Origin of the sequence: Xanthomonas sp. LMG 12459 (assembly GCF_009192905.1) — a bacterium.
GTDB classification, from domain to species: domain Bacteria; phylum Pseudomonadota; class Gammaproteobacteria; order Xanthomonadales; family Xanthomonadaceae; genus Xanthomonas_A; species Xanthomonas_A sontii.
In genome coordinates this window covers 1-41,871 of sequence record NZ_NSGT01000021.1, presented here as the reverse complement: position 1 = coordinate 41,871, position 41,871 = coordinate 1, and the positions used below count along the sequence as shown (strand labels likewise).

Sequence of the window (41,871 nt, the reverse complement as noted above, 5' to 3'; positions counted from 1 at the left end):
GGGGGGGGTGGGGGGGAGGGGGGAGGCGGGCGCCGCCGCGTGGTGGAGAGACCGTTCATGGGCAGGCTCATGGCGTGCCCGCCGGTGGCGGGATCGGCGCGCGGGCGCGGGGATCGTCCTGCACGCTGCGCATCCAGCCCAGCGCCAGCTGCGGCCATGCCGCCAGCGGCAGGCCGGCGATGCCGCGGGTGCCGAAGCCATGGCCGCCGTGCGCGAACAGGTGCAGCTCGGCCGGCACCCCGGCCTGGCGCAGCGCCTGGTAGAACAGCAGGCTGTTCTCTTCCGGCACTACCGGATCGTCCTGCGCGTGCACCAGGAAGGTCGGCGGCATGCCGGCATGCACCCGGTTCTGCAGCGAGTAGGCGGCCATGGTCGCCGCGTCCGGATGGCGTCCGAGCAGCCGCAGCCGTGAGCCGGTGTGCGCCGCGGTGCCGCTGCCCATGTCGATGACCGGGTACAGCAGCAACAGGAAATCCGGCCGCGCGCTGACCCGGTCGATCGCATCGCGCGCCGGATACACCACGTCGTCGTAGCGGGTGCCGAGGCTGGCGGCGACGTGGCCGCCGGCGGAGAAGCCGATCGCGCCGATGCGCTGCGGGTCCACGCCGTAATCGGCGGCATGCGCGCGGATCAGGCGCAGCGCGCGCTGCGCATCGGCCAGCGGCTGGTCGCGCGCCGTGGCGCCGTCGACGGCCGCGTCGGGAAGCCGGTAGCGCAGCACGAACAGGGTGATGCCGGCCTGTTCGGCGAAGATCGGCACCAAGGCCGTGCCTTCCTTGTCCAGCACCACGCGCGCATAGCCGCCGCCGGGCGCGACCAGCAGGGCGCTGCCGTTCGGGTGCTTCGGCCGGTACACCACCAGGTAGGGCTGGTAACGGCCGCTGAGCGCGCGATCGGGCAGGGCCGGGTCGTCGCTGCGCTCGACCAGGCGCGCGTGCTCGGAGCCGGCCGTCGACCCCGGCGCCGGACCAGGCCACAGCGGCAGCCGCGCCGCCACCTCGGCGGCGCTCTCGCTGGCCGGCCGCTCGGCCGCTACCGCCGGGCCGAGGGCGCCCAGCAACAGGCACAGCGCCGCCAGCAGGGCGATGCCGGAGCGGGGCCGGCGCCTGCCGCAGGGTGGGGACAGTGGTTCGGCGGGACGTAGGCGGGGGGCGAGGAGTCGGGCCGACATCATCGAGATCTCGTCGTGGATGGAAGAAACCCGCGGCGCGTGGCCGAGGGCACGATGGCCCCAGTGTGCGCGCCGCCTGCGCCAACGCATGGCGCTGTATCGCTGTTGCCTTTGCCTTTGCCGATTCCCGATTCCCGGCCTTTTGCCGCACCGCACATTGCCAATGACACCGGTTTACCATATACAACGGCGCAACGCGCTGTCGATGCGCGGCGCAGCAATTCCGATCCCCCACATTCCTTGCGGAGATGCCCTTGAGCCTTCCTTCCGGCCCGTCGCAGACGCCACCGCCCGCGTTGGCCGACATCGCGGCCCGCTTCGTCCAGGCCCGTCGCCAGGGCCGCTCGTTGCCCGATTTCCCCGGTGTCATCCCCGACGATCTGGAGACCGCCTATCGCGTGCAGGACCTGGCGATCGCGCAATGGCCGGACCGTGTGGTCGGCTGGAAGGTCGGCTACATCGCCCCCGAGCGTCGCGACCACTCCGGGGACGAGCGCCTGCTCGGCCCGATCTTCGCCGCTGCGCTGTGGAATGCTACCGGTGGAACAACGGACATCCCGGTGTTCGACGGCGGCTTCGGCGCGGTCGAGGCCGAGTACGTACTGCGCCTGGACGCGGACGTGCCGGCCGACCAGTTGCACTGGACTCCACAGCAGGCCGCGCAGGTGCCGGCGACGCTGTTCGTCGGCGTCGAGGTGGCGAGCAGCCCGCTGGCCACGATCAACCAGCTGGGGCCGCGCGTGGTGATCTCCGATTTCGGCAACAACAACGGCCTGCTGCTGGGGCCGCAGGTGCCGGACTGGACCGCGCTGGACGAGACCGCGCTGCGCGCCGAGACCTGGATCGAGGGCCAGTGCGTGGGCACCGGCGGCGCCACGCTGTTGCCGGGCGGCCTGCGTGCGGCGTTCGCGTTCGCGCTGGCGCGCTCGGCCAGGCGCGGCCGGCCGCTGCGCCGCGGCGAGCTGATCGCCACCGGCAACGCCACCGGTATCCACGACATCGCCATCGGCCAGCAGGCGACGATCCGCTTCGACGGCTACGGCGAACTTCACTGCAGGGCGGTCGCGGCCTAGGCTGGCGACGGCAATGACGCGCGGGAGGGCGCAGCATGATCACTCGTAGACGATTCCTGGGCGCGGGCCTGACCGCGGCGGCCGCGGCCGGCGCGCCGCTGGGTGCGCTGGCGCAGGCCGGCGGTAGCGGTACGCGCCTGCTCACCGCCACCGACGTGCACGTGGCCGACTACCCCACCGTGGAGGCGGTGCGCTGGTTCGGGCAGATCCTGGAGCAGAAGACCGGCGGCCGCCTGCGCCTGCGCGAGTATCACTCCGGCCAGCTCGGTCGCGAGGCGGAGGCGATCGACATGGCGCGCTTCGGCGCCATCGACATCACCCGCGTGTATTCCGGCGCGCTGAACAACGCCTTCCCGCTGACCCAGGCGCTGTGCCTGCCGTACGTGTTCGACTCGGTGGCGCACCTGCGCCGCGCGATCGACGGCCACGTCGGCGACAGCATCCTGCGCAGCTTCGAACAGCGCGACCTGGTCGGGCTGGCGATCTACGACTCCGGCGCGCGCTGCTTCTACAACACCAAGCATCCGCTGCGGCAGCCCAAGGACCTGCACGGGCTCAAGCTGCGCGTGGCGAACTCGGACATCTTCCTCAAGCTGATGCGCATGCTCGGCGCCAACCCCACGCCGATGTCGCTGGGCGAGACCTTCTCGGCGATGGAAACGCACATGATCGACGGCGCCGAGAACAACATGCGCAGCTTCCAGTCCAGCCGCCACTTCGAGGCCGCGCACTACTGGTCGCAGAGCGATCACTCGTACGCGCCGGACGTGCTGGTGATGTCCCGGCGCAGCTTCGAGACGCTGACGCCGGACCAGCGCGCGCTGGTGCTGGAGACGGCGCGGCAGTCGGTGACGGTGATGCGCCGGCTGTGGGATGCCTCCGAGGCGCAGGCGCGACAGCAGGTGATCGACTACGGCGTGGCCATCAACGAGGTGGACATGCCGGCCTTCCGCAAGGCCGCCGCGCCGCTGCTGGCCGAGTACCGGCAGCAGCCGGAGATCGAAGCCCTCTACCGCCGCATTCGCGATTTCGCCTGAGTCCATGCCGATGACCGACCACGCCCCCGCCCTCCCGGTGCCGCCGCTGCAGCGGCTGCTGGACCGGATCGCCAACCTCGCCATCGGCACCGCCGCCGCCGCCCTGCTCGGGCTGGTGGTGGTGCAGGGCTGGCAGGTGTTCACCCGCTACGTGCTCAACGACTCGCCGAGCTGGACCGAGCCGGTGACGCTGCTGCTGCTGAGCACGGCGATGAGCCTGGGGGCCGCCGCCGGCGTGCACACCCGCCGCCACTTCGGCTTCTTCCTGCTGGCCGAGACGCTGCATGCCAGCCTGCGCCGCGTCATCGACCTGGTGCGCCCGCTGCTGGTGGCCGCCATCGGTGCGGTGATCGCGTGGTGGGGCGCGGTGCTGCTGCTGGACGGGCTGAACATCAAGATGGCCGGCGCGCAGATGCCGCAGAGCATCAACTACCTGCCGCTGTCGATCGGCGGCGCGCTGATGAGCGTGTTCGCGCTGTACCAGGCCTGGCGGGTGCTGCGCCCGGGCACCACCATGGGGAGGAACTGAGCATGGCCATCGCCATCCTGTTGGGATTGTTCGTGGTGCTGCTGCTGATCGGCGTGCCGGTGGCGTATGCGCTGGGCACGGCGGCGCTGGCCACGCTGCTGTATCTGGACCTGCCGGCGGTGGTGCTGGTGCAGCAGATCTCCGCCGGCAGCGGCTCGGCGTCGCTGATCGCGATCCCGCTGTTCATCTTCGCCGGCGAACTGATGCTGCGCGGCGGCATCTCCGACCGCCTGATCGCGCTGGCGTCCTCGCTGGTCGGGCGCATGCGCGGCGGCCTGGGCCAGGTCAGCGTGCTGTCCTCGCTGTTCTTCGGCGGCGTGTCCGGCTCGGCCATCGCCGACGTCTCGGCGGTCGGCGGCACCATGATTCCGCAGATGATCAACCGCGGCTACGACCGCGACTACGCGGTCAACGTCAGCATGACCGCGGCGCTGGTCGCGCTGCTGGTGCCGCCCTCGCACAACCTGATCCTGTTCTCGGCCGCGGCCGGCGGCGGCCTGTCGATCGCCGACCTGTTCGCGGCCGGCATCGTCCCGGCGCTGCTGATGACCGCGGCGATGATGCTCACCGGCTACGCGGTGGCGCGCTCGCGCGGCTACGGCACCGAGGCATTCCCGGGCTGGCGCGCGGTGGCGCTGCGCCTGGTCGGGGCGCTGCCGGGCCTGGGCCTGGTCGCGCTGATCTTCATCGGCATCCGCGCCGGCATCTTCACCGCGGTGGAGAGCGCGGCGATCGCGGTGGTCTATGCGTTGCTGGTCACCGCGCTGCTGTACCGGCAGCTGCGCTGGGCCGAGTTCTTCGGCGCGGTGACGCATGCCGCGCGCACCACCGGGGTGATCCTGTTCGTGATCGCCACCGCGGCGGTGTTCGGATGGCTGCTGGCCTACCTGCAGGTGCCGGCGGCGGCGGTGCACTTCCTGCAGTCCATCGCCCACAGCCAGCACACGGTGCTGCTGATGATCGTGGTGATGCTGCTGCTGCTGGGCATGTTCATGGACCTGGCGCCGAAGATCCTGATCTGCACGCCGATCTTCCTGCCCGTAGCCAAGGCCTACGGCATCGACCCCATCCATTTCGGCCTGGTGATGGTGCTGGCCGGCGGCATCGGCCTGATCACCCCGCCGGTGGGCTCGGTGCTGTTCATCGGCACCTCGATCGGGCAGATCACCGTGGCCCAGAGCATGCGCACCATCTGGCCGTTCTGGCTGGCGGCGCTGTGCGTGCTGCTGATCGTGGCGTTCTTCCCGGAGCTGTCGCTGTGGCTGCCGCGCGCGCTGCGCGCCTGAGCCGGCCCGGCGGCGCCGGCTCGCGCCAGGCGGGTGACCGCGGGCCGTTCGCGCCGATCGCCGCTGCCGATCTTGGCAGCGCCGCGGCCGGTCACCGGGGCGGTGCGCCTACACCGCTTCCGTGACCGTGCGCTGGAGCGAACATGACACCCAGTAGAATCCCCTTTCTTTCGCCCGGTTTTCCGTCCATGGCGCCGAACAAGCCCCGTTCCGTCGATGCTCCCGCTTCCGCCCACGGCAAGGCCGCGACGATCAACGACATCGCGCGCCTGTCCGGGGTGTCGAAGAAGACCGTGTCGCGGATCATCAACAACTCGCCGCTGGTGCGCAAAGACACCCGCGAGAAGGTCGAGGCGCTGATGCGCGAGGTCGGCTACGCGCCGGACCCGCTGGCGCGCGGGCTGGCGTTCCGTCGCTCGTTCCTGATCGGCATGGTCTACGACAACCCCACCGCGCAATACATCGTGGACATGCAGTACGGCGCGCTGGACGCACTGCGCGGCTCCAGCTTCGAACTGGTGGTGCATCCTTGCGACAGTCGCAGTCCCGGCTACATCGAGGGCGTGCGCCGCTTCGTGCAGCAGCAGAAGCTGCACGGGGTGATCCTGGTGCCGCGCGCCTCCGAGGACCAGGCGTTGGCGGACATGCTCGCCGGCATCGGCGTGCGCTACACCCGCATCGCCTCGCTGCCGCTGGACGACACCTCGCAGATGGTGGTCACCCACGACCGCGACGGCGCCGCCGAGGCCGCCGACTACCTGCTGTCGCTGGGCCACCGCGACATCGCCCTGATCACCGGCCCCAGCGCCTATCGCTCCGCGCACGAGCGCACCGCCGGCTTCATCGACGCGCTGACCCGGCGCGGCATCGAACTGCCGCCGGCGCGCATCGTCGAAGCCGGCTACACCTTCGAATCGGGCGTGGCCGCGGCGGAAAAGCTGTTGCTGGGCAAGCAGCGGCCCAGCGCGATCTTCACCGGCAACGACGAAATGGCCGCCGGCGTGTACAAGGTCGCGCTGCGCGCCAACATCAACATCCCGCGCCAGCTGTCGATCATCGGCTACGACGATAGCCCGCTGGCTTCGCGGCTGTGGCCCTCGCTGACCTCGGTGCGCCGGCATACCCGCGACACCGGCCGCACCGCCGCGGCCATGCTGATCCAGCCCGAGGGCACGCCGTCGCTGGCGGTGGCCAGCGTGCGCCCGCACCTGATCGTGCGCGACTCCTGCCAGCCGCCGGAAGACTGAGCGCGGCTGCGCGGCGAGCTGCCGCAGCGAGCGGTGGCAGACGGAGGCTTGCGCCTGCCAGGCGCTCGCGACGACACGGCGAGATGCGTGATTCGCGCCCCGGCAGTTCGCCTGGCTCCGCCTCACGCGCATCCGCCGCTGCGGGAGCGGCGTCAGCGACCTGCAATGCGGGTGTCAGGCGCTTTGTGGGGAGTTGACGGTCGTGCAGATGCGACAAGCGAAGCCGAAAGCCGACTGACACCCCCCGTCGTCGGGACTGAAGTCCCTCCCACAAGGAGGCCGAGTGCATTCAAGGAGGCCGAGTGCATTCCTGTGGGAGCGGCTTCAGCCGCGACGCGCACGAACCGAACTGCCGCGGCGAACGATTTCCAGGAGGCCGGGAGCCGTTCCCAGGCAGCAGTGAAGCGCCCGCTGACCGCGGGGCGTGCGCGTTTCAACGCCATCCATGCGTCGCACCCACATGTCGGCCAGGGCACGTGTCCCCCACCGCCTCCCGACTCGCCGCAAACGGTCTACACTGCCGCCGACCGTGCGGACACCGCTCCGCCCATCGAAGGCCCGTTCCGTTCCGGCACCGCCCGGGCGGACCGCGCGGCCTTCCTGCGAGGAGCCTTCGTCATGTCGTCCCCCATCCCCGCCCCCGTCGCGGTCCGTTTCGGCCGCCTGGCGCCGACCGTGCCCGTCGCCGAGATCGCCCGCGCCGTCGCCTTCTACACCGAGCGCCTGGGCTTCCGCAGCGTGTTCCAGAACGGCAATCCGGTCGGTTTCGTGATCCTGAAGAAGGACGACGCCGAACTGCACCTGACCCTGCGTCCCGACCACCGCGGCAGCACCAGCAACGTCGCCCACCTGATCGTCGACGACGCCGCGGCCCTGTACGACGGCCTGCAGGCGCAGGGCGTGCGCATCATCAAGGCGATCCGCGATGCCGACGTCGGCCTGCGCTGCTTCGTCTTCGCCGACCCCGACGGCAACCGCATCGACGTCGGCCAGCCGCTGCCGCCCGGCTAGCACGCCATCAGCGAGCGCCGCAGCGCTCTCATCCCGAATCCCGACTCCCCAATCCCCGCCCTTCGTGCACTGCGGAATGACACCGGTTTACCAGACCCGCTAGACTGTCTTCCGTGGCGGGCTGCCACATGCCGTCGCCTGCACTGGAGCGCCCCATGTCCCTGTACTGCAAGACCCACTACGCGACCCATCCCGACGCGATCAAGGGCGCCAGCAACGACCAGTTGCGCGACCTGTACCTGCTCGACGGCCTGTTCGTGGACGACGCGGTGACCCTGAAGTACACCCACTACGAGCGCTTCGTGCTCGGTGGCGCGGCCCCGCGCACGCGGGCGCTGACGCTGCCCGCGCAGACCGAGCCGGCCTCGGCCGCTGGCCACCCGTTCCTGGAGCGGCGCGAGCTGGGCGTGATCAACGTCGGCGCCGGCAGCGGCACCGTCACCGTCGACGGCACCGCGTATCCGCTGGGGCCGAAGGACGGCCTGTATGTGGCGATGGGCAGCGCCGAGGTGGTGTTCGCCTCCGACGACGCGGCCAACCCGGCGCAGTTCTATCTGGCCTCCACCCCGGCGCACGCGCGCTTCGCCACCAAGCGCCTGTCGATCGCCGAGGCGGTGGCGCTGGACCGCGGCGCACTGGAGACCAGCAACGAACGCACCATCTACCAGTACATCGTGCCGGCCACCTGCCAGTCCTCGCAGCTGCTGCTGGGCCTGACCGTGCTCAAGCCGGGCAGCGTCTGGAACACCATGCCGCCGCACCTGCACGACCGCCGCAGCGAGGTCTATTTCTACTTCGACCTCGGCGCCAACGACCGCGTCTACCACTTCATGGGCGAGCCGGACGCGCAGCGCCACATCGTGGTGCAGAACAACGAGGCCGTGGTGTCGCCGCCGTGGTCGATCCACATGGGCGCCGGCACCGCCAACTACGCCTTCATCTGGGCGATGGGCGGCGAGAACCTCGACTACACCGACATGCACGTGCTGGACATCTGCCAGCTCAAGTAGGCCGCCGTCCCGCGCGCCGCTCCCATTCCCGTCGTCCGCATTCCCTCAAGGAGTCCACGCAATGACCCACCCGTTCAGTCTCGAAGGCAAGGTCGCCCTGGTCACCGGCGCCAACACCGGCCTCGGCCAAGGCATCGCCGTGGCGCTGGCGCAGGCCGGCGCCGACATCGCCGCCGCCGGCATCGCCGCGCCCACCGAGACCGAGGCCAAGGTCACCGCGCTGGGCCGCCGCTTCGTCGCCATCGAGGCCAACCTGATCAGCATCGAGCCGGTGCAGCGCATCCTCGACGAGACCCTGGCCGGGCTCGGCCGTCTCGACATCCTGGTCAACAACGCCGGGCTAATCCGCCGTGCCGATGCGGTGGACTTCAGCGAGCAGGACTGGGACGACGTCATGAACGTCAACATCAAGTCCGCGTTCTTCATGTGCCAGGCCGCCGGCCGCCACTTCATCGCCCAGGGCAGCGGCAAGATCATCAACATCGCCTCGATGCTGTCGTTCCAGGGCGGCATCCGCGTGCCCTCGTACACCGCCAGCAAGTCCGGCATCGCCGGCATCACCCGCCTGCTGGCCAACGAGTGGGGCGCCAAGGGCGTCAACATCAACGCCATCGCCCCCGGCTACATGGCCACCGACAACACCGCGCAGCTGCGCGCCGACGCCGCACGCAACCAGGCAATCCTGGACCGCATCCCGGCCGGCCGCTGGGGCGTACCGGAAGACCTGGGCGGCACCGCGGTGTTCCTGGCCAGCAGCGCCTCGGACTACGTCAACGGTACCGTGATCCCGGTCGACGGCGGCTGGCTCGCCCGCTAACGCTTCTCCTTCTCCCTTTGGGACCTCGGCCCCCTTTTTGGGGGAAGGTGCCCGTAAGGGCGGATGAGGGTACGCCTGCCGCCGACCCATCCCAACCAAACCACCCTGCCCACCAACCAATCCCCCACGCAAAGGACCCCCATGAAAATCGCCCTAATGAACGAGTTCAGCCAGGCCGCCAAGAACCCGGTGATCCTGCAGCAGCTTAACGACGTTGCCGCCGCACAGGGCCACAGCGTGTTCAACGTTGGCATGGATGGCGACGCCGACCACCGCCTGACCTACATCCACCTCGGCATCTGCGCCGGCCTGCTGCTCAATGCCGGCGCGGTGGACTTCGTGGTCGCTGGCTGCGGCACCGGGCAGGGCGCGATGATGTCGCTCAACGCGCACCCGGGCGTGTTCTGCGGCTACTGCATCGAGCCGACCGACGCCTACCTGTTCGCCCAGGTCAACAACGGCAACGCGCTGGCGCTGGCCTTCGCCAAGGGCTACGGCTGGGGCGCGGAGATCAACGTGCGCTACATCTTCGAGAAGGCCTTCAGCGGCGAGCGCGGCATGGGCTACCCGGCCGAGCGCCGCGAATCGCAACAGGCCAATGCCGGCATCCTGACCCAGGTCAAGCAGGCCCTGGCCAAGTCCTACCTGGACGGCCTGCGCGCGCTGGATCCGGAACTGGTCAAGCAGGCCGTGGGCGGCCCGCGCTTCCAGCAGTGCTTCTTCGACAACGCCAAGGACGCCGACCTGCGCGCCTTCGTCGCCGGCGTGCTGGGCAAGGCCGACGTCGCCGCGGCCTGATATCGCGCCCGCCCAGGCGGGTGTGTCCGGTAGCGTGTTCGCCAAACGCCCCGCATCTGCGGGGCGTTGGCATGCGAACTTACTGCACCAGCAGCAGGCCTTCCGCCAGCGGATAGTTCCGCTCCGGGCAGGCAATATGCATGCTGTCCACCACGTAGAACGTCTGGCCCAGCTTCTGCTCGGTGTGCACGAGGTAGGTCAGCGTGCCGCGCGGCGCGTACAGCTTGGCGAGGATGCCGTGGCCGACCAGCAAGCGCTTCAGGTCCTTGGCGAAGTTGTTGGCGATGGAGTTGGTTTGGCTCTGCGCGCCGACCTGGCAGGCCATCAGCACGATCTCCTCGAACGACCCCTTACCCAGTCCCTTGGCCAGCAGTTGCTGCAGGAATGCCTCCGGTGCAAGCCCGGCGAAGACGTTGACGTTGCCGTGCGAATTGATCACCAAGCGCTTGCCGCGCGTCTTGTTGCTGGGCGATAGCGAGGCCGCGTCGAGCAGGGTCAGCGCATGCGATTGGTTTTCGCCGAAGTGGGATTGCAAGGCTTTCAGCTTGGCGCCGCGCTGATCCGCCTGATCGCCGTCCAGGCCGACATAAATGAGCATGAGGATTCTCCCGACGCACAGGACCGCCAACATGCGTTGGGCGGGAGCATCCGGAAATCCGGGGTGGCCGCGTCGTGGCGCACCGATCTCGCTCGCTGCGCAGCGTAGGGTCGCCGTCGGTGGCCCGGGATCGGCGCATTGCCGATTCTCCGCTGTGGATTGGCCGATCTCTGGCGCGATGCAGTGTGCCGCAGCGCGATGGCGCAGCATCCAGGTCCGGCGACAGAGCAACACGGCCCGTGCACGCCCGCATTGCGACGGCTCCGCAAAAATTTCTAAAGTTCCACCTAGCGCTGCCGATACACATCACCTAGCTGGGTCCCGCTGCGTCGCGGGACGACATGGATTTTTTCTTTCCCTGCCCTGCGCAGGATGGTCATGGAGCGACATCGATCTTCCGCTGTGCCTATTTCCTACTCTCGCCGATGGTCTGGATCGCGTCGTACGCGTGCGGTCGTGCATGCCTGTCGCATGCAGCGACGCTGGGCAAGGATAGGGCCGCCGGCGAATGGTTTTTCGTAGCTGTATCAACAAGGGGCAATCGATGAAGAACAGTGTGATCAAGGGGGCCATGGGGTTGACGCTTGCGTTGGGCTTGGCGGCCTGCGCGACCGAAACCCATCAGAGCGTCAAACCGCAGACAGTTTCGGCGGCCAGCGTGCCTTACGCCGGCGCACGCGCGCCGATCGCGGTGGGCAAGTTCGACAACCGCTCCTCCTTCATGCGCGGCCTGTTTTCCGATGGTGCGGATCGCCTGGGCAGCCAGGCCAAGACCATCCTGATCACCCATCTGCAGCAGACCAATCGTTTCCGTGTGCTGGATCGCGACAACATGGGCGAGATCAAGCAGGAAGCGCAGATCAAGGGCCAGGCGCAGCAACTCAAGGGCGCCGACTACGTCGTGACTGGCGACGTGACCGAGTTCGGCCGCAAGGAGACCGGCGATACGCAGCTGTTCGGCATTCTCGGCCGTGGCAAGCAGCAGCAGGCCTATGCCAAGGTCAGCCTGAACGTGGTCGATAGCGCGACGTCCGAAGTGGTGTATTCGGTGCAGGGCGGCGGCGAGTACACCTTGTCCAACCGCGAGGTCGTCGGCTTCGGCGGGACCTCCAGCTACGACTCCACGCTCAACGGCAAAGTCCTGGATCTGGCGATCCGCGAGGCTGTCAACAATCTCACCGCCGCGATCGACTCCGGCGCCTGGAAGCCGGTCAAGTGACCCGCAACGGACCCTTGCACATGAATACCCTCAATGTCCGCACGCGGTTCTGGCTTGGCGCCTGCGCCATGCTCGCGCTGGTCGGCTGCGCCCACCAGAGCGCCTCGCTCTACCAGTGGGGCAGCTACCAGGATCAGGTCTACAGCCACTTCAAGGGCGGTAGCCCGGAACAGCAGATCCAGGCGCTGGAAAAGGACCTGCAGGTGATGCAGGCCGCCAACCGCAGGCCGCCGCCGGGACTGCAGGCACATCTGGGCATGCTGTACGCCGAAACCGGCAACGATGCCAAAGCGCAGCAGGAACTCCTCGCCGAGAAGACGCAGTATCCCGAGTCCGGCACCTACATCGATCTGTTGTTGAAGAACGCCAGCAACGCGAGGAGCGCGCAATGAAGAACGTCGCAAGAATGGCCTGCGTGGCCGTGCTCGGTCTGCTGCTGAGCGCCTGCGCGACGCAGCCGATGTCGCGCGATTACAGCGCGTACAAGGCCAGCAAACCGCGGTCGATCCTGGTCTTGCCGCCGGTCAGCCATGCACCGGACGTCAACGCCAGCCTGAGCGTGCTGTCGGTCACCACGTTGCCGCTGGCCGAAGCGGGCTACTACGTGATGCCGGTGGCGCCGGTCTACGAGACCTTCAAGCAGAACGGCATCACCGTGGCGGATGAAGCACAAGCGGTGTCTCCGGAGAAGTTGCGGGAAATCTTCGGCGCCGACGCCGCGCTGTACATCACCGTGGAAAAGTACGGTGCCGTCTACCAGATCATCAACAGCGTGGTCGTGGTCTCGGCCAACGCCAAGCTGGTGGATCTGCGCACCGGGACGGTGCTGTGGCAGGGCCAGGCACAGGCGTCGAGCGGCGAAAATCAGAACAACGCCGGGGGCGGCCTGGTCGGAATGCTGGTGACGGCTGCGATCAATCAGGTCGTCAACCAGGTCACCGACCAAGGGCATCAGATGGGGAACGTGGCCAGCCAGCGTCTGCTGTCCGCCGGCCACCCTGGCGGCTTGTTGTACGGGCCCTACAACCCGAAGTACGGCACCGACTGACCCGGCGCCCTGCCCCGTCTCCGTCAGGTTTGGCGGGGACGGGTAATGCCGCGATTCACACGTCGCCGCCGTCCGCCCAGCCTTCGCCGCTGCCGGCATGGAACACGCGGTCCTGCGCCTGCACCTGGCCAGCCGGCAGATGCGCCTGGTCGGCCAGTGCCGCATAGATCGGGGTGAAATCCGGCGCGGTCGCCTGCATCAGTTGTTCGAAGCTGTCGATGACGAAGTAGGTCTTCTGGTAGGTGTCGATGCGGTAGCGGGTGCGCATGATCCGCTGCAGGTCGAAGCCGATGCGGTTGGGGGCGTCCGACTCCAGCGAGTAGAGCGATTCGCCCTTCGACGAGACGATGCCGGCGCCGTAGATGCGCAGGCCGTCGGGGGTGTCGATCAGGCCGAACTCCACCGTGTACCAGTACAGCCGGGTCAGGTTCTGCAGCGCGTCCGGACCGATCGCGTGCGCCTTGACGCCGCCGCGGCCGTAGGCCTGCATGTAGTCGGCGAACAGCGGATTCATCAGCAGCGGCACGTGGCCGAACAGGTCGTGGAACAGGTCCGGCTCGGCGATGTAGTCGATCTGCTCGGGACGGCGGATCCACCAGGTCACCGGGAAGCGGCGGTTGGCCAGGTGGTCGAAGAAGTCCAGCTCCGGCAGCAACCCTTCCACGCCGACCAGGGTCCAGCCGGTGGTCGCCTGCAGCACCGCGTTGAGCTCGTCGAAGCGCGGGATCGCCTGCGAACTCATGCCCATCGCGTCCTGCGCCTGCAGGAACTCGGCGCAGGCGCGGCCGACCAGCAGCTCGCGCTGGCGCGTGTACAGCGTGCCCCAGGTGGCGTGGTCGTCGGCGCTGTAGCTGTCCCACGGCTGGGTCACCACGGCCGTGGTGTAGACCGGCACGTAGCCCTTGTCGGTCTGCTGGTGTTCGACGCGGCGCGGTGCGGTGTCCATGGTCGACGCTCCGGAAAGGAATAGCCACGATGGTAGGCGCGCGGGCGCGCAATGGGCTTGCGAAGTTGCACGGATCGGCGCGCTGCGCGCAAGATTATTGCGTATAAGCCATGTTGCAGAGCAATAAATGACCGGATCGCCGACCTTCGACCGCACCGACCTGCGCCTGCTCGCCCTGCTGCAGCGGGAAGGCCGCGCCAGCAATGCCGAGCTGGCCGCGCAGGTGAACCTGTCGCCCTCGGCCTGCCTGCGCCGGGTGCAGCGGCTGGAGGCCGAGGGCGTGGTCGCCGGCTACGCCGCGCGGCTGGTGCCGGCGGCGATCGGCCTGGGCCTGCAGGCTTTCGTGCGCGTGCAGCTGGAGAAGCACGGCCAGAGTGGCATCGCCCATTTCGCCGACAGCGTGCAGGGCTGGGACGAGGTGGTCGCCTGCCATGCGCTGACCGGCGACATGGATTACCTGCTGCACGTCTACGTCCGCGATCTGGCGCACTTCTCCGCGTTTCTACTGGACAAGTTGCTCAACGCCGCCGGCGTCGCCGACGTCAATTCCAGCTTCGTGCTGCGCACGGTCAAGGACTTCGCCGGCCTGCCGCTGCCGCGCGGCTAGCGGGAGCGCTGCGGATGTGTCGCAGCGTGTCGGCGCGTGGCCGCCCTTGTTAAGTTGTTGCTAACGATTTACATTTGCGTTCTGCGACGGCCATCCACGGCCACAGCCCCTCCGCCAGCCCTGCCGGGCCAGCCACGTCGATTCCCGCCGTGGAGCGTGGCTGCGCCTGCCCCTTTCCTCCACCGCGGCGCGACGGTGTCGCCGCCGCGCCCCACCCCGCGAGATCGATCCATGCTTTTCTCCGCTCCACGCCGTCTGTTGTCCCTCGCCGTGCTGTCCGCGCTCTCCGCCACCTCGGCACCGTTGTTCGCCGCCGAAGCCGAGGCCGCGGCCGACGTGCAGCCGACCACGCTGGACAAGGTCGAGGTCAGCGGCAGCCCGAGCCGTGCGCAGCCGTCCACCACCACCCGCCTGCCGCTGACGCTGCAGGAGACGCCGCAGTCGGTGAGCGTGCTGGGCCAGCAGCGGCTGGAAGAGGAATCGCTGTTCAGCGTCAACGACGTCATGCGCAACGTCACCGGCGTCAACGTGTCCTTCTACGACACCCAGCGCCCGCTGTACTTCGCGCGCGGCTTCCAGATCACCGACTTCCAGGTCGACGGCCTGCCCACCTACAGCGGTTCGACCAATCAGGAATACGACATGGTCTTCTACGACCGCGTCGAGGTGATCCGCGGCGCCAACGGCCTGCTCAGCGGCGCCGGCATTCCCTCGGCCACGGTCAACCTGCTGCGCAAGCGCCCCGGCAAGAGCTTCGATGCGTCGTTCGCGGCCTCGCTCGGCACCTGGGACTTCCGCCGCACCCAGGCCGACGTCACCGCGCCGCTGACCGCCGACGGCCGCTTCCGCAGCCGTTTCGTCGCCGCCTGGCAGGACCGCGGCTATTACTACGACCACTACACCGAGCAGAAGATGTCGGGCATGGCGGTGCTGGAAGGCGACCTGACCGACACCACCACGGTCACCGTCGGCTACCAGCGCCAGGACAACGACCCGGTCGGCTCGACCTGGGGCACGGTGCCGTACTTCTTCGCCGACGGCGCGTACGCCGACCTGCCCACGTCCACCAACCTGGCGCCGAAGTGGGCGCGCTGGCAGCGCAACACCCATACCACCTTCGCCAACCTGGAACAGCGCTTCGGCGACAACTGGCTGTTGAAGGTCAACCTGGCGCGCACCGAGGGCGAGGTCGAAAACCTGCGCGTCTACGGCAGCGGCTATCCCAGGCGCGACGGCAGCGGCATCTACCTGCGCGCCGCCGCCGGGCAGGCCACCGACACCCGCGACGGCCTGGACGTGTACCTGTCCGGCACGTTCCCCCTGTTCGGCCGCGACCACGACGTGGTGGTCGGCGGCAGCTGGCAGGACCTGCAGTCGACCACGCCGACCCTGGCGCTGCGCTACCCGGGCGACTGGACCACCTGCGGCCGCGAGCGCTGCTACTACATCCCCAACGTCTACGACTGGCACGGCGACGTGGGCCAGATCACCACCACCCGCACCGGCGCGCGGCGCGCGGCGCGCACCACCCAGCGCGGCGTGTACGCCTCCACCCGGCTGCGCCTGGCCGAACCGCTGTCGCTGATCGCCGGCGCACGTCTGAGTTCCTGGCAGACCCGCACTCAGGCCTTCGCCGCCGACGGCAGCTACACCGGCACCAGCGGCCGCTACCGGGTCAGCGACGAGGTCACGCCCTACGTCGGCTTGGTCTACGACCTCACTCCGGCCATCTCCACCTACGCCAGCTACACCGAGATCTTCAATCCGCAGAACTACAAGGACAAGGACAACAACCTGCTGGCGCCGGTGCAGGGCTCCAACCTGGAAGCGGGCATCAAGGCGCAGCTGGCCGACGGCCGCGCGCTGCTCAGTGCGGCGGTGTTCGAGGCCAAGCAGGACAACTACGCGGTGCGCGACATGACCCAGCCGGAAGCCTCGCTGCCCGACGGCAGCTCGGCCTACATCGGCGTCGACGGCACCAAGAGCCGCGGCTGGGAAGTGGAATACAACGGCGAGTTGCGCCCGGGCTGGACGCTCAATGCCGGCTACACCCACGTCAAGGTCACCCGTGCGCCGACCGACGCGATCTACGCCAACCTGCCGGAGGACTACCTGCAGCTGTCCACCCAGGTGCGCCTGCCCGGCGCCTGGCAGCGCCTGAGCCTGGGCGGCGGCGTGAGCTGGCAGAGCGCGGTGCGCGGCTACAACATCCAGCGCCCGCTCGGCGACGGCAGCGCCGCCACGCGCCCGGTCACCGTGGTGCAGGATCCGTACGCGCTGGTGCACTTCAACGCTAACTACCAGCTCAGCACGCAGTGGACCGCGACGCTGGCGATGACTAACGCGCTGAACAAGAAGTACTGGGCCAATCTGGATTACCAGAACTACGGCGAGCCGCGGTTCGTCAGCTTTACCCTGCGCTGGCGGTACTGAGCGACGGCGCATGACAGGCAAGGACGCCCGTCGCGCAGCCCGGCATTGCTGCGATGGTGGTCGCCGTGGCGATGCGTGCCGATGGCCGGCACTGCGCGTCTATACTGCCGCCGCCATCATCGGAGGATGCAGATGCGACCCGCCACGCGCTTGGCCCAGTGCTTGTTGCTTGCCGGCATCCTGCCCCTGGCAGGGTGCGCACAGTCCGGCTCTGCCGACACGCCGGCGGCTACCTCCACCAATGCCCAGGGCTGCGTGAGACAGCGCCAGCTCGGCCCACAGGATCCGTTCAAGACGCCGCCGCCATTGATGGAGGCATGCCTGGGTCCGTACAAGCTACGCATTCCGGCCAACTACTTCGGCGACCAGATGGGGCCGAACTTCGACGACAGTTTCGGCCTGTACCTGGAATACCCGTCGCTGCAGCCGTTCGCACCGGGCGAACGCGCGCATCTGAGCCTGGATGTGTCGACGCGGACGGTCGATATCGGGTACCACTATTTGGATGGGGTGGACGTGCATGAGGCGCTACGCAGGCGCTACACCGGCTATTCCGCGGACAAGGAGAATCCGGCAGAGCATCTGCAGAGCCGTCTCAGGCAAAGTCCGGTATATGGGCTGACGCCCTACTATCCGGATCTTCCGAAAGTGTTTGCCTACTACAAGGCAAAGGGATACCGGGCGTCGGCGCCTGTGTTCAACGCGGAGGAGCACGATGATTGGTACGTCGAACGGGATGCACATGGCGAAATTCGCACCTTCATCAAGTGCACCTCGCATGTAGTGGCGGAAACCGGTGTGGAGTACCAGAAAGGAAAGCTGGTGCGTAGCCAAGACGCCGAACTTCCAGAGTGCCGTCATATCTTGGTGCTTCCCGACGTCAGTACGCTCGTGGAGGTGCGCTACGTGCGCGCTGCATTGCCGGACTGGAAAAGAATCGAGGATGCAGCGCGTAGCTATCTGGAGACGTTCATGGTGAAAGGGAATCGGGCGCAGAACAGGTAGTTCTGTAGGCAAACGGCAAAGGAGCTCTGGGAATGAGTGGTCTGGACAAGGGCGATATCGCAGTTCTCGGTTACTACGCCGAACAGGGAAATCGAGAGCTTTATTGGAACTACCTCGCAAACAAGCAAGGCAACGACGGCTACGGGTTGCTCGCGCTCGGTGTCGTCCGCAACGATAACGCACCAGGTGCCACGGCAAACGCGTTCGCCGAGAGCCAGGCCCGTCGTGACGGCGTCGCGATGAGCGAACGGCAGTGGAACAAATTCGGCATTGATTTGATGAAGAGCGACTTCGAGAGTCGGCGAAGCTACTTCGACAATGGTCAACCCGCGCAGGCTCTGAATCTTCCAGTCAAGGACGTCGAAGCCGTCCATGACGCGACCTTCCAGAAGCATCACATCAACCCCAATGGCTGGACGCCGCGCGAACTGCTCGACGCCGCGCGCCGCCATGGTGGCGAGCCCGAAGCGGAGAAAGTCTGGTCGATGATGCTCGACAATTCCGCACTCGGCTTGAGCCGCGCCGGTTTCACCATGAACGACGTGCGCAAGTACGACGACGCGCAGCTGGATGCGATGTCCTATATCGGGCGCATGACCGCTGCGCGGGCGCTCGCGCACGAAGCGCGGCCGATCGCCGATCCGGAGCGGATCGGCGATCGGAGCGTCTACTACGAGCGCGATGCGCGGACCGGCAAATGGACCAACTGGGTCGATGGCGGCGAGCAGACCATCGCCCAGCCGGTGCGCGACCCGCAGCAGCTGCGCGAGCTCGACGATACGCGTGCACTGCGACTGGAGCGCCAGCAGTTACGCGAGCAGTTCCATCCCGAGGATCAGTACCGCCACCAGCCGATCCTGCGCAGCCCGCAGACGCTGGCCGAAGCCGATCCGGTGCGGGTTGGTCCGGCGACCGCGCAGGCCGCGCGCACGTCCGATCCCAGCGAGCCAGGCCATCCGCGTCATGCGCTGTACCAGCAGTGCGCCGCCGGCACCCAGGCGCTGGATCGGCAGTTGGGGCGCAGCCCCGATGCGGACAGCGTCTGCATGGCGGCCAGCGTCACCGACCTGGCCGCACGCAACGGTCTGCAGCGAGTGGATCACGTGCTGTTGAGCGAGCGCGGGCGCACGGCGCAGCCGGGCGAGCTGGTGTTTGTCGTGCAGGGCGATCCGAAGGATCCGGCGCACCTGCGCGCGCACATGTCCACCGAAGAGGCGATCCGCACGCCGGTAGCGCAGTCCTTCGAGCGGCTTGCCGAGTTCGATCGCCAGCAGGCGTTGGTCCAGGCGCAGCAGGTCGCCCTGCATCAGGATGTCCACCAGCAGGACGCGCAGCGGCAGAGTGCGGTGCCGCGGATCTGAGTGACGCGACGCCTGCGGGACCTGTGGTCATGTCCGCAGTGCGCATGCTGGATGCGACTGCTGTGCGTCTCACGCCAGGCGTCACAGCGGCGCGCGCGGTTCTGCAAATGTGACTGGTGTGCTTACCCTCACCCCCGGCCCCTCTCCCGGCGGGAGAGGGGAGCGAATGCTCAGTCTTTCGGCTTGCAGGGATCGTCGCGGCGCAGCAGGCGGCCCAGTCGCGACTGCGGCTCGCACGGCGGCGCCGCCGGTTGCGCGGCCTTTGCCGCCGCGGCTGCGGCGGCCGCGCGCTGCTGCTGCAGTTGCGCCAGCTTGGCCTTGATCTGCGGCATCGCTGCCAGCGCGGCCTTTTCGCCTTCCAGGATCGCGGCGTTGCGCTGGGCGAAGTCGGCCGCGCCGATGTCGTTGACCTTGGGCCGGATCACGATGTCGGCGCGGCCCAGTTCCTGCTGGCCCAGGCGCTGGCCCATGATCGCGATCGACTGGTTGACGGTGCCGAGCATGCTGCCCGGGTTCTTGCCGCTGGCCTTGCTGGAGATGTCCACGGCGATGACGAAGTCGGCGCCGAGCTGGCGCGCCGCGTCCACCGGCACCGGGCTGACCACGCCGCCGTCCACGTAATGGAACTTGCCGATGGTCACCGGTTCGAACACGCCGGGGATGCTGCTGGACGCGCGCACCGCCTGGCCGGCATTGCCGCGCACGAACACGGTGCGCTCGCCGTCTTCCAGCCGGGTGGCGACCGCGGCGAACGGCTTGGCCAGCTTTTCGATCGGCTTGCCCTTGAGCTGGGCGTTGACGTAGTCCTGCAGCGCCTGGCCCTGCACCAGGCCGCCGGAGAACAGGCGCATGTCGCGGATGCTGCTCTCGTCCAGCGCCACCGCCGCCTGCTGCATCTGGAACGCGTCCATGCCGCTGGCGTACAGCGCGCCGACCACGCTGCCGGCGCTGGTGCCGGACACCACCGTCGGCTCCAGGCCATTGGCCTGCAGCATCTTGATCACGCCGATGTGGGCGAAGCCCTTGGCCGCACCGCCGCCCAGGGCAATGCCGATGCGCAGCGGCTGGGCCGCCGGCGTGGGCACCGGTGCCGGTCCGCTCACCACCGGGGCCGGCGGCGCCGGCTTGGGTTCGCCGCCGCAGGCGGCAAGCAGGCCGAACAGGGACAGGGACAGCAGCAGGCGCGGGGAGCGGAACACGGTCATGGATGCGTCGCGGAAGGAAGAAGAAGGGAGGAGCCGGCGCGAGGATAGCCGCATCCTCCTGCACCGCCCACGACTGGAGGTCATGGCGTGGGGTGTGCGCGTGCTTGGGTGAGGGTGTGGAGGCTTGTACTACGCATTCTGCGAGACGCTGCGCGCCGTACCCTCACCCCAACCCCTCTCCCGGCGGGAGAGGGGCTGATGCGCGGCTTTAGAAGTTGTTGTCGCCGTCGAGGATGCGGCCGAAGCCGCCCAGCACCGAGCCTTCGCCGCGGTTCTGCCCGCCGCCCTGCGGCGCGGCGGCGAACATGCGTCCGGCCAGGCGCGAGAACGGCAGCGACTGCAGCCAGACCTTGCCGGGTCCGGTGAGGGTGGCCAGGAACATGCCTTCGCCGCCGAAGAACATGCTCTTGATGCCGCTGACCGGGCGCACGTCCATGTCCACCGAGGCGTGGAAGGCGACCACGCAGCCGGTGTCCACGTCCAGCCGCTCGCCGGCGGCCAGCTCGCGCTCGATCACGCAGCCGCCGGCATGCACGAACACCCAGCCGTCGCCCTCCAGCTTCTGCATGATGAAACCTTCGCCGCCGAACAGGCCGGTCATGATCTTGCGCTGGAAATGGATCCCCAGCGACACGCCGCGCGCGCCGGCCAGGAAGCTGTCCTTCTGGCAGATCAGGCGGCCGCCGTGCTGGTCCAGCTTCATCGCCAGCACCGTGCCGGGATAGGGCGCGGCGAAGGCGACCTTGGCCTTGCCCTGGCCCTGGTGGGTGAACACCGTGGTGAACAGGCTCTCGCCGGTGACCAGGCGCTTGCCGGCCGACAGCAGCTTGCCCATCAGCCCGCCCTGGTTGGCGCCGGAACCGTCGCCGAACACGGTGTCCATCTGCACCGCCGCGTCCTTGAACATCAGGGCGCCGGCCTCGGCCACCGCGCTCTCGCCGGGGTCCAGCTCGATCTCCACGAACTGCATTTCGTGGCCGACGATGCGGAAGTCGATCTCGTCGGCGCGGCCGCCTGCGGCCGGCGGCGGCGGCAGGCCCGGCGGCAGGAACGTCGCGCCACCCTGCAGGGCCGCGATCTGCGCCACCGGCAGCCAGCCGTTCTGGCCCTGGCTCCAGGCCAGTGCCGTGGGGTTGTTGCGGGCGAAGGTGACTGCATCGGCATCGTCGAACGGGCCGGAGCGGGTCTGTTCGCTGCCGGTCAGGAAGTACCACTGGGTCATGGGTGCAGGTCCTTGGCGGGTCATGGCGGCGAGTCTAGCGGGCCGCCGCGACGGCCGACATCTGTCCAACGGCAGGGTGGCGGCTGCCACCGCTGGCCGGCCGCCAGGAGACACCGCGGCACGGGTTCTGCGAACCGTTCGTCGTAAAAACCATGACAGCGCTCAAGAACGCGGCGCGAACGCCGCTATCGGCTCACTGCCGTCACGGGCCGCATCCACGGGGATGGGTGCGGTCGGATCGTCGGCCATCGCCAACCCGCCATGTAACTGGGGAAATTCAATGAAATTCAAGGATTTACTGTTGAGCGGTGCGCTGGCACTCGCCTCTGCCGGCAATGTCCAGGCCCAGGACGGCCCCGAGCTGTCCTTCAGCGGCTTCGGCACCCTGGGCCTGGTGCACTCCACCGAGGACCGTGCCGACTTCACGCCCGACCTGCAGACCACCGAAGGCGCCGGCGCCAGCCAGCGGACCTCGCCGCGTCCGGACTCGCGCATCGCCGGCCAGGTCAACGCCACCTTTACCGACAAGTTCAGCGGCGTGCTGCAGGTCACCAGCGAGTACGCCGAGCGCGCCTCGTATGCGCCGAAGGTCACCCTGGCCCACGTCAAGTACCAGTTCGCGCCGGACTTCGCGGTGCGTGTCGGCCGGATCACCGCGCCGCTGTACATGCTGTCCGAGTACCAGCGCGTCGGCTACGCCACGCCGTGGGTGCGTCCGCCCTACGAGGTCTACAACTACCTGATGGCGATGGACGGCGTGGAAGGCGTGTACACGCGCAATGTCGGCCAGAGCGTGCTCAGCGTGCAGGGCTTCTACGGCCGCATCGATTCCAAGAAGGCCGAAGTGCACGCGATGCGCGGCCTGTCGCTGGTGCTGGACCAGGGCGCTTCCACCTACCGCGTGGCCTACATCAAGGGCAATGCCGACTACCGCACTGACGATCTGGACCGCCTGTTCGGTCTGTACCGCCGGATCAACCCGGCTCTGGCCGAACGCCTGGACACCGTCGGCGTCGCCGGCAGCTTCGCCAGCGCCGGCTACAGCTACGATCCGGGTCCGTGGTTCGCGCGCGCCGAAGTCATCCGCGCCGACTACTCGCCTTCGCTCAACGGCAAGACCACCTCCGGCTACGTGAGCGCCGGTGCGCGCTTCGGCGCGCTGACCCCGTCGCTGACCTACGCCAACGTCGACAAGAAGGCACCGGTGATCGCGCCGGGCGCCGATCCGCTGGGGCTGATGACCCGCGCCGTCGCGCTCGCCGAGAACGGCCGCCACAGCTACACCGCCTCGCTGCGCTGGGACGTGTACGAGAACGTGGCCTTCAAGTTCCAGGCCAGCCACATCGTCAACAACGCCGGCTCGTACGGCAGCCTCGGCAACATCCAGCCGGGTTTCCGTCCTGGCGGCAGCTACAACCTGCTGTCGGCCTCCTTCGATTTCGTGTTCTGAGGACGACACCATGAATGCTTACAAGATTGCCGGCGCTGCGGCGCTGGCTCTGCTGTTCTGCACCGCCGCGCAGGCCGAGGTGGTGGTGGTGATGTCGTCCAAGAGCCCGGTGGACAGCCTGAGCAAGGACCAGGTGTCGCAGATCTTCCTGGCCAAGTCCAACAGCCTGCCGGGCGGCGCGCAGGCCACGCCGATCGACCAGGACGAGGGCGCCAAGGCGCGCGAGGAGTTCTACAAGAAGGTCACCGGCCGCGATGCCGCGCAGCTGAAGTCGTACTGGTCGCAGCTGATGTTCACCGGCAAGGCGCAGCGTCCCAAGCACGTGGCCGGCGACGATGCGGTCAAGAAGGCGGTCGCCGCCTCGCCCGGCGCGATCGGCTACATCGATGCCGGCACGCAGGATGCGAGCGTCAAGGTCGTCTTCAAGCCCTAATTGCCTCCGGAGAGCCTCCATGATGAGACGTCTGCTTTCCCTGCCGTTGTTCTGGAAGATCCTGCTGCCGGCGGCGGTGTCGATCCTGTGCCTGCTGGGCTACATCGGTTTCAGCACCGTGGTGTTCCAGCGCAACAACGGGCATCTGGAGGCGATCCGCGACGTGCACTTCCCGGTGCTGGACACCATGACGCGCAACGTCGCCGCGCTGGACAAGATCATCAATGGACTGAACGGCGCGGCGGCGGCCGGCGACATGGACATGCTCAAGGCGACCGCGCCGATCGCGTCGCAGATCCACGCGTCCTACCAGAAGCTGCAGCAGACCGACCCGGGCAATGCCCGGGAACTGGCGCGGCTGGGCAAGGAGTTCGACGAGTACTACGCGCATGCGGCGGCGGTGGCCGCGGCCTTCGCGCAGCAGCGCGAACCGGATGCGGTGCAGATGGAGGCGATGGCACCGTCGCTGGAGCGCTACCGTACCCATCTCAACGCGATGCACCACAGCGCCGACGCGCGCTTCCGCGCCACCGTGCAGAACGCCGTGGACAGTTCGATCGCCGCCAGTGTCGGCGGCCTGATCGTGGGCGTGCTCGGCGCGCTGGCCTGTATCGCCTTCGGCTGGATCGTCGCGCGCGCCATCACCCGTCCGTTGCGGCGTGCCATCCGCACCGCGCATGCGGTGTCGCAGGGCAAGCTGGACAACCCCATCGCCATCGACAGCGGCGACGAGGTCGGCCAGTTGCTGCAGGCCATGGACAGCATGCAGCGCCAGTTGCGCCGCGTGATCCAGGCGCAGACCGAGATGGGCGCGCAGCACGAGGCCGGCGTCACCAGCCACCGCATCGTCGCCAGCGAGTTCCCAGGCGAATTCGGCAGCATGGTCCAGGCCGGCAACGCGCTGGTCGAGGGGCACATCGCGGTGACCCTGCGCGTGGTCGAGCTGATCAAGCGCTACGCGCGCGGCGATCTGTCGCAGGAACTGGAAGCGTTGCCGGGCGAACGCGCGGTCATCACCCAGTCGCTCAACGACGTGCGCCGCAACCTGCTGCGGATCAATGGCGAAATCAAGCGGATGGCCGCGGCGGCGGCTGCCGGCGACTTCACCGCGCGCAGCGACGAGGCCGCCTTCGACTTCGACTTCCGGCAGATCCTGGTCGACCTCAATCAGCTGATGAGCACGGCCGACCGCAACCTCAACGCGCTTTCCTCGCTGCTGCAGGCGGTGGCCAGCGGCGACCTGACCGGGCGCATGCACGGCGAGTTCGAAGGCGTGTTCGCGCGGATGCGCGACGACGCCAATGCCACCGTCGCGCGTCTGACAGAGATCGTCGGCCGCATCCAGCACTCGTCGGCCGCGATCGATGCGGCCGCCGCCGAGATCGCCGCCGGCAACGACGACCTGTCGCGGCGCACCGAGCAGCAGGCGGCAAGCCTGGAAGAAACCGCCGCGTCGATGGAAGAGCTGACCTCCACGGTCAAGCAGAACGCCGAGTACGCACAGCAGGCCAACCGCCTGGCCGCCGGCGCTGCCGCGGTCGCCGTGCAGGGCGGCAACGTGGTCGGACAGGTGGTGAGCACGATGGAGGGCATCGCCTCCTCGTCGCGGCGCATCGGCGACATCATCGGCGTGATCGACGGCATCGCCTTCCAGACCAATATCCTCGCGCTCAACGCCGCGGTGGAAGCCGCGCGTGCCGGCGAACAGGGCCGCGGCTTCGCGGTCGTCGCCAGCGAGGTGCGGACGCTGGCCCAGCGCTCGGCCAATGCGGCCAAGGAGATCAAGGGCCTGATCGACGAGTCGGTGGAGCGCGTGGCCGATGGCTCGGCCCTGGTCGGCCAGGCCGGCACCACCATGCAGGAGATCGTGGCCTCGGTGCAGCGCGTCACCGACATCATGGGCGAGATCTCGGCGGCCTCGCGCGAGCAGTCGGCCGGCATCGAACAGGTCAACACCACCGTGGCGCAGATGGACCAAGCCACCCAGCAGAACGCGGCGCTGGTCGAAGAAGCCACGGCCTCTGCGCGCGCCATGGAAGAGGAGGCCGGGCAACTGAGCCAGTCGGTCGCGCTGTTCCGCCTGGCCGCGCCGGCGCCCGCAGCCAGACCGGCGCAGGTGTCGCGGCTTGCGGAAGACACCGCGGCGGCGTCGCCGGCCGTGGCGGTGGAGGACGCGCTCGACGCGTGAGGTGTCGGCCGCCGTGCGCGTGGCCGTCGTGTGGCCGCGCGCGGTGGGCGTCTTACAGCGCGCTGGCTGGGCGCACCTGCAGAACCGCGTTCTCCGCGGTGCAGTCGCCTGCCGGCATCCGCCCGGCCGCGCGGGCGGCGGCGATCTCGCCGCGCGCCGCGGCCAGATCGGCGCTGAAGGTCGGGTCGTCGTGCAGCCGCGCCACCGTGGCCGCGCCCATGAAGCGGCCGGCGAGCACGTCGCTCTGCCAGTGCACGTTGCACACCAGCCGGCTCTCGCCGTAGTTGCGGCCGCGCGCGATCAGCGCAGTGGCGCGTTCGGGCGCGATCTCGCTCAGGATCAGCGCCCAGGCCCAGCCGATGGCGCTGTGTCCCGACGGATAGGAGCCGCTCTGGCGCAGGTCGTCGAGATCGCCCGGGGTGCACACCGCCTGCGCGTTGCGCAGGAACGGCCGCGCGCGCTGGTACCGGCGCTTGGCCGCCTTGGTGGCGGCACTGGCGTCGATGCGGCTGCGCTCCAGCAAGGTGTACAGATGCGGGGTGTGCTGCGCATCGATCGCCACGCCCAGCGCGCAGGCGAACTGGCCGGCGCCGTTCGGGAAGCTCAGATCGGCATCGCGTGCGGCCTGCTGCCAGCGCGCGCTGCCGCGCAGGGCCAGCGCCTCGCGGTTGATCGCCAGGTCCAACGCCTCACCCGGCGAGTCGGCCGCCGGCGGCGCCGGCAGCAGCTGCAGGCTGTCCGGCACCGCCGCGGCCGGCAGATAGCCCACCGCCTTGGCCGGCGCAGGCGCAGGCGCCGGTGCACGCAGCGCGGGACCGCTGCAGGCGGCCAGGGCGAGCGCCAGCACCACGGCGACGGAACGGACACGACAGGCGGGCGACACGGGCATGCGGACTCGGACAGCGACGGCGGATCGGTCAGTGTACGGTGCGATGCAGCGACGGGTCGCCCGAGGCGGCATGCCGCGGCGCGCGACTGCGGAGAGGAGCGGCTTCAGCCGCGACGGGCGTGACCGGGAAGGCCCGTCGTGGCTGAACCCGCTCCTCCGGAAGCAGGTTTGCGTATTTCTGGAAGCACCGTTCCCGCCTCAGCCCCCGTCACGCTCCTCGCGCGGCGGGAAGCGCAGCACGACCCCGCGCGGCGGCGCCGGCGGTGGCTGCCACAGCACCGGCACCTGGGCCGGCGGCGGCGGTTCCAGTTCGTCGTCGGCGACGAGGAGGTCGTCGGTGTCCTCCTCGTCCTCCCAGCTGTAGCGCTTGCGTGGCGGCAGCGGATCGCGATGGCGCAGCAGCAGCGCGGCGACCACGCCGCCCACCGCGCCGCCCAGGTGCGATTGCCAGGACACCCCGTCCTCGTGCGGCAGCACCGTCACCAGCATGCCGCCGTAGAACAGGAAGGCGATCATGCTGGCGGCGATCGCGGCGCGGTCGCGGCGCAGCAAGGCCAGCACGAACACCAGGAACAGCAGGCCGTGGGCGACGCCGCTGGCGCCCAGGTGATGGCTGCCGGGATCGCCCAGCCACCAGGCGCCCAGGCCCGAGCCCAGCCACAGCAAGGGCAGCCCGGCCAGGGTGGCGCGCGGATACACGCTGCCGGCCAGGGTGCCCAGGATCAGCAGGGCGCCGGCGTTGGCCCCCAGATGCTCGAGCGAGCCGTGCAGCAGCGGTGCGGTCAGCACGCCGAGCAGGCCGGCGGCCGTGTGCGGCGCGACCGCCCAGGGCCGCCAGTCGAACAGGCCCTGGCTGGCGAACACCGCCACCAGCACCGCCACGAAGGCCAGGCTGGCATTGAACGCACGCAGGATCCGCGCGCGGTCGAAGCGGCCCTGCGCATCGGGCTCGGGCGTGGGCGAGGGGAGCGAAGAGGTGTCCATGCTCCCTGGATGGCGGCGCCGGGCGTCCAAGGCAAGGCGCCGCCGATGGGAGGGACTGGCCGCGGCCGCGGGACAATCCGCGGCCGCGGCGCCCGCGCCGTGTCAGTGCGCCGGCTTGGCCGGGCGCAGCAGGCTCAGCACCACGGTGGCGCCGATCACCACCGCCACCGCCAGCAGCGACACCAGTACCGGGATCTTGTACAGGTCGATGATCAGCATCTTGGTGCCGATGAACACCAGCACGATCGCCAGGCCGTAGGGCAGCAGGTGGAAGCGGTCGGCCATGCCCGCCAGCAGGAAGAACATCGCGCGCAGGCCCAGCACCGCGAACACGTTGGAGGTCAGCACGATGAACGGGTCGGTGGTGATCGCGAAGATCGCCGGAATGCTGTCCACCGCGAAGATCACGTCGGTGATCGCGATCAGCATCAGCACCGCGAACAGCGGAGTGAACCAGCGCTTGCCTTCCTGGGTCACGCTCAGCGCGTTGCCGTGGTACTGCGGCGTCAGGCGCAGATGCTTGCGCATGAAGCGCAGCACCGGGTTGGCCTCCAGGTCCGGCTCCTTGCCCGCCGAGAACCACATCTTGATGCCGGTCAGCAGCAGGAACGCGCCGAACACGTACAGCAGCCAGTGGAACTTGGTCAGCAGCACCGAGCCGGCGAAGATCATCACCGCGCGCAGCACGATCGCGCCGAGCACGCCGATCACCAGCACGCGCTGGCGCTGCTCCTCCGGCACCGCGAAGTAGCTCATAATCATCAGGAACACGAAGATGTTGTCGACCGCCAGCGACTTCTCGACCAGGTAGCCGGTCAGGAACTCAAGGCCGAGGCGGTTGCCGGTGGCCACGTCGATGGTCTCGCGCAGGTACCACCACAGGCCCGCATTGAACGCCAGCGCCAGCGCGATCCAGCCGATGCTCCACCACAGCGCTTCCTTGAAGGTGACCTTGTGCGGACCGCCGTGGCGCATCAGCACCAGGTCCGCCAGCAGCGCCACGACCACCACGATCGCGAAACCGCCCCACAACCACACGTTGCCTATCGTTTCCATTGGGAATTTTCCGTCAGTGAACAGGGAACCTCGGGGCCGCGGTGGCGGAGGCGTTCCGGACGGAGACGACGGATGTCGTCCAGAGGGTGCCTTCGCCACTGCGGCGAAGGTCTCGCTCGCAACCGGCGGACCGGTTGCCGTTGCACCGGAGCCCGCAGGCTCGAATTGACGGCGACAACGTCGGGAGCTACTCCCCTTCTGCGCGCATTCTTGCGGCTGCCGGCGGTGCCGTCAATCGGGGCGGCTACAATGGCGTTCATGAATAGTCCCCTGCCCGTAGTCCGTCTCAAGAACGCCTGGCGCTCCAGCCATCCTTGGATCTTCCAGAAACTGGTCGAAAAACCCGCCGCCAGGCCCAAGCCGGGCGCGCTGGTGGACGTGGTCGGGGTGGACGGCGACTGGATCGGCCGCGGCTTCTACAACGGCCACTCGCGCATCGCCGTGCGCATCCTCGAGACCCACCCCGACATCGCGGTCGATGAGTCCTGGTTCGCGCGCAAGATCGCCGAGGCGGTGTCGCTGCGCCGTGACGTGCTCAAGCTGGACGCGGTCAGCGATGCCTGGCGCGTGGTGCATGCCGAGGGCGACGGCCTGTCCGGCCTGGTGGTGGACCGCTACGGCGACCTGCTGGTGGTGGAGTTCTTCAGCGCCGGCATGTTCCGCCACCGCGAGTGGATCTACGCCGCGCTGCGCGCGCAGTTCCCCGGCGCGCGCTTCTACAGCTTCGCCGAGGAGCACGTGCAGAAGCAGGAGAGCTTCGACTACCGGCCGGTGTCCAGCAGCGGCGAGCGCCCGGAGCCGGCGATCATCAGCGAATACGGCGTGCGCTTCCGCGCCGATCCGGCTGGCGCGCACAAGACCGGCTTCTTCGCCGACCAGCGCGAGAACCGCCAGTGGCTGAGCCAGCAGGTGGAGGGAAAGCGCGTGCTCGACCTGTGCTGCAACACCGGCGGCTTCGCGGTCTACGCCAAGGTCCGCGGCGCCACCGAGGTGGTCGGCGTGGACATCGACGAGGACGTGATCGAGATCGCCAAGGGCAACGCTCGCCTCAACGACGTGCGGCCCAAGTTCGTGCAGGCCGACATCTTCCCGTACCTGCGCGATGCCGCTGCCCGCGGCGACCAGTACGACGTGGTGATCCTGGACCCGGCCAAGATGACCCGCGACCGCGACCAGGTGATCCCGGCGCTGAAGAAGTATCTGGACATGAACAAGCTGGCGCTGGGCGTGGTCGCTCCGGGCGGCCTGTTCGCCACCTTCTCCTGCACCGGCCTGGTCGCCGAGCACGAGTTCCTGGACATGCTGCGCCGCGCCGCCTATTTCTCCGGCCGCACCATCCAGATCCTGAAGGTGGCCGGCGCCGGCGCCGACCACCCGTTCATGGCCCACGTGCAGGAATCGCGCTACCTCAAGGCGGTGTTCTGCCGCGTGCTGGACTAGCGCGCCACGCATGCGCAAGGCCGAGCGGCGATGCCTGCGTGACGGCCTGATCCGGGTGCGCCGGCCGGCGATCGACGCCGCCGCTGCATGAAGATCGTCATCGCCCCGGACGCGTTCAAGGAAAGCCTGTCCGCGGCGGAGGCGGCCGCGCAGATCGCGGCCGGCTTCCGCAGCGTGTTCCCGGCCGCGCAGTACGTGCTGCTGCCGTTCGCCGACGGCGGCGAGGGCACGGTGGACGCGCTGGTCGCCGCTGGCGGTGGGCGCCGGGTCGCCTGCACGGTGACCGGGCCGCTGGGCGCGCCGGTCGCCGCGCAGTTCGGCCTGAGCAAGGACGGCGGCACCGCCCTGATCGAGATGGCCGCGGCCAGCGGGCTGATGCTGGTGCCGCCGCAACAGCGCGATCCATGCCTGACCGGCACCCGCGGCGTCGGCGAACTGATCCTGGCCGCGCTGGATGCCGGTGCGCGCCGGCTGCTGATCGGCATCGGCGGCAGCGCCAGCAACGACGGCGGCGCCGGCATGGCGCAGGCCCTGGGCGTGCGCCTGCTGGACGCGCACGGCTGCGACCTGGCCGCCGGCGGCGCGGCGCTGGGCGCGCTGGCGCGCATCGATCTGGACGGGCTGGACCCGCGACTGCGCGAGTGCACGATCGAAGTCGCCTGCGATGTCGACAACCCGCTGACCGGGCCGAGCGGCGCCTCGGCGGTGTTCGGGCCGCAGAAGGGCGCCACGCCGGCGATGGTCGCGCAGCTCGATGCCGGGTTGCGGCACTACGCCGAGGCGATCGAACGCACCTTGGGCGTGGCAGTGGCGCAACTGCCCGGCGCCGGCGCGGGCGGCGGTATCGGCGCGGCCCTGCTCGCCTTCCTCGGCGCGCGGCTGCGGCCGGGCGTGGAGATCGTCGCGCAGGCGCTGGGGCTGGAAGCGCACCTGGCCGGCGCCGATCTGCTGGTCACCGGCGAAGGCCGCCTGGACGGGCAGAGTGCGCAGGGCAAGGTGCCGGTCGGCCTCGCCCGCATCGCCCGGCGCCACGGCGTGCCGGTGCTGGCCATCGCCGGCGGTCTGGGCGAGGGCGCGGCGGATCTGCAGGCGCAGGGGATCGACGCGCTGTTCGGCGCTGTGCAGCGCGTGTCCACGCGCGAGGCCGCGCTGGCCGACGCTGCGGACGCCCTGCGCCAGTCCGCGCGCAACGTGGCCGCGGCGATCGCCCTGGGCCAGCGCCTCGGCGGCTCCCGGGCGCAATAGCGGTCTCACTGTCGGCTCGGCTTGGCGCTGCAAGCCGCAGCGTTGGGAGTCCTGTGTGGGAGGGACTTCAGTCCCGACGCGGTGACCGGTGATTGCCGCAGGACCCCGCGAGGCGGTTGCCCCGCGCGTCGCGGCTGAAGCCGCTCCCACATGTGGGTATGTCGCCAGCGGATGCGCCACACGCAGGCAAGCCTTGTGGGTGGGATTTCAGTCCGGACCCGATGACCGGTGGTTACCGCAGGGCCCCGCGAGGTGGCTGCCCCGCGCGTCGCGGCTGAAGCCGCTCCCACATGTGGGTATGTCGCCAGCGGATGCGCCACGCGCAGGCAAGCCTTGTGGGGGGATTTCAGTCCGGACCCGATGACCGGTGGTTACCGCAGGACCCCGCGAGGCGGCTGCCTCGCGCGTCGCGGCTGAAGCCGCTCCCACACGTGGGTATGTCGCCAGCGGATGCGCCACGTGCAGGCAAGCCTTGTGGGAGGGATTTCAGTCCGGACCCGATGACCGGTGGTTACCGCAGACCCCGCGAGGCGGCTGCCCCGCGCGTCGCGGCTGAAGCCGCTCCCACATATGGGTATGTCGCAGCGGATGCGCCACGTGCAGGCAAGCCCTGTGGGAGGGACTTCAGTCCCGACGCGACGACTGTCGGTCTCCGCAATGCTGGCAGGGAAGCCCGTCCCCAAGCCAGGCCTGACGTCGGCGCCCGCCCGCTGCGACCAATCCCGAATCCCCAATCCCAACTCTCCAGGCCCGCACCAAACTGGTGCGGCAGCCGCGCCCATTTGGCGCGCGCTGCCCCGTTCAGGTAAACTGAAAACGTTTACAACACGGATTCTAACGCCATGGAAACCCCAAATCTCCCGCAACGTGCGCCGCTCAGCCCGAAGTGGCAGTTCCGCTTCGACTTCTTCGACCGTTACGGCGCCCCGTCCACGCCCGAGTACAAGGCCGCGTTCAAGGCACTGCCGTTCATGGAACGGTTGAAGATCAACATGAACTTCTTCGCCCTGTTCTTCGGCTTCATCTACTTCTTCATCCTCGGCATGTGGCGTAAGGCGCTGGGGCTGATCGGCATCTGGCTGGCGCTGGCTGTGGTCGCGGCGTTCCTCCCCGAGGCGATCGGCCGCGGCCTGGGCATCGCCTACTCGCTGCTGGTCGGCATGGCCGCCAACTACGCCTACTACCTGGACCAGCGCAAGGGCAGCGTCAGCTGGAACCCGTTCGAAGGCCTGCGTTGGTGGTAAGCGTCGGGCACGGCGGCGCGCAGGTGCGACACGCCGCCGCCGCGCTCAACGCTTGCGCTTCCAGAACTGCCAGACCGGTGCCGGCTTCGGCGTGACCGCCGCGGCCTGCGCCGGGGCCAGCTGGCCCTGAATGCCGGTCAGCCGCGCCTGCGCATCGAATGCCAGGACGATGCGGGTGTTGCCGCGCGTCGCCACGGTCTGCGCGGCGTCGCGCTGCAGGGCATAGCCCTGATCGGCCAGGAAGCCGTCGGTCATGGCCCGGTGGTCGAGTTCGAACTGCATCGGCAATTCGCCGAGCAGGCGCAGCACGCGGGCGTCGTCGCACGGCGCGAAGACCGCGGCCGGTACGTCCTCGAGCAGGAAGAACAGCGCGCCGCCGTCGTACGGCGCGCGGTAGTAGCAGCGCCCGCGCAGGGCACCGGCGAGCAGGGCGATCTGGTGGCCGCCGTCCTCGCCCAGCGCCGAAGACGGCGCGGCCAGTTCGGCGATACCTTCGCGCTCGCCGTGCGCACGTAGCGCATTGGCATCGGCCAGCAGGGCCGGTGGCAGGTTGCTGGCGGTGTTGGCCCAGGCCCACAGCCAGCTGGCGCTGGCTTCTGCGGCCGTGCCCAGCAATTGAATCGGGAACTGCAGGTCCTCGCCGAAGTACACCTGGCCTTCGCCCAGGTCCATTTGCCAGCGACGCTCGGCCAGCACGTCGGCCAGCGCCAGCTGGCGGGCGTAGGCGCTGCCGATGTGCCGTGCCAGCGCTGCCTGGAACGCCGGGCTCATCGCGGCGTCTGCGGCGCGCGCTGCAGCAGGCTGTTGCGGCGGCCGTACAGCAGGTAGGCGACCACGCCCAGCGCGTTCCACAGCCCGAACCAGATCTTCGTGGTATCCGGCAGGCTCCAGAACAGGTACAGGCAGCCGCCGATCGCCAGCGGCCCGACCAGCCACGCCAGCGGCGTGCGGAAGGTGCGGGCGCGGCCGGGTTCGCGGCGGCGCAGGACCAGCATGCACGCGGCCACGGCGATGAAGGCGGCCAGGGTGCCGGCATTGGCCAGCGCGGCGATCTCGTCCAGCCGCGCCACGCCGGCCAGCGCCGCCACCAGCACCGCGGTGAACAGCGTGGTCGCCACCGGGGTGCCGGTACGCGCGTTGACCTTGGACAGCCCGCGCGGCAGCAGGCCGTCGCGCGACATCACGAAGAAGATCCGGCTCTGCCCGTACAGGAAGGCCAGCAGCACGGTGGGCAGCGCGATCACCGCGACCACGCCGATCGCCGCCGCCGCCTTGCCGTGGCCGAGTTCGCGCAGGATCAGCGCCAGCGGCTCGGCGCTGGCGCCGAACACGTCGTAGCGCATCGCGCCGACCGCGGCCAGCGCCACCAGGATGTAGATCAGGGTGCAGCCGATCATCGAACCGACGATGCCGATCGCCAGGTCGCGCTTGGGATTCTTGGTTTCCTCGGCGGCGGTGGAAATCGCATCGAAGCCGTAGAAGGCGAAGAAGATGATCGCCGCCGCCGCCATGACCCCGTGCGCGACGCCGTCGGCGCCGACCGTCTTGGGGAAACCGTAGGGCATGAACGGGTGCAGGTTGGCGCTCTGGAACGCCGGCAGCGCCACCGCCACGAAGATGCCCAGGGCGATCAGCTTCAGCACCACCAGCACCGCGTTGAGCGTGGCGCTCTCCTTGGTGCCGGCCATCAGCAGGCCGGCCACGGCGAAGGTGATCAGCACCGCCGGCAGGTTGACGATGCCGCCGGCATGCGGCCCCGCGGTCAGCGCCGCCGGCAGGTTCAGGTCCATGCCGGCCTGCGCACTGGCCCAGTGCAGGAAGCCGACGAAGTAGCCGGACCAGCCCACCGCCACCGTGCTGACCACCAGCGAGTACTCCAGGATCAGGCTCCAGCCCACCACCCAGGCGATCGCTTCGCCCAGCGCGACGTAGCTGTAGGTGTAGGCGCTGCCGGCGGCCGGCATCATCGTCGCCATCTCCGCGTAGGCCAGCGCCGCGCAGGCGCAGATCGCCCCGGCCACCGCGAACGACACCAGCACTGCCGGCCCGGCCAGCTGTGCGCCGACGCCGATCAAGGTGTAGATGCCGGTGCCGACGATCGCGCCGATGCCCAGCGCCACCAGATGCGGCCAGCTCAGCGAGGGCACCAGCCGGCGGCCGGCCTCGTGGACGGTGACCAGGTCGAGCGACTTGCGCCGGAACAGGAACGACATGCGGACCTCGGGTGCGGAAGTGACAAGCCCGGCAGTGTCGCCGAATGCAGTGCAGCAAAGCTATGCCCGCGGCGCGGTATGGCACGGCGCTTGTGGAGGTCGATGCGAAGCGCAAGTCCGGCTTTATCGAGCGGAGACCGCTCTCTCTCTCTGTCTCGTAGCAGCGGCTTCAGCCGCGACGGACGTCATCGGGAAAGCCCGTCGCGGCTGAAGCCGCTTCTACGGAATACCGGTGCGTCAGGACCTGTTCCGCCGTGCCCGGCAATCGTGGGTTCTCGCAACCGACCTACCGCCCCAGCCGCTCCGCCAGCCGCACAAGCTCGGCCAGCGAACCGACCTCCAGCTTGCGCATCGCATTGCCGCGGCGCACCTTCACCGTGATCTCGCTGAGCTGCAGCCGCGCCGCCACCTGCTTGTTCAACAGGCCCTGCACCACCAGCTCCACCACCTCGCGTTCGCCGGCGCTGAGCCGCGCCCAGCGCGCCTGCAGTTCCGCCTGCGCCGCATCGGCGGCGCGGCGCGCGCGGTCGCGGGCGATGCCCTGGCCGATCGCGTCGAGCAGGTCCTGGTCGCGGAACGGCTTGGTCAGGAACTCGATCGCGCCGTTCTTCATCGCTTCCACGCTCATCGGGATGTCGCCGTGGCCGGTGATGAAGATGGTCGGCAGCGCCAGCCCGGCCTCGTGCATGTTGCGGTGGAAGTCCATGCCGCTCTGCCCGGGCATGCGGATGTCCAGCACCAGGCAGCTCGGCGCGTCGGCGCGCGGATGCGCCAGGAAGTCGCGGGTCGAGGCGAAGGCGTGCACCTGCAGGTCCACCGAGGCGAACAGGTCTTCCAGCGCGGCGCGGATCGAGGCGTCGTCGTCGATCAGGTACACCACCGGGCGTGCGGTCGCCTCATTCATGGCGTGGCTCCGCCGGCGGTGGGCAGGCACACGCAGAACACCGCGCCGCGCGGCCGCCCGGGTTCGGCCCAGATGCGCCCGCCGCCGGCCTCGACGATGCTGCGGCTGATGCTCAGGCCGATGCCGATGCCGCCCTGCTTGGTGGTCCAGAACGCATCGAACAGATGCGCCTGTGCCTGCGCGGACAGGCCTTCGCCGCTGTCGGCCACGCTCAGCCGCACCGAACGCGCGTCCTCGCGCTCGGTGACGATGCGCAGCGCACGCTGCGCCGGCGGCGTGGCGGCCATCGCCTCGATCGCATTGAGCAGCAGGTTGCCGATCACCTGCTGGATCTGCACCGGGTCGGCCGACACCGGCGGCAGCAGCGCCGACAGTTCGGTGTGCACGCTGACCGCGCTGCGTTCCAGTTCGCCCTGCGACAGCGCCAGTACCTCGGCCACCGCGGCATTGAGGTCGAAGGCGCGCTGCTGCGGCGCCTCGCCCCGGGTCAGGCTGCGCACCCGCGCGATCACCTCGCCGGCACGCTCGGCGTCGGCGAGGATGCGCGCCAGCGCCGCGCGCGCCTTGTCCAGGTTCGGCGGCTGCTGGTCGAGCCAGCGCTGGCAGGCGTTGCCGCTGGTGACGATGGCCGCCAGCGGCTGGTTGACCTCGTGCGCGATCGACGCGGTCAGGCTGCCCAGGCTGCGTACCCGCGCCAGCCGCAGCAACTGCGCCTGCGCCGCGTGCGCGGCGGCCTTGGCCCGCTCCATGCGCACCGCGATGGAGGCGGTGACCGCCACCACCACGATGCTGATCGCCGAGTTGATCACGCCGACGTGGTAGGCCCCGGCATGCGTGAGATGGAAGCTGAGCACGACCAGCACCACGCAGATGCCCGCCAGCACGCCCAGCCCGGCCGGGGCCAGCAAGCGCACCGCGCCGAGGATCGCCACGGTGTAGAACAGCGCCGCCGCCACCGCGTAGTCGGTGACCGTGTCGGCGACGAAGATCGCACCCAGCGCCAGGCCCAGCGCGGCCAGGCCGAGCAGGCGGCGGTGCGGCGGCAGCGGCTTGAACCAGGCGATCATCGGCGGCGTGGCGTGGGAGTGACGGGGATAGGCATGACTGGCTCAGGCTTCGGCGCCGGCGTTCCAGAACGCCTGTTGTACACCCGGTTCGCCCTCCAGGCGCTGCACCACCGCATCCAGTTCCTCGGCACGCACCGCGGTGGCGTACAGGGTGGCGGCGATCTCCACGTCCTTCTGCCCGAACGGATGCTGCTCGACCTCGCGCGCCGGATAGTGCGCCTCCTCCAGCAGTTCGATCAGCCGCTCGCGCACGTCGCCGTGCACCTCGCGCGCACAGATCGCATAGAACATGTAGGTGGCTTCCAGCGAGGACTCCTTCAGCGGATGCCGGTTGATCCGGTTCACCATCGGCCGCAGCAGGGTATTGCTGAGCAGCACGAACATGGCTGCCAACACCGCCTCGGCGACCAGCCCGGCACCGGCGCAGGCGCCGACCGCGCCCGACCCCCACAACGTCGCCGCGGTATTGAGCCCGGTGACGTTGGCGCCTTCCTTCATGATCGCGCCGGCGCCGAGGAAGCCGATGCCCGAGACCACGTAGGCCACCACCTGCACCGCGCCCTGGGTGCCGCCGTGGATCTCGAACAGGCGGTCGCCGAGCGAGACGAAGATCGCCGCGCCGACCGCGACCAGGGTGTTGGTGCGCAGCCCGGCGGTGCGCTGGCGCACCTGGCGCTCGAAGCCGATGATCGCGCCGAGCACGAAGGCGGCGGTGAGGCTCACCAGGGTGTCGAGCAGCGAGCCGAGATTGAACAGACGCAGGGCTTCCATCAGGGCGCGTTCCAGTAGGTGGGGGGAGCGGTCATGGCGGCTCCGGGAAAGGAGTGAACGCATGATGCAGGGGCAAGATGGCATCCGATACCGCGGCGGCAGGCGCGCGCGGCTCAGCGCACCCCGGGCCACCACGCCAGCGCGGCATGCAGCCAGTGCGCGGCCGGGGCGTTCGCCCCGGCGTCGTGCAGGCGCCGCTGCGCCGCATGCGGCAAGCGCGCGCGGACCCGGATGCGGTCGGCGACGGACAGCAGCGACAGCGCATCGGCCATCACCCGCGGCGACTGCGCGGAAAGCGCCAGCGCGAAGGCGCGGGCGCCATGGGCGGCGAGCAGATGGCGCAGCGCCTCGGTGCGGCGCATGGCGACCGCGGCGCGCAGCGCGCGCTGCAGGCCGCGCTGCAGGCGGAAACGGCGGGAGAACAGCGAGAACAGGAACATGACGACCTCCTTGCGGCGCGTGGCCGGCAAGGACGTCGCAGCGTGTGCGCGGCGTGCGTCTTCCGGCTCAGCGCCGGGCAGCGACCAGGCGAGGGGAACGGCGGGGGAATGCGGCGCTGATGCCGCGTCGATGCGGATCGGGGTCCATGCTCGCCTCCGGTATCAGGGGAACGGATCGCGCGGAGCGCGATGGTCTGGCGCGGTCGGATGCCGCGGTACCGCCCACTGGCCGGGCCAGGAGCGGGTGGCGCAAAGCTTGGCATGCGGCTCAGGCGTGCACCAGCCTGCATGAGGCCATGGCGGCGATACCAAGGTATATCCGCTCTCCTCCGCGTGCCGGCGCGTGGCGCAGCGATTGAGACGCGGCCGGCTACACTGACCGCATGCAGAACGATGCCCATTTCCTGATCCTCGCCGGCCTGTTGTGCGCCGTCATCGCCCTGTTGCTGGCCGTGTTGCTGCGGCGGGGCAACCACGCCGCGCTGGAGGCGGCCCTGCGCGAGGAGCAGCGCGGCGGCCGCGGCGAACTGCGCGAGCAGCTCGACAGCCTGGCCCGCCAGCAGGACGCGCGCAGCGAAGGCTTCGCCCGCCACCTGGCGGATCTTTCCACCCGCACCGACCAACGCCTGGACCTGCTGCGCGAAGCCCTGACCGAGGACGCACGGCGCGGCCGGGTCGAGGCCGGCGCCGCACAGCAGCGCATGGCCGAGCTGCTGAGCCAGCGCCTGGTCGAGATCCGCGGCCAGCTCGACGCCTTCGGCCAGCAGCAGGACGCACGCATGGCCCAGTTCGGCCAGCAGCAGGCCGAACTGATCGCGCGCATCGACGCGCAGCTGGGTGCGTTGCGCGAGGCCCTGATCGAGGATGCGCGCAAGGGCCGCCAAGAAGGCGCGGACGCGCAGCAGCGCTTCGCCGACACGCTCGGCCAGCGCCTGGGCGACCTGGTCCAGCGCAACGAGCAGCGGATGGGCGAGATGCGCGCCACCCTGGAGGAGCGGTTGAAGGAACTGCAGGCCGACAACGCGGCCAAGCTTGAGCAGATGCGCGGCACCGTCGACGAAAAGCTGCAGACCACCCTCAACACGCGCCTGGATGCCTCGTTCAAGCTGGTCTCCGAACGGCTCGAGCAGGTCCAGCGCGGCCTGGGCGAGATGCAGCAGCTGGCCACCGGCGTCGGCGATCTCAAGCGCGTGCTGAGCAACGTCAAGAACCGCGGCGGCTGGGGCGAGGTGCAGCTGGAGAACATCCTCGAGCAGACCTTGACCCAGGAACAGTACGCACGCGGCGTGCGGGTGCGCCCGGAGCGCAACGAGATGGTCGACTTCGCGGTGCGCCTGCCCGGCCGCGGCCACGAGGACACGCCGGTGTGGCTGCCGATCGACGCCAAGTTCCCGCGCGAGGACTACGAGCGCCTGCTCGACGCGCAGGAGCAGGGCGATCCGGAACTGGTGCAGGCGATGGGCGTGCAACTGGAGCGCGCGATCCGGGTGCAGGCCAAGTCGATCGGCGACAAGTACATCGCCCCGCCGCACACCACCGACTTCGCGGTGATGTTCCTGCCCACCGAGGGCCTGTACGCCGAGACCCTGCGCCGCCCCGGCCTGGCCGACCTGCTGCAGCGCGAGCACCGCATCGTCGTCGCCGGCCCGACCACGATCACCGCCCTGCTCAACAGCCTGCAGATGGGCTTCCGCACCCTCGCCATCGAAAAGCGCTCCAGCGAAGTGTGGGGTGTGCTGGCGGCGGTGAAGAGCGAGTTCGGCAAGTTCGCCGGCATCCTGGAAAAGGCCGAGAAGCAGATCAGCACCGTCGGCAAGAGCCTGGGCGAGGCCAGCCGCAAGACCCGCACCATCGAACGCCGCCTGCGCGGCGTCGAGACCCTGGCCGACGCGCAGGCCGCGCCGCTGCTGGAACTGTCGTTGCCGCTGGACGATGCCGAAGCGGACGAGGCGGCAGGCGACGACCGGGAGTGAGGGCTTGCGGTGCCCGCGGCGGCGGTGCGGCGAGTCGGGATGGCAAGGCACCGTGGCGGTTACGTCGACGCGAGATGGCGTGCGACCAGCACGCGCCATGTTGGATGCAGCGCCGCGACCTGGACGGGCCAGCGCGGCCGCTTCGTACGCGCGCGCTGTACAGATGGCGCAGCATGCGGGTGTCCTGGTCTTGCCTGCAGTGTCGATGCGATTCGACATCGCGGATGCGTTGTCGTCTCCAGGCCGCTCGCCTGCTCGCCCGCTGGCCGATACGCGCGCTGCCGATCACGACGAGAGGCACATGTGTAGCGGCGGCTCTTGTTCCTTCTGCGGCAGTCGCGAGCAGGTTTTGTGGACACGGCCGTCGCGGCTGAAGCCGCTCCTGTGGGATCACATGATCCGCAGCAAAAGCGGGTGTTACGTGCCTGCACAGGCTAGCTGTCGGTGCGCTGAGTCACGCGGTCACGGCACTGCGCATGCCGCACCGGCAGCGACTATGCTGGCGCTCCCTTTCGATCGAGGTAATGCCCCATGTCCGAGTCGTTGACCGCCATTCCGCTGACCCGCATCGATGGCCAGCCGGCCACCCTCGCCACGTTCGAGGGCAAGGTGTTGCTGATCGTCAACGTCGCCTCCAAGTGCGGCCTCACCGCGCAGTACGCGGGCCTGGAAGCGCTGTACCGCGAGAAGCAGGCCGCCGGCCTGGAAGTGCTCGGTTTCCCGGCCAACGACTTCAAGGGCCAGGAGCCGGGCAGCGAGGCGGAGATCCAGCAGTTCTGCCAGCTCACCTACGACGTGACCTTCCCGATGTTCTCCAAGATCGCGGTTACCGGCGAGGACACGCATCCGCTGTACCGCGCGCTGATCGCCGCGCAGCCGCAGACCGAGGGCGAGGGCCCGATGCGCGAGAAGCTGGCCGGCTACGGCATCGAGCCGAATCCGGCGCCGGGCGTGCTGTGGAATTTCGAGAAGTTCCTGGTCGGCCGCGACGGCCAGGTCCGCGCGCGCTTCGCCCCGGATGTCACCGCCGAGGATCCGCGCCTGCGCGCGGCGATCGACGCGGCGCTGGTGTAACGGCGCGCTGCGCTCGGGGCCATCTGGCTGTGCTTGGACTAGCTGACGCTGCTGTTGTGCAGGCTAGGTAGCTGGTGACCGAGCGGGAGAGGTTATCGATGTCCTTGTTGTCCGGCGTCGCCTGTCGCGGCTGAAGCCGCTCCTTGTATCTGGACATGTCGCCCCTAAACAGGCGTCATGTCTTCCGACTGATCATCGGAGGAGGTGTGGGAGGTCCAGTCGCTCCTAAAGCTTCGAGCTTGCATCGTAGATCGGCTCCGCCCTCCACATGCTGGCCCTTGTGTGTCCGAACGGTATCCAGAGTCCGCCCCCGGGCGTGAACTCGCATCGACAAGGCAGGACCGGGCCCAGCGCCGATCATGATCCTGACACGATGGAGGAATCGCGTATGTCTGCCGTCATCGGCATCGACGTCGCCAAACGCAGTTTCGATGTAGCCATCGATCTGACCAATGGCAAGCACCGTACCAAGGCCAAGTTGTCCAACGATGCCAAGGGCTTCCAGGCCCTGCAGGCATGGCTGCAGACGCATGCCCAGCCCGATAGCTGGATCGCCATGGAGGCCACCGGCACCTACCACCAGGCGCTGGCCGAGTTCCTCCACGCACGCGGCTATCGGGTGTGCGTGCTCAACCCCGCGCAGACGGCCGCGTACGCACGCAGCCAACTCAGCCGGGTCAAGACCGATCGCAGCGATGCCAAGCTGATCGCCAGTTATGCCCTGCGTCACTGCGAGCAGTTACGCCGTTGGCACCCTGATCCGCCGGCGCTCAAGCAGCTCAAAGCGCTGGTGCGCCGGCGCCAGGATCTGCAACAGATGCTGCAGATGGAGCGCAACCGGCTGGACGTCGCTCCGGCCCAGGTGAAGGACTCGATC

At 69.2% G+C, this 41,871-nt stretch carries 39 protein-coding genes; 25 read left to right on the top strand and 14 right to left on the bottom strand.

Features of this window, described 5'->3' with window-relative positions; translation table 11 throughout:
- Positions 1-67: 67 nt before the first annotated feature.
- Positions 68-1,081: an alpha/beta hydrolase gene (locus CEK65_RS04715; protein WP_152180938.1), complete on the bottom strand. Its 1,014-nt coding sequence runs from the start codon at positions 1,079-1,081 to the stop codon at positions 68-70.
- A gap of 344 nt (positions 1,082-1,425) precedes the next feature.
- On the opposite strand from CEK65_RS04715, the gene CEK65_RS04710 reads away from it, so the two are divergent.
- The 9 genes from CEK65_RS04710 to CEK65_RS04670 all read left to right on the top strand — a co-directional run bounded on the left by CEK65_RS04710 (position 1,426) and on the right by CEK65_RS04670 (position 9,979).
- Complete coding sequence (locus tag CEK65_RS04710) at positions 1,426-2,244, top strand: 2-keto-4-pentenoate hydratase (protein WP_226980474.1); 819 nt, start codon at positions 1,426-1,428, stop codon at positions 2,242-2,244.
- A 35-nt stretch (positions 2,245-2,279) separates the two neighbouring features.
- Positions 2,280-3,281, top strand: coding sequence for a TRAP transporter substrate-binding protein (locus CEK65_RS04705; protein ID WP_152180934.1), 1,002 nt, complete (start codon positions 2,280-2,282; stop codon positions 3,279-3,281).
- 10 nt (positions 3,282-3,291) lie between these two features.
- Positions 3,292-3,810, top strand: a complete 519-nt coding sequence (locus tag CEK65_RS04700) for a TRAP transporter small permease (protein WP_193314053.1) — start codon at positions 3,292-3,294, stop codon at positions 3,808-3,810.
- 2 nt (positions 3,811-3,812) lie between these two features.
- The gene (locus CEK65_RS04695) at positions 3,813-5,096 is read left to right on the top strand and encodes a TRAP transporter large permease (protein ID WP_017912546.1); all 1,284 of its coding nucleotides are present in this window, start codon (positions 3,813-3,815) and stop codon (positions 5,094-5,096) included.
- A gap of 188 nt (positions 5,097-5,284) precedes the next feature.
- Positions 5,285-6,343: a LacI family DNA-binding transcriptional regulator gene (locus CEK65_RS04690; RefSeq protein WP_017907811.1), complete on the top strand. Its 1,059-nt coding sequence runs from the start codon at positions 5,285-5,287 to the stop codon at positions 6,341-6,343.
- Between the two features lie 618 nt (positions 6,344-6,961).
- The gene (locus tag CEK65_RS04685) at positions 6,962-7,354 is read left to right on the top strand and encodes a VOC family protein (RefSeq protein WP_152180933.1); all 393 of its coding nucleotides are present in this window, start codon (positions 6,962-6,964) and stop codon (positions 7,352-7,354) included.
- A 155-nt stretch (positions 7,355-7,509) separates the two neighbouring features.
- A complete protein-coding gene (kduI, locus tag CEK65_RS04680) occupies positions 7,510-8,364 on the top strand; it encodes a 5-dehydro-4-deoxy-D-glucuronate isomerase (protein ID WP_010343055.1) in 855 nt (284 codons plus the stop codon).
- Positions 8,365-8,425: 61 nt separating this feature from the next.
- Positions 8,426-9,181 (top strand): 2-dehydro-3-deoxy-D-gluconate 5-dehydrogenase KduD, encoded by a 756-nt coding sequence (gene kduD / locus CEK65_RS04675; protein WP_010343054.1) that lies wholly within the window; start codon positions 8,426-8,428, stop codon positions 9,179-9,181.
- Between the two features lie 141 nt (positions 9,182-9,322).
- On the top strand, positions 9,323-9,979 hold the full coding sequence (locus CEK65_RS04670; protein ID WP_152180932.1) for an RpiB/LacA/LacB family sugar-phosphate isomerase: 657 nt from the start codon (positions 9,323-9,325) through the stop codon (positions 9,977-9,979).
- A gap of 79 nt (positions 9,980-10,058) precedes the next feature.
- Here the strand turns inward: CEK65_RS04670 and CEK65_RS04665 are convergent, their stop codons facing one another.
- Complete coding sequence (locus CEK65_RS04665) at positions 10,059-10,577, bottom strand: hypothetical protein (protein WP_152180931.1); 519 nt, start codon at positions 10,575-10,577, stop codon at positions 10,059-10,061.
- Between the two features lie 544 nt (positions 10,578-11,121).
- Here CEK65_RS04665 and CEK65_RS04660 point away from each other — a divergent pair.
- Genes CEK65_RS04660 through CEK65_RS04650 form a run of 3 tightly spaced genes read left to right on the top strand, consistent with a single transcriptional unit; the run spans position 11,122 to position 12,844 of the window.
- A complete protein-coding gene (locus tag CEK65_RS04660; RefSeq protein WP_017911373.1) occupies positions 11,122-11,796 on the top strand; it encodes a CsgG/HfaB family protein in 675 nt (224 codons plus the stop codon).
- A gap of 20 nt (positions 11,797-11,816) precedes the next feature.
- On the top strand, positions 11,817-12,188 hold the full coding sequence (locus CEK65_RS04655; RefSeq protein ID WP_017914534.1) for a DUF4810 domain-containing protein: 372 nt from the start codon (positions 11,817-11,819) through the stop codon (positions 12,186-12,188).
- Positions 12,185-12,844: a DUF799 domain-containing protein gene (locus CEK65_RS04650; RefSeq protein WP_167522045.1), complete on the top strand. Its 660-nt coding sequence runs from the start codon at positions 12,185-12,187 to the stop codon at positions 12,842-12,844. The genes CEK65_RS04655 and CEK65_RS04650 overlap by 4 nt, the downstream gene beginning before the upstream one ends.
- A 55-nt stretch (positions 12,845-12,899) precedes the next feature.
- On the opposite strand, the gene phhA is transcribed toward CEK65_RS04650, so the two are convergent.
- Positions 12,900-13,790 (bottom strand): phenylalanine 4-monooxygenase, encoded by an 891-nt coding sequence (gene phhA, locus CEK65_RS04645; protein ID WP_017914533.1) that lies wholly within the window; start codon positions 13,788-13,790, stop codon positions 12,900-12,902.
- Between the two features lie 127 nt (positions 13,791-13,917).
- Between phhA and CEK65_RS04640 the strand changes: the two genes are divergently transcribed.
- The 4 genes from CEK65_RS04640 (at position 13,918) to CEK65_RS04625 (ending at position 19,196) form a co-directional block, all read left to right on the top strand.
- Entirely contained in the window at positions 13,918-14,397 is a 480-nt protein-coding gene (locus CEK65_RS04640; protein ID WP_010343045.1) for an Lrp/AsnC family transcriptional regulator, read from the top strand.
- A gap of 231 nt (positions 14,398-14,628) precedes the next feature.
- Entirely contained in the window at positions 14,629-16,830 is a 2,202-nt protein-coding gene (locus tag CEK65_RS04635) for a TonB-dependent siderophore receptor (RefSeq protein ID WP_152180930.1), read from the top strand.
- A gap of 132 nt (positions 16,831-16,962) precedes the next feature.
- Positions 16,963-17,835 carry a hypothetical protein gene (locus tag CEK65_RS04630; protein WP_193314693.1) on the top strand — a complete coding sequence of 291 codons (873 nt, stop codon included), beginning with the start codon at positions 16,963-16,965 and terminating at the stop codon, positions 17,833-17,835.
- Positions 17,836-17,867: 32 nt separating this feature from the next.
- The gene (locus CEK65_RS04625) at positions 17,868-19,196 is read left to right on the top strand and encodes an XVIPCD domain-containing protein (protein WP_226980473.1); all 1,329 of its coding nucleotides are present in this window, start codon (positions 17,868-17,870) and stop codon (positions 19,194-19,196) included.
- A 170-nt stretch (positions 19,197-19,366) separates the two neighbouring features.
- On the opposite strand, the gene CEK65_RS04620 is transcribed toward CEK65_RS04625, so the two are convergent.
- Positions 19,367-20,401 (bottom strand): patatin-like phospholipase family protein, encoded by a 1,035-nt coding sequence (locus tag CEK65_RS04620; RefSeq protein WP_152180928.1) that lies wholly within the window; start codon positions 20,399-20,401, stop codon positions 19,367-19,369.
- A 208-nt stretch (positions 20,402-20,609) separates the two neighbouring features.
- On the bottom strand, positions 20,610-21,623 hold the full coding sequence (locus tag CEK65_RS04615) for a TIGR00266 family protein (protein ID WP_152180927.1): 1,014 nt from the start codon (positions 21,621-21,623) through the stop codon (positions 20,610-20,612).
- Positions 21,624-21,903: 280 nt separating this feature from the next.
- Here CEK65_RS04615 and CEK65_RS04610 point away from each other — a divergent pair, with 280 nt between their 5' ends.
- Genes CEK65_RS04610 through CEK65_RS04600 form a run of 3 tightly spaced genes read left to right on the top strand, consistent with a single transcriptional unit; the run spans position 21,904 to position 25,694 of the window.
- Entirely contained in the window at positions 21,904-23,073 is a 1,170-nt protein-coding gene (locus tag CEK65_RS04610) for a hypothetical protein (protein WP_152180926.1), read from the top strand.
- A 10-nt stretch (positions 23,074-23,083) separates the two neighbouring features.
- On the top strand, positions 23,084-23,506 hold the full coding sequence (locus CEK65_RS04605) for a phosphate ABC transporter substrate-binding protein (RefSeq protein WP_152180925.1): 423 nt from the start codon (positions 23,084-23,086) through the stop codon (positions 23,504-23,506).
- Positions 23,507-23,525: 19 nt separating this feature from the next.
- Complete coding sequence (locus CEK65_RS04600; protein ID WP_152180924.1) at positions 23,526-25,694, top strand: methyl-accepting chemotaxis protein; 2,169 nt, start codon at positions 23,526-23,528, stop codon at positions 25,692-25,694.
- A gap of 52 nt (positions 25,695-25,746) precedes the next feature.
- Here the strand turns inward: CEK65_RS04600 and CEK65_RS04595 are convergent, their stop codons facing one another.
- The 3 genes from CEK65_RS04595 to CEK65_RS04585 form a co-directional block, all read right to left on the bottom strand.
- The gene (locus CEK65_RS04595; RefSeq protein ID WP_152180923.1) at positions 25,747-26,583 is read right to left on the bottom strand and encodes a phosphatase PAP2 family protein; all 837 of its coding nucleotides are present in this window, start codon (positions 26,581-26,583) and stop codon (positions 25,747-25,749) included.
- Positions 26,584-26,781: 198 nt separating this feature from the next.
- A complete protein-coding gene (locus CEK65_RS04590; protein ID WP_152180922.1) occupies positions 26,782-27,567 on the bottom strand; it encodes a rhomboid family intramembrane serine protease in 786 nt (261 codons plus the stop codon).
- Positions 27,568-27,669: 102 nt separating this feature from the next.
- Positions 27,670-28,623, bottom strand: a complete 954-nt coding sequence (locus CEK65_RS04585; protein WP_010343036.1) for a TerC family protein — start codon at positions 28,621-28,623, stop codon at positions 27,670-27,672.
- Positions 28,624-28,881: 258 nt separating this feature from the next.
- Between CEK65_RS04585 and CEK65_RS04580 the strand changes: the two genes are divergently transcribed.
- The 3 genes from CEK65_RS04580 (at position 28,882) to CEK65_RS04570 (ending at position 32,552) form a co-directional block, all read left to right on the top strand.
- Positions 28,882-30,063, top strand: coding sequence for a class I SAM-dependent rRNA methyltransferase (locus CEK65_RS04580; RefSeq protein WP_152180921.1), 1,182 nt, complete (start codon positions 28,882-28,884; stop codon positions 30,061-30,063).
- Between the two features lie 87 nt (positions 30,064-30,150).
- The gene (locus CEK65_RS04575) at positions 30,151-31,308 is read left to right on the top strand and encodes a glycerate kinase (RefSeq protein ID WP_152180920.1); all 1,158 of its coding nucleotides are present in this window, start codon (positions 30,151-30,153) and stop codon (positions 31,306-31,308) included.
- Positions 31,309-32,150: 842 nt separating this feature from the next.
- On the top strand, positions 32,151-32,552 hold the full coding sequence (locus CEK65_RS04570) for a DUF2628 domain-containing protein (RefSeq protein ID WP_017909243.1): 402 nt from the start codon (positions 32,151-32,153) through the stop codon (positions 32,550-32,552).
- Positions 32,553-32,597: 45 nt separating this feature from the next.
- Here the strand turns inward: CEK65_RS04570 and CEK65_RS04565 are convergent, their stop codons facing one another.
- The 6 genes from CEK65_RS04565 to CEK65_RS04540 form a co-directional block, all read right to left on the bottom strand.
- On the bottom strand, positions 32,598-33,323 hold the full coding sequence (locus CEK65_RS04565) for a DUF6882 domain-containing protein (RefSeq protein ID WP_152180919.1): 726 nt from the start codon (positions 33,321-33,323) through the stop codon (positions 32,598-32,600).
- The gene (locus tag CEK65_RS04560) at positions 33,320-34,765 is read right to left on the bottom strand and encodes an amino acid permease (protein ID WP_152180918.1); all 1,446 of its coding nucleotides are present in this window, start codon (positions 34,763-34,765) and stop codon (positions 33,320-33,322) included. Before CEK65_RS04560 ends, CEK65_RS04565 begins: the two co-directional genes overlap by 4 nt.
- A 286-nt stretch (positions 34,766-35,051) precedes the next feature.
- A complete protein-coding gene (locus tag CEK65_RS04555; protein ID WP_152180917.1) occupies positions 35,052-35,669 on the bottom strand; it encodes a response regulator in 618 nt (205 codons plus the stop codon).
- Complete coding sequence (locus tag CEK65_RS04550) at positions 35,666-36,736, bottom strand: sensor histidine kinase (RefSeq protein WP_148827369.1); 1,071 nt, start codon at positions 36,734-36,736, stop codon at positions 35,666-35,668. The genes CEK65_RS04555 and CEK65_RS04550 overlap by 4 nt, the downstream gene beginning before the upstream one ends.
- Positions 36,737-36,778: 42 nt before the next feature.
- Positions 36,779-37,507, bottom strand: coding sequence for an MgtC/SapB family protein (locus CEK65_RS04545; RefSeq protein ID WP_017912892.1), 729 nt, complete (start codon positions 37,505-37,507; stop codon positions 36,779-36,781).
- A gap of 113 nt (positions 37,508-37,620) precedes the next feature.
- A complete protein-coding gene (locus CEK65_RS04540; RefSeq protein WP_148827365.1) occupies positions 37,621-37,947 on the bottom strand; it encodes a hypothetical protein in 327 nt (108 codons plus the stop codon).
- Positions 37,948-38,330: 383 nt separating this feature from the next.
- Here CEK65_RS04540 and rmuC point away from each other — a divergent pair, with 383 nt between their 5' ends.
- The 3 genes from rmuC to CEK65_RS04525 form a co-directional block, all read left to right on the top strand.
- A complete protein-coding gene (gene rmuC, locus CEK65_RS04535; RefSeq protein ID WP_152180916.1) occupies positions 38,331-39,920 on the top strand; it encodes a DNA recombination protein RmuC in 1,590 nt (529 codons plus the stop codon).
- 531 nt (positions 39,921-40,451) lie between these two features.
- Entirely contained in the window at positions 40,452-40,994 is a 543-nt protein-coding gene (locus CEK65_RS04530; RefSeq protein WP_152180915.1) for a glutathione peroxidase, read from the top strand.
- Between the two features lie 388 nt (positions 40,995-41,382).
- Positions 41,383-41,871, top strand: a 489-nt coding sequence (locus tag CEK65_RS04525; protein ID WP_152180914.1) for a transposase, incomplete at its 3' end; no start/stop codon positions are given.

Excerpts from the sequence above, each read along its gene's own strand:
- CEK65_RS04630 (WP_193314693.1), top strand. The coding sequence starts at position 16,963 with ATGCGACCCGCCACGCGCTTGGCCCAGTGCTTGTTGCTTGCCGGCATC.
- CEK65_RS04565 (WP_152180919.1), bottom strand. The coding sequence starts at position 33,323 with ATGAGCCCGGCGTTCCAGGCAGCGCTGGCACGGCACATCGGCAGCGCC.
- CEK65_RS04555 (WP_152180917.1), bottom strand. The coding sequence starts at position 35,669 with ATGAATGAGGCGACCGCACGCCCGGTGGTGTACCTGATCGACGACGAC.
- CEK65_RS04595 (WP_152180923.1), bottom strand. The coding sequence starts at position 26,583 with ATGCCCGTGTCGCCCGCCTGTCGTGTCCGTTCCGTCGCCGTGGTGCTG.
- kduD (WP_010343054.1), top strand. The coding sequence starts at position 8,426 with ATGACCCACCCGTTCAGTCTCGAAGGCAAGGTCGCCCTGGTCACCGGC.
- CEK65_RS04685 (WP_152180933.1), top strand. The coding sequence starts at position 6,962 with ATGTCGTCCCCCATCCCCGCCCCCGTCGCGGTCCGTTTCGGCCGCCTG.
- CEK65_RS04690 (WP_017907811.1), top strand. The coding sequence starts at position 5,285 with ATGGCGCCGAACAAGCCCCGTTCCGTCGATGCTCCCGCTTCCGCCCAC.
- CEK65_RS04615 (WP_152180927.1), bottom strand. The coding sequence starts at position 21,623 with ATGACCCAGTGGTACTTCCTGACCGGCAGCGAACAGACCCGCTCCGGC.
- CEK65_RS04560 (WP_152180918.1), bottom strand. The coding sequence starts at position 34,765 with ATGTCGTTCCTGTTCCGGCGCAAGTCGCTCGACCTGGTCACCGTCCAC.
- CEK65_RS04700 (WP_193314053.1), top strand. The coding sequence starts at position 3,292 with ATGACCGACCACGCCCCCGCCCTCCCGGTGCCGCCGCTGCAGCGGCTG.
- CEK65_RS04575 (WP_152180920.1), top strand. The coding sequence starts at position 30,151 with ATGAAGATCGTCATCGCCCCGGACGCGTTCAAGGAAAGCCTGTCCGCG.
- CEK65_RS04695 (WP_017912546.1), top strand. The coding sequence starts at position 3,813 with ATGGCCATCGCCATCCTGTTGGGATTGTTCGTGGTGCTGCTGCTGATC.
- CEK65_RS04570 (WP_017909243.1), top strand. The coding sequence starts at position 32,151 with ATGGAAACCCCAAATCTCCCGCAACGTGCGCCGCTCAGCCCGAAGTGG.
- CEK65_RS04585 (WP_010343036.1), bottom strand. The coding sequence starts at position 28,623 with ATGGAAACGATAGGCAACGTGTGGTTGTGGGGCGGTTTCGCGATCGTG.
- CEK65_RS04580 (WP_152180921.1), top strand. The coding sequence starts at position 28,882 with ATGAATAGTCCCCTGCCCGTAGTCCGTCTCAAGAACGCCTGGCGCTCC.
- CEK65_RS04660 (WP_017911373.1), top strand. The coding sequence starts at position 11,122 with ATGAAGAACAGTGTGATCAAGGGGGCCATGGGGTTGACGCTTGCGTTG.
- kduI (WP_010343055.1), top strand. The coding sequence starts at position 7,510 with ATGTCCCTGTACTGCAAGACCCACTACGCGACCCATCCCGACGCGATC.
- CEK65_RS04635 (WP_152180930.1), top strand. The coding sequence starts at position 14,629 with ATGCTTTTCTCCGCTCCACGCCGTCTGTTGTCCCTCGCCGTGCTGTCC.
- phhA (WP_017914533.1), bottom strand. The coding sequence starts at position 13,790 with ATGGACACCGCACCGCGCCGCGTCGAACACCAGCAGACCGACAAGGGC.
- rmuC (WP_152180916.1), top strand. The coding sequence starts at position 38,331 with ATGCAGAACGATGCCCATTTCCTGATCCTCGCCGGCCTGTTGTGCGCC.
- CEK65_RS04605 (WP_152180925.1), top strand. The coding sequence starts at position 23,084 with ATGAATGCTTACAAGATTGCCGGCGCTGCGGCGCTGGCTCTGCTGTTC.
- CEK65_RS04590 (WP_152180922.1), bottom strand. The coding sequence starts at position 27,567 with ATGGACACCTCTTCGCTCCCCTCGCCCACGCCCGAGCCCGATGCGCAG.
- CEK65_RS04540 (WP_148827365.1), bottom strand. The coding sequence starts at position 37,947 with ATGTTCCTGTTCTCGCTGTTCTCCCGCCGTTTCCGCCTGCAGCGCGGC.
- CEK65_RS04550 (WP_148827369.1), bottom strand. The coding sequence starts at position 36,736 with ATGATCGCCTGGTTCAAGCCGCTGCCGCCGCACCGCCGCCTGCTCGGC.
- CEK65_RS04530 (WP_152180915.1), top strand. The coding sequence starts at position 40,452 with ATGTCCGAGTCGTTGACCGCCATTCCGCTGACCCGCATCGATGGCCAG.
- CEK65_RS04670 (WP_152180932.1), top strand. The coding sequence starts at position 9,323 with ATGAAAATCGCCCTAATGAACGAGTTCAGCCAGGCCGCCAAGAACCCG.
- CEK65_RS04625 (WP_226980473.1), top strand. The coding sequence starts at position 17,868 with ATGAGTGGTCTGGACAAGGGCGATATCGCAGTTCTCGGTTACTACGCC.
- CEK65_RS04665 (WP_152180931.1), bottom strand. The coding sequence starts at position 10,577 with ATGCTCATTTATGTCGGCCTGGACGGCGATCAGGCGGATCAGCGCGGC.
- CEK65_RS04610 (WP_152180926.1), top strand. The coding sequence starts at position 21,904 with ATGAAATTCAAGGATTTACTGTTGAGCGGTGCGCTGGCACTCGCCTCT.
- CEK65_RS04600 (WP_152180924.1), top strand. The coding sequence starts at position 23,526 with ATGATGAGACGTCTGCTTTCCCTGCCGTTGTTCTGGAAGATCCTGCTG.
- CEK65_RS04640 (WP_010343045.1), top strand. The coding sequence starts at position 13,918 with ATGACCGGATCGCCGACCTTCGACCGCACCGACCTGCGCCTGCTCGCC.
- CEK65_RS04545 (WP_017912892.1), bottom strand. The coding sequence starts at position 37,507 with ATGGAAGCCCTGCGTCTGTTCAATCTCGGCTCGCTGCTCGACACCCTG.
- CEK65_RS04620 (WP_152180928.1), bottom strand. The coding sequence starts at position 20,401 with ATGACCGTGTTCCGCTCCCCGCGCCTGCTGCTGTCCCTGTCCCTGTTC.
- CEK65_RS04650 (WP_167522045.1), top strand. The coding sequence starts at position 12,185 with ATGAAGAACGTCGCAAGAATGGCCTGCGTGGCCGTGCTCGGTCTGCTG.
- CEK65_RS04705 (WP_152180934.1), top strand. The coding sequence starts at position 2,280 with ATGATCACTCGTAGACGATTCCTGGGCGCGGGCCTGACCGCGGCGGCC.
- CEK65_RS04655 (WP_017914534.1), top strand. The coding sequence starts at position 11,817 with ATGAATACCCTCAATGTCCGCACGCGGTTCTGGCTTGGCGCCTGCGCC.